Here is a 57,671-nt window from a genome sequence, read left to right on the forward strand (position 1 = left end):
AGCGACGGTATATGCCAACGATACCGTTACTATCCCGAACACATACCGTCACTATTGTGATTCGTTTATAATCTGCTGTTTATAGTTTGTCGTTTGTAATTCGACGTCATTTTCTCTCCTTTTGTCGATGTTTAACGCCTTTTATGTATTAAAAAACACAGATTAATTGCTAAATTCCCAGCGAATAAGTAACTTTGCGCATTATTTTTAAATAGGATGAAGAAAAATATCATTATAACTTTGCTTGCAGCGGCTACTCTTACATCATGTGGGGAGTATAATAAATTGCTGAAAAGCACCGATTACGAATACAAGTACGAAGCCGCCAAAAACTATTTTGCGAAGGGACAGTATAATCGTTCAGCTACGTTGCTGAATGAGTTGATAACCATTCTGAAAGGAACCGATAAAGCGGAAGAATCTTTGTATATGTTGGGAATGAGCTACTATAATCAGAAAGATTATCAGACAGCTGCCCAGACATTTATCACCTATTTCAATACATATCCTCGTGGTACTTTTACTGAACTGGCACGTTTCCATGCAGGTAAGGCTTTATTCCTGGATACTCCGGAACCACGTTTGGATCAGTCAAGCACTTATCAGGCTATCCAGCAATTGCAGATGTTCATGGAGTATTTCCCGAACAGCACAAAGAAGCAGGAAGCACAGGATATGATTTTTGCTTTACAGGATAAACTGGTATTGAAAGAGCTTTATTCAGCAAGGTTATATTATAATCTGGGTAATTATTTGGGCAATAACTATGAGTCTTGTGTAATCACAGCTCAAAATGCATTGAAGGATTATCCTTATACTGATTATCGTGAAGAACTTTCCATTTTGGTTCTGCGTGCAAGACACGAAATGGCTATCTATAGCGTTGAAGACAAGAAGATGGATCGTTACCGCGAAACGATTGATGAATATTACGCTTTTAAGAATGAATTTCCTGAAAGTAAATATTTGAAAGAAGCCGAGAAGATATTCAATGAATCACAGAAAGTAATTAAAGACTAAATTTAAATAGATTTATGGACTACAAAAAAACGAATGCTCCTGCTACAACAGTAACCCGTGATATGATGGAACTCTGTGCTGATACAGGTAATGTTTATGAAACAGTTGCCATTATTGGTAAGCGTGCTAATCAGATCAGTGTAGAAATCAAAAACGATCTTTCTAAGAAACTGGCAGAGTTTGCTTCTTACAATGACAATTTGGAAGAAGTGTTTGAAAATAGAGAGCAAATCGAAATTTCTCGTTATTATGAGAAATTGCCGAAACCGGACTTGATTGCTACGCAAGAATACATCGAAGGGAAAATATATTATAGAAATCCGGCTAAGGAGAAAGAAAAACTTCAGTAATTTATTTTCTGACGAAGAATTTGATAGTCAAGTAGTAAGTGGGATGATGATCCCTGCTCCTTATTGCTTGGCTATTATTGTTTAACTCAACTACTATTTAGAATACTTATGATTCAACGAATTCAAACTGTTTATTTATTGATTGTTGTAGGATTGCTGATTACAGCCATGTGTTTGCCGATGGGCTACTTCATTGATGCGATGGGAGAACATCCTTTTAAGGCATTAGGATTGGAAGTAAACGGTGCTATTCAGTCTACATGGGGCTTATTCGGAATTCTGATGGTTAGCACTATCGTGGCTGTGGCTACTATCTTTTTGTATAAGAACCGTATGTTGCAGATTCGCATGACAATTTTCAATAGCTTATTATTAGTAGGTTATTACATTGCTGCCCTTGCTTTTTATTTTGCATTGAAGAATGATGAAAATATGTTCCGTATAGGCTGGGCATTGTGTTTGCCGCTTGTTTCCATCATCCTGAATATACTGGCTATCCGTGCTATCGGACGGGATGAGGTGATGGTAAAAGCTGCGGATAGATTGCGATAAAAAGGACTAAAGTCCCCAGAAATAGAAATCCCCGCTAATTCGTTTAGAGTTAGTGGGGATTTTTTAGTTCGTTATGAATGGGATTTTGTTTATAAATAAGAGGTTTTAATCTCTTCCTCCTTGAAAGAGGGGTTATTTCTTCAAATCAAATAAATATGTGAGCTTTATGGTAATGGTTCCATGCGCTGCACGGGCGAAATAATCTTTCTTAGTAGTGCTGTAGAAATCAGACAGGGCAAAGTAATAACGGCCTTCAACGATGAAGCTACCAGCTTTCTTTGTTCTAAGTTCTACACCACCGCCACCAGCAATACCATAGTCAAACTTATTTTGAATCTTAACTCCGTACAGGGCTTTCTGTGTATCAGATAAGCTATTCATATCAATACCTTTTATTGTTTCCGATTCACTGATTAGAAAGCTGATTTGAGGACCTGCATGGACAAAGAATTGCAATCCTCTGTCTCGTCCGAAAGCAAGGTGAGCGAGGAAAGGAATATCTATATAAGTCATTTTGCGAGTGTAAGTTTTAGTAGGGTCCTTCGAAGTGACTTCATATCCGTTGGCGTCCAGTGATATTGTTTCAAATAATTGGTCCCAGCCTCGTTGCGAGACATTCAACTCGACCTGTGCGCCACAAATCATGGCAAAATACTTCTCGGATATATAACGTGCTGTCAAACCTCCGGTAATTCCCATCAGGCTATTTTGCTTGATGGTGGGAGTAAAAGAAGCACTGTTTAAATTGACACCTCCATTGATACCTACCGATAAATTGTTTCGTGCTTCTCCGATTTGAGCGACAGCAGGAAGGGCAAATCCTGTAAGTAGGAGTGTTGCGATCAAAAATGGTTTTATCTTTATCATTTTCGTATTATTCGAAGTCAAGTTTTACTAATTCAAAATTCTTAGTGAAACGTATGAAGAACACCTTTTTATTAATAAATCCTCCCCAGTTGTTTACACGCTCGAATTTGAATCCGGTCTGGATGGGAGTCAGGTTCATTTTAGGCAGATTGTTTTCCAGTTCCGAGCCATAAAGCGATAATCCTTTCAGGAAGAAGAAGCCGGTGTCAAAACCCAGCATTGCGTAATTAGGGTATTTGCTTGCCAAATCTTTGCTATACCATTTATGGTAAGCATTGGTAAACTGCACAGCTGCCGGGAACAACGTATTCGTATAGAATGAAGAATAGAAATATACATCCAATTCAAAGAAGTTTTCCAGATGATCTCTGGTATAGGTCTGCCATTCCGGATAGCCGAACAGATGAATATTCTCTGCAGGATTCTCTCTGACTAACAGCGTCAGTTGAGGAAGTATCTTAATTAGTAAGACGTTGTTGCCTGATGTCGGAATAAAGATGTTTTCTTTATCACTGCGGAGCGCTGCTTTCAACGTTTCTTTCGTTGCGCTTTCACTGACGGTTCTCATTGGAATTCCTTTACTTTTCAACTCTTGTTTCAAGCCGCTGATAAATTCCGCTTTCTCCTTATCAACGCTCGCCGGTTCTATGAAGATAACGTTTGCATTGGGAAATTGACGGGTGAAGTGCTCGTAAACTTCTGAATATAAGTAAGATTGAGGCGTATTGATCTGATAAACAGCCGGGTTGTTGAATACCTCTTCTCCTTTTTGAGAGAAAGGAATCACCAGGCGTATGTCGTTCTTCTCTGCGAAGTCGGACAATGGCTTTATTTGATTCTGATGCATCGGACCGAAGATGATATTCATACTTTTCATCTCGTTCTTGGCAAGAATTGTATTTAATGTAGAAACATCTTTTCCACAATCATATACATATAGATCAAGAGAAATACCTGTACGTTTCAGACTGTCTACTGCCATCAGGAAACCTTCGTAGTATTCCACCATGCGTTTGTCTTCCTGGAAAGGCAACAATAAGGCTGCTTTAATGGTAGACAGCTTTTGGGGAGTCTCTTTACTTTTGCGGAAAAGCTCGCTATTGCTGGGAGGAATAGCGTAAGGATCTTCCTTCTGTGTAGGTTGCACGGTCGTTGCTGCCGGGTAAGGGATGCAAAGGAATTGTCCCTTTTTCATGCCTTTTTTCAGTTCCGGGTTAGCTGCAATTAACTCCTGCTCGCTGATTCCATATTCACGGCTCACGCTAAAAATAGTCTCTTTGCGTTTTACCTTATGCATATCCTTGCATTTCGGAACAACAGGACCTTGAATGGTGGTCTGTTCGGTAGGCGTTTGAGTTGCAGTAGCAGTTTGCTCTTCTTTTTTCTGTGGAATCAGGATAACCTGTCCGATACGGAAATTTTCGGCACTCAAACCGGGGTTTGCTTCACAAATATCTTTGGCGGATACATTATACATGGTTGTCAGTTTGTATAGTGTTTCTCCGGCTTGAATTGTATGGAATGTTTCTCCCTTCTGACTCTCTTTTCCCGTAGGAATTTTGATTGTCTGTCCGGCATAGATCTTTTCGTCACAGCCCGGATTCAGACGTATGATGTCTGATGTAGTGACATTATACATCTTGGAGATGGAGTATAAACTTTGTCCTTTTTCGATGGTATGCAAGAAATATGATTGGTTTTCCTGTGCATAACTGATAGCATATGAAACGCTTATAAAAAGCAGAAATAAGAATATACGGTTTATCGGTTTCATCAAATTATAACTATTGGTTCTTGAAATCAAGGAACAAAGGTACAAATAATGCCCTATATCTTCATAAGATTTGAGTTAAGAAAATAATATTGTGCTTTTTTAGGAGCATATTTCGGGCGGAAACATTAATTTTGCAACATTTATGGAAGGATATGAATATGCAGGAAACAGAATATATTAATGTGTACGGTGCGCGCGTGCACAATTTAAAGGATATTGATGCCGAAATTCCCCGTAACAGTTTGACTGTTATCACGGGATTGAGCGGTAGTGGAAAATCTTCTTTAGCCTTCGATACGATTTTTGCCGAAGGACAGCGTCGTTATATCGAAACTTTTTCAGCGTATGCCCGTAACTTCTTGGGCAATCTGGAACGTCCGGATGTCGATAAGATAACTGGTTTGAGTCCGGTTATCTCCATAGAACAGAAAACAACGAATAAAAATCCCCGTTCTACCGTAGGAACGACTACGGAGATATATGATTATCTCCGTTTGCTGTATGCCCGTGCTGGAGTGGCTTATTCGTATCTGTCGGGTGAGGAGATGGTGAAATATACCGAAGAGCAGATTCTGGACTTGATTCTGAAAGATTATAAAGGAAAGAAAATATGTCTGCTGGCTCCGCTAGTTCGTTCACGTAAGGGACATTACAGGGAACTTTTCGAACAAATACGTAAAAAAGGATACCTGTATGTACGGGTGGACGGTGAAGTGCGTGAAATAACGCATGGCATGAAACTCGACCGCTATAAAAATCACGATGTAGAAGTGGTTATTGATAAATTAGTGGTAGCGGAGAAAGATGACCGGCGCTTGAAACAGAGTGTGGCAACCGCTATGCGCCAGGGAGATGGGTTGATGATGATTCTGGATGCCCAGTCTGAAAGCATCCGTCATTATAGTAAGCGGCTCATGTGTCCTGTCACCGGATTGTCTTATCGTGAACCGGCTCCGCATAACTTCTCATTCAATTCACCGCAAGGGGCATGTCCGAAGTGTAAGGGATTGGGAGTAGTCAATCAGATTGATGTGGACAAAGTGATTCCCGATCGTGAACTTTCCATTTATGAAGGAGCGATAGCACCTTTGGGAAAATATAAGAATACGATGATTTTCTGGCAAATCGGTGCTTTGCTCGAGAAGTACGACGCAACACTGAAAACTCCGATAAAGGAGTTGCCGGACGATGCGATTGATGAAGTCTTGTACGGTTCTGATGAACGGATTAAAATCAAGAGTTCGCTGATCGGTACTTCCTCCGATTACTTTGTTACTTACGAAGGAGTGGTGAAGTATATTCAGATGTTGCAGGAAAAGGATGCTTCTGCAACAGCACAGAAATGGGCGGAACAATTTGCCAAAACAACGGTTTGTCCCGAATGTAAAGGGGCTCGTTTGAATAAAGAAGCTTTGCATTTTCGTATCCATGATAAGAATATCAATGAGTTGGCGAATATGGACATCAACGAGTTGTACGACTGGTTGATGAAGGTGGATGAGTTCCTGTCCGATAAGCAGAAGAAAATATCGGTGGAGATTCTGAAAGAGATTCGCACACGTTTGAAGTTCTTGCTGGACGTGGGTCTGGATTATCTGGCATTGAATCGTAGCTCTGTTAGTCTTTCCGGTGGTGAGAGTCAGCGTATCCGCTTGGCTACACAGATTGGTTCGCAATTAGTGAATGTACTTTATATTCTCGACGAGCCGAGTATCGGTCTGCATCAGCGTGATAATCTGCGTCTTATCAACTCGTTGAAAGAACTCCGCGACATGGGGAACTCCGTGATTGTAGTGGAACATGATAAGGATATGATGCTGGCTGCCGATTATGTCATCGATATGGGTCCGAAAGCCGGACGTCTCGGAGGCGAAGTCGTTTTCGCCGGAACCCCGCAGGAGATGCTGAATACAGATACAATGACTTCGCAATATCTGAATGGCAAGATGAAGATAGAAATCCCTGCCAAGCGTAGAAAAGGAAATGGGAAATCTATCTGGCTGAAAGGAGCGAAGGGGAATAACCTGAAGAATGTAGATGTTGAATTTCCGTTGGGTAAACTGATTTGCGTAACTGGTGTATCAGGAAGTGGAAAATCCACCTTGATTAATGAAACTTTGCAGCCGATTCTTTCACAGAAATTCTATCGTTCTTTACAAGATCCTTTGGAATACGATTCGATTGAAGGGTTGGAAAATATAGATAAGGTAGTAGATGTGGATCAATCACCTTTGGGACGTACGCCACGCTCCAATCCTGCGACTTATACCGGTGTGTTTTCTGATATCCGTAACCTGTTTGTGGGTCTGCCGGAAGCTAAGATTCGCGGTTATAAACCGGGACGTTTCTCCTTTAATGTTGCAGGTGGGCGTTGTGAAGCATGTACGGGAAATGGTTATAAGACGATTGAAATGAATTTCCTTCCTGATGTATATGTGCCTTGTGAGGTTTGTCACGGTAAACGTTATAACCGGGAAACACTGGAAGTACGTTTCAAGGGAAAATCAATTGCCGATGTACTTGACATGACGATCAACCGTGCTGTGGAATTCTTTGAAAATGTGCCGCAAATCTTGAATAAGATTAAAGTCTTGCAGGATGTCGGACTCGGATATATAAAACTGGGACAATCTTCTACCACTCTTTCCGGCGGAGAAAGCCAGCGTGTGAAACTGGCAACGGAGCTATCAAAAAGAGATACGGGCAAAACTCTTTATATCCTTGACGAACCGACTACCGGACTTCATTTTGAAGATATCCGTGTATTGATGGGAGTATTGAATAAGCTTGTAGATAAAGGTAATACTGTTATCGTCATCGAGCACAATCTGGATGTGATTAAAATGGCGGATTATATTATCGATATGGGCCCTGAAGGTGGTAAGGGCGGGGGAGAACTCCTTAGTTACGGAACACCGGAAGAAGTTGCGAAGAGCCCTAAAGGATATACACCTAAGTTTCTTCGCGAAGAGCTGGGTCTCTAATTTAAATCATAGAGTGCCAACTTATCGGACAATCTTCGATGAGTTGGCACTTATCATATCATATTCTTTATTTATCAGATACAGAACTTATAAATACAACGAAAATGAAAATCAATAAAACAAATGCCGCACGGCTGTTAGATAAGGCTAAGATAGCCTATGAATTAATTCCCTACGAAGTAGATGAAAACGACTTGAGTGCTGTTCATGTGGCAGCAAGTTTAGGAGAGAACATCGAGCAGGTCTTTAAAACGCTTGTTCTGCACGGCGATAAAAGCGGATATTTTGTCTGTGTCATTCCGGGAGAACATGAAGTTGATTTGAAACTGGCAGCTAAAGCTTCGGGTAACAAGAAGTGCGAGTTGATTCCCGTAAAAGAACTTCTGCCACTTACCGGATATATCCGGGGAGGTTGTTCGCCGATCGGTATGAAAAAGCATTTTCCTACTTATATTCATGAAACCAGCCAGCAATTTCCGTATATTTATGTAAGTGCCGGTGTACGGGGACTTCAGATAAAAATAGCTCCGGAAGATTTGATTCGTGAATCCAGGGCGGAAATTTGTCGTTTATTTGAGGAGTAGTTTAACAAATCATTGTGCAAAAACTCGAGAAAAAGTATATATTTGCAAAATATATGTGGTATCGACCATTAAATCATTAATTTAATAATTTATATTCTATGTTTAACAAACACCCTAAAGGACTGATAGCAGCCGCTTTAGCCAATCTAGGTGAGCGTTTTGGCTTTTATACTATGATGGCTATCCTTGTGCTTTTCTTGCAAGCCAAGTTTGGAATGAATGGAAAAGAAGCAGGATTTATTTACTCAACTTTTTATTTTTCTATTTACATTTTGGCGTTGGTCGGAGGTATTATTGCCGATAAGACGAGGAACTACAAAGGAACTATTTTCACAGGAATTGTGTTAATGGCAGTTGGTTATTTATTATTGGCTATTCCATCTAAGACTCCGGTAGATAACAAGATGCTCTATCTGGTTATTACTTGTGCTAGTTTGTTTGTTATTGCATTTGGAAACGGATTATTTAAAGGAAATTTGCAGGCATTGGTAGGACAGATGTACGATAATCCTCAATATGCCAACATGCGTGACTCCGGTTTCTCTTTATTTTATATGTTTATTAATATCGGTGCTATTTTTGCTCCGTTTGCAGCTGTAGGCGTGCGTAACTGGTGGTTATCTACTTTCGGTTATAATTATGATGCTGATCTTCCTGCTTTGTGCCATGGTCAATTAGCAGGTACTTTGTCGCCTGAAGCTACTGAAACTTATCATACCTTAGTTACCAAAGCTTCTACTGCTCCTGTACAAGACTATACGGCTTTCGCTTCAGATTATTTGAATGTCTTTACTACTGGATTCCATTACGCATTCGGGGTAGCTATTATTGCTATGGCTATTTCTTTAACCATTTATTGGTTGAATAAGAAAAACTTCCCGGATCCCAGTAAAAAGACCGTTGCTTCTTCAGCATCTTCTACAGTTGTAGAAATGAGTGCACAGGAAGTAAAACAACGTATGTATGCTCTGTTTGCTGTATTTGGTGTTGTTATTTTCTTTTGGTTTTCATTCCATCAAAATGGTCTGACTTTGACTTATTTTGCGAAAGAATATACTGACTTGAATCTGTTTGGTATGCCTATTTCAGCAGAGCTCTTCCAATCGTTAAATCCATTTTTTGTAGTGTTCCTGACTCCGGTGATTATGGCTATTTTTGCAAGTCAGCGTAGACGTGGTAAAGAGCCTTCGACTCCTAAAAAGATTGCCATCGGTATGGGAATTGCTGCATTGGCATTTATTGTAATGGCAGTCGGATCTTATTTTGCTAATTTGCCGTTGCATGAGGATATTGTAGCTGTTGGAACTTCACCAGTGAAAGTTACTCCATTTTTATTGATGCTGACCTATCTGATCTTAACAGTAGCTGAACTGTATATCTCTCCATTGGGAATTTCATTTGTATCTAAGGTTGCTCCTCCTAAATATCAAGGTATTATGCAAGGAGGATGGCTGGGAGCAACAGCACTGGGTAATCAGTTGCTAGTGATTGGTGCTATCCTGTACGAATCAATTCCTATTTGGATGACATGGACTGTGTTTGTTGTAGCTTGTACGATTTCAATGTTTACAATGATTTTCATGTTAAAATGGCTGGAACGTGTAGCGAAATAAAATCTTGCCATTAACTAAATAAACAAAATGCCCCGGAACAAGTATCATAAATGTTCCGGGGCATTTTGTTTGTATATCAAATATCCAGTCCCATAATATAATCATTCATATAATACCCGTTACCAATCGGGAAATCACCTTCCCGCAACTTTCTCATTCCCATGTGCTCGTAAAACTGCAAAGCCTTATTATTACGATTTACGTTGAGCTCCATCAAACAAGATCCCGGGTGTATCTCCTTGATACACTTGATTGCTTCCTTGAATAAAAAACTGCCGCAATGCGTACCCTGAAAACGGGGGAGGACATATATCTTCTGAAGATGGAATACATCCTTTTCCTGTTGTTGAATGGAAACGTATCCGCATGGTTCATTCTCCTTATAAGCAATGGAGTACACATGTCCCTCTTCCTCCATTTGTTTGCGCACATTGGAAGGAGCATACATCCAGTCCATCATATAATCCAGTTGTTCGGGAGATAAAATTTCCTTGTAGGTGGCGGGGAATACCTCCTTTGCCATCTTATGAATAAGCTCGCAATCGGCTACCGTTGCTTTTCGAATTGTAAACATACGTATTTTCTATTTCTTGGTTTAACGGGCACAAATATAGCCATTATTTCTTTTTATAATAAGGTGGAGAGTCTCTAATGTTTTAATTATTGTTAATTTATAGTACTTTGCAATGCAAGGTACTAAAGTAATGCATATATTTGTGCATCTAAAAGAAGTGAATAATGAAAGTAGACAATGTAAAATCACAGATGAGGAAAGGCATGCTTGAATATTGTATCATGCTTTTGTTGCACAAGGAGCCCGCTTATGCTTCTGATATTATTCAGAAATTGAAAGAAGCCCAACTGATTGTAGTGGAAGGCACCTTGTATCCATTGCTTACCCGTCTGAAAAATGATGACCTGTTAAGTTATGAGTGGGTGGAATCTACCCAGGGACCTCCCCGCAAATACTATAAACTCACTGAACAAGGAGAAGTCTTTTTGGGAGAGCTGGAAATTTCCTGGAAAGAACTTAACGATACAGTGAATCATATAGCCAATAGATAATCCGAAAAAGAAGAAATAAAAATGAAAAAGACATTGACCATAAATTTAGGAGGAATTGTCTATCATATAGATGACGATGCCTACCGATTGTTAGATAATTATCTGTCTAATTTGAAGCATTACTTTCGTAAACAGGAGGGTGCGGAAGAGATCGTAAACGATATTGAGATGCGTATTGCCGAACTGTTTGCAGAGAAAGTAACTGAAGGAAAACAGGTCATCACAGTTTCGGATGTAGAAGAAATTATCGCTCGTGTCGGCAAACCGGAAGACTTTGGAATTGCTGATGAGGATATGGACTCACAGAAAAGAACGGAACAAACATCGTCCGCTAATCAAGGCAGTACGCAAACCGCTGCTCAACGCCGCTGGTTTCGTGATCCGGATAATAAATTGTTGGGAGGCGTAGCGGCAGGGTTGGCAGCTTACTTCGGTTGGGATATCACATTAGTGCGTATATTGATGATTATCCTGGTATTTGTACCTTATTGCCCGATGATTATACTTTATATTATCGGATGGATCGTTATTCCGGAAGCCCGTACTGCCGCGGAAAAATTGAGTATGCGTGGAGAAGCAGTGACCATTGAGAATATTGGCAAAACAGTGACAGACGGTTTCGAACGTGTAGCGGACGGAGTTAACAACTATATGAACTCCGGCAAACCTCGTACCTTTCTTCAAAAGATAGGCGATGTATTTGTTTCCATTGCTGCTGTTCTCTTTAAAATATTTCTGGTAGCTCTTGTCATTCTCTGCTGCCCTGTCTTGTTCGTACTGGCCGTTGTACTGGTAGCACTGGTGTTTGCAGCAATTGCCGTGGCAGTTAGCGGAGGAGCACTGCTTTACGAGATGCTGCCTGCCATCGACTGGATGCCGGTTGCTTCCGTATCTCCAATGATGACACTGCTAGGTACGATTGCCGGAGTTGCCCTCATCGGCATTCCGTTAGGAGCTTTCTTGTATACTATCTTGCGGCAATTATTCCATTGGTCACCGATGGGAACGGGTTTGAAATGGTCGCTATTGATTCTATGGATATTGGGTGCAGTCATAATGATTATTAATCTTTCAGCTCTTGGCTGGCAACTGCCTTTGTATGGCTTGCACTGCTCTTAACGAAGTCTCATTCTATTAAAAAAGGATAATATTTATTCCTTTATAAGTAAATGTACCCCGATAGTGTGTCCGGGGTACATTTTTTGTTTACTCTAATTCATCGTAAATCGAGAAATTTTTAGTAAGTTTGTAAATACGTATTCAGGAAATAAAAATGGGTGAACATATATGTTTTAGGAGAAACGAACGTTTAGCGACAGTCAACCCTTATTGGAGAGGAAATCCGATGGTGCGCGGGCGTTTTTTTAATCGGCAGCATCGCTTCCGTCCGGGGATGGGGAGTGTACTGAAATGGCGTCTTTCGCCCAATCCCCAACGCAAAGAGAAGAAAACGGTGAAATGGGATCCGAAAGTTTGTTATCTCCGTTCATTGGATGCGGTGGTGGGAGATTCCCTGATATGGCTCGGACATAATTCTTTCTTTCTCCAGTTAGCAGGTAAACGAATCATGTTCGATCCTGTGTTCGGCAGTATTCCTTTTGTGAAGAGACAGAGCGAGTTTCCCGCTAATCCTGACATATTTACAGGGATTGATTATCTACTTGTCAGCCATGACCATTTCGATCATTTGGATAAACAGAGTATAGCCCGTTTACTGAAGAATAACCCGCAAATGAAACTCTTTTGCGGCTTGGGAACCGGTGAGCTGATTCAGGGATGGTTTCCCGAAATGAAAGTGATTGAAGCCGGATGGTATCAACAAATGGAAGATGAGGGATTGAAGATTACTTTTCTACCGGCACAACACTGGAGCAAACGTTCCGTACGTGATGGTGGCCAGCGACTGTGGGGAGCTTTCATGCTGCAAGGAAATGGAATTTCTCTTTATTATAGCGGTGATACAGGTTATTCCAGTCACTTCCGTGAGATTCCCGATCTGTTCGGAGCACCGGATTATGCTTTGTTAGGCATCGGGGCATACAAACCTCGCTGGTTTATGCGTCCCAATCATATATCGCCTTACGAATCATTGACTGCCGCCGAGGAAATGCATGCTGGGCTTACCATTCCCATGCATTATGGCACATTTGATTTGTCTGACGAGCCTTTGCATGATCCCCCGAAAGTCTTCGCAACAGAGGCTAAGAAACGGAAGATTCCGGTGAAGATTCCCTATTTGGGAGAGATTGTGAAATTGAATAAACAGAAATAATTAGATAAGTACCTGCCATGAATTAATCGTTATTTTTCTAGGTACGGATTTCACGGTTTTTAGTGTTGTTATTGTTGCAAAGTAACCGTGTTAATCTGTGTAATCCGTGCCTAAATTATTATATAAACTAATTATGAATACATATTTACGAATAAAGAGATGAAGAAATTAGAAGTAAAAGATTTGAAAGAAAATTTTTTCGAAGCGATTGGAAAAGAGTGGATGCTGGTTACAGCCGGAACAAAAGAGAAGTTTAACACGATGACAGCAAGTTGGGGTGGCATCGGCTGGTTGTGGAATAAACCGGTTGCTTTCGTTTTTATCCGTCCCGAACGGTATACATACGAGTTTGTAGAGAAGAACGATTACCTGACACTTTCTTTCTTAGGAGAAGAAAATAAGAAAATTCACGCTGTTTGTGGTTCCAAGTCGGGACGTAATATGGATAAAGTAAAAGAAACCGGATTGAAACCTGTATTTACAGAAAAAGGAAATGTCCTGTTCGAGCAGGCACGTTTGAGTCTGGAATGTAAGAAACTTTATGCTGACACTATCAAACCGGAATGTTTTCTGGATAAAGAATCAATAGAAAAGTGGTACGGTGGTGCTCATGGAGGTTTCCATAAGATGTATATTGTAGGAATTGAAAATATTTATTCGGAGTAAATTTAGCGAACTTTTTTATAATTTTAGCCGATTTTGATGAATGCAATGGAGAAGCCCCTGAACTCAAAAGATTGAGAACAGGGGCTTCTTTTAGTTTACTATGTTTATTCTACTATGTAATTAACGTAAAATTTTATTTAGACGGAGCTTTCTTCACCCATTTGTCCAACCATTCAAAGAATGTGCGCTGCCATAACACTCCATTCTGTGGCTTCAATACCCAGTGGTTTTCATCCGGATAAATCAGCAGCTCTGCAGGAACACCACGCATCACGGCAGCATCAAAAGCAGCCATAGCCTGATTAGCCAGGATACGGTAGTCTTTTTCTCCATGGATACAGAGAATAGGAGTATCCCATTTCTCTACGAATAGGTGAGGAGAGTTGGCAAACGTACGCTGTGCCACCGGATTCTGTTTTTCCCAGTATGCGCCTCCCATATCCCAGTTGGCAAACCATTTTTCTTCAGTTTCCAGATATTGCATTTCCATGTTGAAGATACCATCATGAGCAATGAACGCTTTGAACCGTTTGTCGTGATGTCCGGCCAACCAATATACGGAGAATCCTCCGAAGCTGGCACCTACGCATCCCAGACGATCTTTGTCCACATACGGCTCTTTTGCCATTTCATCGATAGCAGTGAAGTAATCCTTCATACACTGGCCACCGTAATCGCCGCTAATCTGTTCGTTCCATTCCACACCGAATCCCGGCAAACCGCGACGGTTCGGAGCAACGATGATATAATCATTAGCTGCCATAATCTGGAAGTTCCAGCGATAAGACCAGAACTGGCTTACCGGACTCTGCGGACCTCCTTCGCAGAACAGTAAAGTCGGATATTTCTTGTTCGGATCAAACTGTGGAGGATAAATCACCCATGTCAACATCTGTTTACCATCTGTTGTTTTCATCCAGCGACCTTCCACTTTACCCATTTCCAACTGGTCATAGATTTGTTTGTTCTCCTGTGTCAGTTGAGTGGTAGAACCATCCAGTGCCACAGAGTAAATCTCATCACCCATACTCATTGAATGACGTTTCGCAATCAGCTTATCTCCGAAAAGAGCTACCCCTTCGTAATCATACATTCCTGAAGTAATAGCCTTTACCGAATCATTTGCCAGGTCAAGCGCATAAATTTGTGATTCTCCATGCCACACACCTGTGAAATAGATCACTTTTGCATCTGCTCCCCAAACAAAGGCATCCACATTCGATTCGAATGCCTTACTCACAAAACGCTTCTCGCCAGTTTCCAGGTTCATGATGAACAGACGGTTCAGATCAGCTTCGTATCCGTCACGTTCCATGCTTTGCCAGGCAATATACTTGCCGTCCGGTGAGTATTGCGGATTGGTATCATATCCTTTGTTCTCTTCAGTAATATTTTCCGTTTTCTTGGTGTTCAGGTCATATACATAAATATCCGAATTGGTAGAAATCGCATATTCCAGTCCCGTCTTTTTGCGGCAAGTATAAGCCACTTTGTCCGAGGTTGTATTCCAGGCAAGTTGTTCGATGCCACCCCAAGGCTTCATCGGACTTTCATACGGTTCGTCGTTCAGAATATCCACGATATTGGAAATGCCGTTACCATCAAAGTCGGCAACAAAAGGATGCGGAGCGGTCGTCACCCATTCATCCCAATGTTTGTACATCAGGTCGGTAACGATGATACCGGTAGCTTTCGGCAGGTCCGGATACTTATCAGCAGTGCTTTCTTTCGTCTTTACTTGTGAAATAAACAGCAGTTTTTTGCCATCCGGTGAGATGGAATATCCTTCAATATCTCCGTCGTAGTTGGTCAGCTGCTTGCGCCCGCTACCATCCGGATTCATTTCATAAAGCTGGCTGCTTCCGTTGTCATTGCTTAAGAATGCCAGTTTGGTGCCTCCTTTAATCCAAGTCACCTCATTTTCCTGATACGGGGTACGAGTGATTTGTTGGTTTTCGCTTCCGTCTGCGTTCATCACGAAAACTTCGCGGTTACTTTTGTTTTCCGGTACGCTGTAATACGCTACCGTATACGCAATTTTCTTTCCGTCGGGCGATACGGCGAATCCGCCGATACGTCCCATAGCCCAAAGTGCTTCGGGAGTCATGCGCTTCCCTTCGATCTTAATATCCGATTTCTCGATAAGCACCTGATCTGTCTTGCCTGCGTCTTTGGTTCCTCCGCAGGCAGCTAACAACATTGCCGCCGACATCATAATTAAATTAGCTTGTCTCATATATTTTATAAAATGTTTATTTTCTTGCGAAGATAGTGAAAAAAGGATTTAAATCTTCTTTTTCTGCCAGTTTCCTTTCTTCATATACCAGTAGCAGAACATCAGCGTGAAAATACCATATACGCATTCCGTTGTCCAGGCAAATGCGACGTCCATCCGCAGGTACATGATGAAATATGCAGAGTATGTGACGTAGATAGCCAATACACAAAGTTCCATAGCCAGTGCAGTCCGCGTATTCCCTGTACCTGATACCGATTGGAAATAAACATTGGCAGGCACCAGCACCAGATAGGCAGAACACAATACCCATAGTGAAGGCACGGATGCTGCTCTCAAATCCGGCATATCTGTATAAATACGTAGGATCAGATCCGGAAATAGACAGAAGAATATCAGAATTGGCAATACAAATATATATCCAATGCGAATGTGCTGCCTGATAGTACCCCGTACACAATCCTGTTCACCTGCACCGATCAGATTGCTGACCAATGAACCACAGGTGGATGCAAATGCCATTGCAATCATAAACGGGATTCCCGACACGTTTCGGATAATGTTCGCGATTGCCAAAGAGCGCTCTCCCAAATGTTCCACAAATAGAAAGAACATAAACCAGGTAGACAAAGAAACAAAGTTCTGAATCATTGTCCACACAGAAACATTCAGTATTCGTTTCAGTGTTTTCCCTTGGAACTTAGGCAGTATATTCAATGCATACTTCCTGCAGTCAATCCGCTTCCAGGTATAGATGATAAAGAAAATCACCGATACCATTTCAGCCAGCGAAGAGCCGATAGCAGCACCGGCAATTCCCAATTGCGGGAAACCGAATTTACCGAAAATCAGGATATAATTGAATACCACATTCGAAAGTACCATCACAATAGAGTTCAAAGTCAGCGTCTTGGTTTGTGTCGTACCTACAAAGAAGGCGCGGAACATCACCATGATGAAAGAGAAGAAGAACCCGTACACACGCCAATGAATATAACTTTCGGCTGCATCATAAATATGAGGAGACGAAATGATATTCTTGAGGATATATGGTGAGAATACGATGGAGAACGTGAATAAAATCACTGCCATGGCAAGCAGGAAATATATGCCCTGATAAAAAATGGGTCCGATTTCCTTGTAGTTTCCTTCTCCATTGCGACGCGCAATTAATATCTGGGCACCGATGCTGAAACCGAATGCCATCATGAAAATGGCAAGGTAATATACACCTGCAATGGCGGAAGCACCTAATTCGATTTCTCCGACACGTCCCAGAAAAGCAGTGTCCGTCATACCAATCATCTGTTCCATAATCAGACTGATTAGGATAGGGTAGGAGATTGTCCAGATTTGTTTATAAGAATATTTAGTTTTCATCTTATTTTATTTTTTAGAGAAAGAAAGCCGGGCAACCAAAATAGGATGTCCGGCTTTCTTAGAATATGATTCAGGAATTACTCCTTATTTTTTATTCTGTCTTTGCTGCTGCAATTGCTCTTGTTGCTTTTGCATCGCCTCCAGGCGAGCAGCAAATCCGGTCTTTTTCATTTGTTTCGGGTCTTTCTTTTTCGCTTCAAGAATAGCCAACAATTTAGTTTCGTCAGTCGTTCTACGAAGCAGAATCATAGTACCCACACTAATCAGCGTTGACACGAAGTAGTAATAGTTCAAACCTGACGGATAATCGTTCAAGACGAACAAGAACATAATCGGCATCAGATACATCATCCATTTCATAGCCGCCATTTGTGGCTGCGCTCCGGTATCCTGCATAGACATTGTGTACTTTGTGTTCAAGATGTTTGTCAACGTCATCAGCAAGCAGAACAAGCTAAGGTGATTGCCAAGGAACGGGATATGGAACGGGAATGTGATGATAGCGTCATAAGTAGAAAGGTCGTCCGCCCACAAGAAACTCTGTTGACGCAGTTCGATAGCACTCGGCACGAACATAAACAAAGCCATCAGGATAGGGAACTGCAATAACATCGGCAGACAGCCACCCATCGGGCTTACCCCGTATTGGCTGTAAAGGCTCATCACCTCCTGCTGTTTCTTCATTGCATCTTCCTGCTTGGGATATTTCTTGTTGATTTCATCAATTTTCGGTTTCAATACACGCATCTTGGCAGAAGACATGTACGTTTTCCAGGTAGCCGGATAAACCAGCACTTTCACCATAATAGTCAGAATCAACAGAACGATACCCATGCTCAATCCCCAGCCGGACAACCAGTCGAATACGTTGATCGTGATAAACTGGTTAATCCAGCGAATCAGCGGCCAACCCAGGTAAACCAGTCGGTGAAGCTCCCATTTCTCGTCACGTCCTTTATCCAGCGCTTTCAGCGTCTTGAAGTGGTTCGGACCGAAGTAGAAGTACATCTCTGTCGGTTCTTTGCCTGACGGATCAAAGAAAGTATTCATTTCAGCAGAATAATCTTTGATATATCCGCTTCCCTGTTGTTCCATTTTTGACTTAACGGAAACCTTGTCGAAATCCTGTTCAGCGATAAATACAGACGAGAAGAACTGATTCTTGAAAGCTACCCAATCAATGCGTCCCGGCAAATCCTGACTGTCATCTTTGGCAGCAGACAAGTTGTCTACATTGTCACCTGTTACTTTATAAGTCAGTTCCGACAGACGATTCTCATAAGTGAATCCTTTTTCCAGTTGGCGGGCACGTTGTGACCAGTCGATGTCCACATACTTAGTACTAGCCAACTTGTCTTCCATGCCTGTCGCTTTGATTTCAAAGTTCATCAGGTAGCTATCCGGTTTCAGCGTATAGATGAAATCGATATAGCTTGCGCTATCCGCAGCCAGACGCATTGTAACACTACTGTCCGTCTTGTTCACAGCTTCAAAGAAATAATCTTTGGTCTGGATGGCTCCTGCCTTGTTGTAAAAGTTGAAGTTCATCGAAGCATCGTCACCGTCGAACAACATGACCGGCGTCTTTTTGTCTTGTGCCATATAATCTTTCAGCATGGCTGAATAGACACGTCCGCCTTTGGTTGTGAAAGTGATTTCCGCTACATTATTCTGGATGCTGATTTTAGAGTCGGTTCCATGCAAGGCATTGAAAAACAAAGCAGAAGAATCGGCAGCCGATGCCACCTCTTTTTGACTGTTAGCCAGTGCAGCTTCCGTTTTAGCCTTCAACGCTTCCTCCTGCTGCTGTACCACGGCAATAGAATCGTAGTATTTTTTTTGCGCAGCTATCTGTTCCTCGCTTGGACGGCTCAAAAAACTGAATCCTACCAATAATATACCTATCAGAACGAGACCTGTGATGGTGTTTTTATCCATTCTTATTTTAATTACAAATTATATAAATTACAAACTACCGGTTGTTTACCACGTATCGCGTTAGCCGTTCACCGTTGCTTTTTCGTTTTCGATGGCAGCTTTCACAAATGCAACGAACAACGGATGAGGGTTCAGTACCGTACTGCCATATTCCGGATGGAACTGTGTGCCGACAAACCATTTCAAAGTCGGGATTTCAACGATTTCTACCAGATCCGATTCCGGGTTGATACCTACACATTTCATGCCGGCAGCTTCATATCGGTCTTTATAATCATTGTTGAACTCATAGCGATGGCGGTGACGTTCCTGAATATGTTCCTGTCCGTAAGCCTGATATGCTTTCGAACCTTTCTGCAATACACATTCGTAAGCACCCAGACGCATCGTACCACCCATATTGGTGATTGCTTTCTGCTCTTCCATGATATCAATCACGTTGTGCGGAGTCTTTTCATCCATTTCACGTGAGTTGGCATCTGCGTATCCTAGTACGTTGCGTGCAAACTCAATAGCAATACATTGCATACCCAGACAAATACCGAAAGTCGGAATGTCATGTGTACGTGTATATTTGATAGCGACAAACTTGCCGTCGATACCCCGTTGACCGAATCCCGGACCAATCATTACGCCCGCCATACCTTTCAAAGCTTCAGCTACATTCTCATCTGTCAGTTTCTCGCTGTTTACGAAATGAACTTCCACTTTGCGGTCATTGTAAGTACCCGCTTGCGATAAAGCTTCACGGATAGATTTGTAAGCATCCTGCAAATCGTATTTTCCAACCAGTGCAATATTGATCGGTTCTTTAGTCTCTGCAGCGTGACGACGTTCCAGGAATTTACGCCATGGACCGAGTCCCGGAGTTTCTCCTACCGGCAGTCCCATCTTTTCGAGGATAGTGCTGTCCAGCCCTTGCGCTTGCATCAGGATAGGTACTTCGTAAATTGTTTCCGCATCAATAGATTGCACAACGGCTTTATCGTCTACATTACAGAATTGTGCCACTTTCTTACGCAGTCCGTCACTTAGCGGATGCTCGGCACGCAGTACCAGTACATCCGGCTGAATACCCACACTTTGGAGTTCCTTTACAGAATGTTGCGTCGGTTTTGTTTTCAATTCTCCGGCAGCAGCAAGATAAGGCACATAGGTCAAGTGTACGCAAAGAGCGTTCTTACCGAGTTCCCATTTCAACTGACGGATACTTTCGAGGTAGGGGAGTGATTCAATGTCACCTACCGTACCACCGATTTCAGTAATCACAAAATCAAACTTGTATTTATTACCAAGCAGTTTTACATTCCGTTTGATCTCGTCTGTGATGTGAGGAATCACCTGGATCGTTTTACCCAGATAATCTCCACGACGTTCCTTGTCAATGACGCTCTTGTAGATACGTCCCGTAGTAATGTTGTTCGCCTTTGTCGTTTGTATACCCAGGAATCGCTCATAGTGTCCCAAGTCGAGGTCGGCTTCGTGTCCGTCTACGGTTACATAGCACTCTCCGTGCTCATAAGGGTTCAATGTTCCCGGGTCGATGTTGATATACGGGTCAAACTTCTGGATGGTTACATTATAACCTCTTGCTTGCAGCAACTTACCGATGGATGATGAGATGATCCCTTTTCCTAAAGAAGAGGCAACACCACCGGTGACGAAAATATACTTTGTTTCTCCCACAGCTATAACTGTTTTAATAATTGTTTACTTAGTAGTATTCTTACGAACTTAAAAACCGCAAAATTATAAAAAAAAGAGGAAGATTACAGTCTTTCGTCTCCACAATTTTATTAAAAAATGCAATTTTAAAAGAATCCTATGATTTCTGAACAAAATAATGTAGCTTTGCACTCTAAACCATAGACAAATATGATGAGAATTACTACTTTATGTTCAGCGTTTATTCTGTCAATCTTATCGTTATCGCTTTTTGCACAGGAATCTGTCGATCCCTCTCCACTTCCGACTGACTCTCTGCAGCCTGCTCCTGAAGCGATTAAACCTGCCAAAACGGTTAAATCTTCAACAGTTGTGGCAAAAGCCAGAGTTGTGAAAGCAGATACGCTTTCGGCGGAGCTTCAGAAATATTTGATGCTTAAACTGAATATGTCGGGGCCGACTCCGAAACTGGATACCGTTTCTTATTTATATAATAAGTATGTCGCGCAATTAGATTATTTGAACGACCTGTCTGTGCCGCCACGTTATATTCCGTCTGATCCCGATTATTTTCGTCTGTTCACACCATTGGCATATTATTATGCTCCGATGGCACAATATTCGAAATTGGAATGGAAGCCTATGCAATGGGACACCACTCCTCAACTGACAGCGGAACTTCTGCCTTATGATACCCTGGCATTTACCAAAACCCAGCGTGCCGAGAAAATAGTGAACAGTGCATTGATGGATCTTTATTTGGAACGTCCGAACTTGGTTGTCACTACAGAAGACCGCATCATGAGTCGTGATGTATTCCGTCACGATGTGAAGCCGAAAATATCTCCCAAAGCAAACGTTATTCATCTGTTTCAACCGGAAAATATGGATGATAATGTAGGGAAAGCCAATATGAAGATTAGTCGGCCGAACTGGTGGGTGACCGGAGGTAACGGATCGTTGCAGATCAGTCAGAACCACCTTTCGGATAACTGGTATAAGGGAGGTGAAAGTAACTTCTCCGGATTAGCCACTTTTCAGATTTTTGCCAACTATAATGACAATGAAAAGGTGCTGTTTGAGAACCAGCTGGAAGCTAAAGTAGGTATGACTTCCACTCCGTCAGATGAATACCATAAATATCTGTTCAATACAGACCAATTTCGTTTGTATAATAAATTAGGTTTGAGAGCTTTCAAGAATTGGTATTATACCATTTCGTCCGAGTTTAAGACACAGTTTTTCAACGGATATAAAGCTAACAGCGAAGAATTGGTTTCATCTTTCATGTCTCCGGCAGATTTGGCGGTCAGTGTCGGTATGGATTATAAATTGAGTAAGAAGAAATTTAATCTTTCTGTGTTTATGGCGCCGTTGACTTATAACTTGCGTTATATCGGTAATTCTGAAGTAGACGAAACAAAGTTTGGCTTAGACAAAGGAAAATGCTCTAAAAACGACTTTGGTTCCCAGTTGCAATCCACATTGAGCTGGACCATCATCTCTGCAGTAACTTTAGAGTCTCGTCTCAATTATCTGACCAACTATCATTGGGCACGTGTAGAATGGGAAAATACATTCAACTTCGTTTTGAACCGTTATCTTTCTACCAAGCTCTATATACATACCCGTTTTGACGATAGCTCGAAACCGACTGAAGGAGATAGCTTTTTTCAGTTGAAAGAATTGCTTAGCTTCGGTATCAATTATAAGTGGTAAGTAAGAAATAGAGATCAGGCGCGGAAATTCTGCGCCTGATTTGTTTAGGGATGTTGTATAAAATATGGGTGGTAAAATAGAACCAATGTGATAGCGGATTTTTCACGTCCAAGATAGTCTTAACTGTATATTTCTATTTGTGTGTAAAAAAAGAAAGCGTTTTTTCTTGTTTACTATTTATAATTTTATCTATCTTTGTCACCGAATTCAATCCATTGCCTAAGGGGTATGGAAAAATGAGGGGTAAAAATACATGATCATTAAGAAAAATGACGATCGAAATCTTCTGCCAACAGATGTGATTGGCAGCAGCGTAGCGCGCTCAAAACGTTGGTTGGTGGCAATCGTACGTATTTGTCACGAGAAAAAAACGGGTGAGCGGCTTACGAAAATGGGGATCGAAAATTTCCTTCCAATTCAACAAGAAGTTCATCAATGGAGCGACCGCCGTAAAATTGTCGACCGGGTACTGCTTCCGATGATGATTTTCGTTCACGTTGATCTGCAAGAACAAAAAGAAGTCCTGACTTTATCTTCTATCAGCCGTTACATGGTATTACGTGGGGAGAGTACTCCGGCTGTTATTCCTGATCAACAAATGTTGCGATTTAAGTTTATGCTCGACTACTCGGATGAGACGATTAGCATGAGTACATCGCCATTGGCTCCGGGAGAGAAAATACGGGTAATCAAGGGACCATTGGCAGGATTGGAAGGGGAATTAGTACATGTGAATGGGAAATCGAAAGTTGCTGTTCGATTGACAATGTTAGGGTGTGCATGTGTAGATATACCGGCTGGGTGTGTAGAGCCGGTATCTGAAAATGGGGATTTACGTGATTGAGTAATCAATCTATTTTATAGGGGTATGGGGATTTTACTGCAAAAATGTAATGAAAGTCTGTAAAATAGCAGGCAGTCTATCTGACATCGGTAACCAAACAGTGGATATATTTATCGATGACCTCTCTCAAAAATAAAAATCCATAAAGTATTATGAATTATATCTTTACAAAAGATATAGTGTAGAAATGTATGTACGTATCGAAAGATGAAGGGATTCTCTGTTGGGCTACACCAACATGGAAATCGTAGTCATAGTCCTTGTACTGATCATAATCAATCAGATAAATCAAATTTCGAAATATTATTTTATTCATTTATACTATAATGGAAAAAACATTGAAGGACATAGTGCAATATGTCCGCAAAAATTATTTCAGTTATTGGGTTATTTTAGGTATTGACACGGCAATTTCTGTATCATGTTCGTTGGTCGCTTATGCGGTAATTCATTATATGGCGCATGTTCCAATGACCGACTGGATGCTCTGTAAATTTGCTTGCGTTTCTTTGGTGGCAAGTGTTGCGGGCTCTTTATTATTCCATACTTATCGTAATACAATTCGTTTCTCACAGGCACGTGAACTTTGGCGTATCATGTGTGCCGTTTTATTTAAAATTGCCTGTTTGGTCATTATTTCTTTTGGAGTTATATATGAGACCCAATTGCCATATAATTATAAAATATCCTATCTTCTATTTGATGGTTTATTGACTTTAGTGATCTTGACGACCTTCCGTGTATCATTGATAATCGTCTATGATTTTTTATTGGATTGGGTGAATAAAAAGAACACACGTATTCTTATTTATGGTACTAATGAAGAGAGTGTAGCCTTGAAGTTACGTCTTAGGGATAGTGCACATTATAAAGTAGCCGGTTTTTATGTATATGGTAAAAATAACAGCCGACGCCGATTGGCAGATCTTCCCGTTTATTACTTTGAAAATGAATCGGATGTTGATTATATCATGCGGAAGCGCGGAATTAAGGGGATTCTGTTTGCCCGTTATGAAGATACCCGCCTGGAAGAAAAACGACTTCTGGAATATTGTAAAAACAATGAACTTAAAACATTGATAGCTCCTACTATCAGTGAAGCGGATTCTGATGGAAACTTTCATCAGTGGGTACGTCCTATTAAGATTGAGGATTTGTTGGGCCGTGCCGAAATTAATATCAACCTTCGTCAGGTTGCAGAAGAATTCAGGGGAAAAGTGGTGTTGGTGACTGGTGCGGCAGGCAGTATTGGTAGTGAACTTTGCCGTCAATTAGTGCAGATGGGAATTCAGAAACTTATCATGTTCGACTCTGCAGAAACACCTTTGCATAATGTCCGTCTTGAGTTTGAGAAAAAATATCCAAATATAGATTTTGTTCCGGTGATTGGTGATGTGCGTGTGAAGGAACGCGTTCGTATGGTATTCGAATTGTATCATCCTCAAATCGTCTTTCATGCCGCCGCTTATAAACATGTACCATTGATGGAAGAAAATCCTTGTGAGGCTGTACTTGTCAATGTGACCGGTTCTCGTCAGGTGGCTGATATGGCTGTGGAATATGGTGCTGAAAAGATGATTATGGTGTCTACGGATAAAGCTGTAAATCCTACTAATGTAATGGGCTGTTCCAAACGTTTGGCAGAAATCTATGTTCAAAGTCTGGGATGCGCTATCCGTGAAGGAAAAGTGAAAGGTCATACAAAATTTATCACCACCCGCTTTGGTAATGTATTGGGTAGTAACGGTTCTGTCATTCCTCGTTTTAAAGAACAGATAGAGAATGGTGGGCCGGTGACTGTTACTCACCCTGATATTATTCGTTTCTTCATGACCATTCCCGAAGCTTGCCGTTTGGTAATGGAGGCCGCCACAATGGGTGAGGGCAATGAGATCTTTGTTTTTGAGATGGGAAAAGCAGTCAAGATCGTTGATCTAGCGACTCGTATGATCGAATTGGCTGGCTATCGTCCGGGTGAAGACATCAAAATAGAATTCACGGGATTACGTCCGGGTGAGAAGCTTTATGAAGAGGTATTGAGCGATAAAGAAAATACGATCCCAACAGAGAATAAGAAAATCATGATCGCCAAAGTTCGTCGGTATGAATATGCTGATATTCTTGATACTTATGCAGAGTTTGAAAGGTTGTCGCGTGCGGTAAAGATCATGGATACCGTGCGGTTGATGAAGAAAATAGTTCCGGAGTTCAAATCAAAAAATTCTCCGCGATTTGAAGTACTGGATAAAGAATAAATAGGGAATAATCAACAAAAGATTCTATAAATAAATTATCATTTAATATGAATAAATCATTGCGCACGCATTTGAATGTACGAAGCTTGTATGGAAGTTTGTTTTCCTGTCTGATAGCGGTATTTCTGTTTGCTTCCTGCCAGTCCTATAAGAAAGTACCTTATTTGCAGGATGCGGGAGTTGTAAAGGACACCAATCAACAGGAAAATTTATATGATGCCAAGATAATGCCTAAAGACTTACTTACTATCGTAGTCTCATGTACTAGTCCGGAACTTGCAGTTCCGTTCAACTTGACGGTGGCAACTCCTGCTAATGCGGCTACTGCCAGCACCCAATTGACTACCCAGCCTGTCTTACAACCTTATCTGGTAGATAATGAAGGCAAGATCAATTTTCCTGTTCTGGGTGAATTGAAAGTGGGTGGATTGACGAAAAGAGAAGCTGAACAACTGATAATAGACAAACTGAAACCTTACATAAAGGAGACTCCGATAGTTACTGTCCGTATGGTAAACTATAAAATTTCTGTATTAGGTGAGGTTGCCCGTCCGGGTACATTTACTATCAACAATGAGAAAGTCAACTTGTTGGAAGCTCTTGCCATGGCCGGTGACATGACGGTCTGGGGAGTTCGTGACAATGTGAAACTGATTCGTGAGGGTGCTGATGGCAAACAGGAAATTGTAACATTGGATTTAAACAAGGCGGAGACAATTCTTTCTCCTTATTATTGGTTACAGCAGAATGATATAGTCTATGTGACTCCTAATAAAGCAAAAGCTCGTAACTCTGATATAGGTAACAGTACCAGCTTGTGGTTCTCCGCTACTTCTATTCTGGTATCATTGGCAAGTTTATTAGTAACAATCTTCAAATAGTAATATAGATATGATTGAGGAAAAAAGAGAGAACCGGGGTGAGCAACCGGAAGAGCAGGTGAATATTCAGGAAATCCTTTTCCGTTACCTGATCTATTGGCCTTGGTTTGTGGTTTCTGTAATAATCTGTATCGTCTGCGCATGGGGCTACCTGCGTCTGGCTACTCCTGTCTATAATATATCCGCTACAGTCTTGATCAAGGATGACAAGAAAGGCGGTGGTGCAAGCATGTCCTCCGAACTGGAAAAGATGGGACTGGACGGTTTCGTTTCCTCGTCGAACAATGTAGACAATGAAATCGAGGTGCTGAAATCAAAGTCTCTTGCCCGTGAAGTGGTCAACAATCTGGGACTGTTTGTGACTTATAAGGATGAAGATGAGTTTCCTAATAGGGAACTTTACCGTACCTCGCCCGTAGTGGTGAGCTTGACTCCACAGGAGGCGGAAAAACTGTCTGCACCAATGGAAGTGGAGATGACTTTATTTCCCAATGGTGGGATGGATGCGTTGATAACAGTGAAAGACAAAGAGTATCGGAAACAATTCGATAAATTACCTGCTGTTTTTCCGACCGATGAGGGGACGGTCGCCTTTTTTGAAAGCAAGGATACATTGACGACCAATCAGGCTAAGGAGGAAAGTAAAGAGCGTCATATAAAAGCTTTTATAAACCGGCCGATGTCTGTGGCCAAAGGATATATCCAGTCCTTGTCGATAGCCCCTACATCAAAAACTACTTCTGTAGCTGTTCTTTCGTTAAAGAACTCAAATACCCGGCGTGGCAAGGACTTCATCAACAAACTCCTTGAGATGTACAATATCAATGCCAATAATGACAAGAATGAGGTAGCCCAAAAAACCGCAGAATTCATCGACGAACGTATCGGCATTATTTCCAAGGAACTTGGAAGTACCGAACAAGACTTGGAGAACTTCAAGCGTAGTGCCGGAATTACAGATTTGAGCAGTGAGGCGCAAATAGCCTTAACCGGTAATGCTGAATATGAAAAGAAGCGTGTGGAAAACCAGACTCAAATCAATTTGGTGATGGATTTGCAACGCTATATGCAAGGTAATGAATATGAGGTCTTGCCAAGTAATATTGGATTACAGGATGCGGCATCAGCTGGTGCAATAGACAGATATAATGAAATGTTGGTTGAAAGAAAGCGCTTGCTCCGTACATCAACCGAGAATAATCCGACGATCATAAATTTGGATACTAGTATCCGTGCGATGCGGAGCAATGTACAGGCTACGCTGGATGCTACATTGAAAGGATTGCAGATAACCAAAGAAGACCTTGTCCGTGAGGCGAACCGCTATTCCCGTCGCATTAATGACGCTCCGACCCAGGAACGCCAGTTCGTAAGTATCGCTCGGCAGCAGGAAATTAAGGCCGGTCTTTATTTGATGTTACTTCAAAAACGTGAAGAGAATGCCATCACTTTGGCAGCTACAGCAAATAATGCCAAGATTATTGATGAAGCGTTAGCTGACGACAATCCGGTTTCTCCTAAGAGGATGATGGTCTATCTTGCCGCCTTGGTATTAGGAGTAGGATTTCCGGTAGGTATTATTTATCTGATTGGATTGACCAAATTCAAGATTGAGGGCCGTGCTGATGTTGAAAAATTAACTTCTCTTCCTGTTATTGGCGATATCCCGTTGGCGGATGAAAAGTCCGGTTCTATAGCTGTATTTGAGAATTATAATAACCTGATGAGCGAGACATTCCGTAATGTACGTACCAATCTTCAGTTTATGCTTGAAAATGGCAAAAATGTGATTCTGGTGACTTCTACCATCAGTGGTGAAGGTAAGTCTTTCGTATCATCCAATTTGGCCATCAGTCTTTCTTTATTAGGTAAAAAAGTTGTGATAGTTGGTCTTGACATTCGTAAGCCTGGCTTGAATAAGGTTTTTAATATTTCCCAAAAGGAACATGGTATTACCCAGTTTCTGACCAATCCGACAAAGAATCTGATGGATTTGGTACAGCCTTCCGATATAAACGAGAATCTGTTTATTCTTCCGGGCGGATCAGTTCCTCCCAATCCAACGGAATTATTGGCCCGTGACGGCTTGGAAAAAGCCATCGAAACGTTGAAGGCTAATTTTGACTATGTGATTCTGGATACGGCCCCCGTGGGTATGGTAACTGATACCTTGCTGATAGGGCGTACTGCTGATTTGTCGGTATACGTATGCCGTGCCGATTATACCCGTAAGGCAGAGTTTACTTTGATCAATGAGCTTATGGAAAACAACAAACTGCCTAACCTCTGTATCGCCATTAACGGCTTGGATCTTCAGAAAAAGAAGTACGGCTATTATTATGGTTATGGTAAATACGGCAAGTATTATGGCTATGGCAAGCGTTACGGTTATGGCTATGGTTATGGAGAGAAGCATACAAGTCGGGAGGGTAAATAAACTGCTATTGATAAAACCAAATCAAACATAATATGCGTGATTTCAAAGAGATTCGGGTCGCAGTAGCCGGAACTGGCTATGTGGGACTGAGCATAGCGACACTGCTATCACAACATCATCATGTAACTGCCGTGGATGTAATCCCGGAAAAGGTGGAGAAACTGAACAACAAGGTTTCCCCTATCCAGGATGATTATATCGAGAAGTATCTGGCTGAAAAGCCGCTTGATCTTGTTGCCACTTTGGACGGGAGGTCAGCCTATGCTGATGCCGACTTTGTGGTAATAGCCGCTCCTACAAACTACGATCCTGTGAAGAATTACTTCGATACGAGTCGTGTGGAGGAAGTTATCGATCTTGTGCTTGAAGTGAATCCCGATGCTGTAATGGTCATCAAATCGACAATTCCGGTGGGCTATACCCGTAACCTTTATGTAAAATATGCCCAGAAAGGAGTCAAGAAGTTCAACCTGCTGTTTTCACCGGAGTTCCTTCGTGAAAGCAAGGCCCTCTATGACAACCTTTATCCGAGCCGTATCATTGTAGGTTATCCGAAGATCATTGACGGCCCGGAGTTTGATGAAGAAAACAAGGCGATCCGGTCTGTCACGAATGTCACTATGTTACAGGAAGCAGCTAGGACATTTGCTGCCCTTTTGCAGGAAGGGGCTGTCAAAGAAAACATCGACACGCTCTTTATGGGCATAAAAGAGGCGGAAGCAGTCAAGCTCTTCGCCAACACCTACCTGGCTCTCCGTGTCAGCTATTTCAATGAACTTGACACATACGCTGAAATGAAAGGATTGGATAGTAAAGCCATCATTGAGGGCGTAGGTCTTGATCCACGTATCGGGACACATTATAACAATCCCTCATTCGGTTATGGTGGTTACTGTCTGCCGAAAGATACCAAGCAACTCCTTGCCAATTATCAGGATGTTCCCCAGAATATGATGTCCGCAATCGTGGAATCAAACAAAACCCGTAAGGATTATATAGCTGATGCAGTGCTCCGCAAGGCAGGCTATTATACAGGAAATGGACAATGGGACGCATCCAAGGAACATACTTGCGTCATCGGTGTATACCGTTTGACCATGAAATCGAACTCTGACAATTTCCGCCAGTCTGCCATCCAAGGTATAATGAAACGTATCAAGGCGAAGGGTGCGGAAGTGATCATCTATGAACCCACGCTTGAGGACGGGACTACATTCTTCGGCAGCAGAGTCGTTAATGATCTTGCTGGATTCAAGGCGCAGAGCAAGGCTATCATAGCCAACCGTTTTGACAACAGTCTGGAAGATGTGGAAGCCAAGGTTTATACACGTGACATTTTTAGAAGGGACTGACCATGTTGCCATATAATGTAGAGCTGGACGGAAAGACTGTGCTTGTAACGGGTGCTGCCGGTTTTATTGGGAGTAACCTTGTCATGCGCCTTTTCCATGATTTCCGAAATATCAGGGTAATCGGTATTGATTCCATCACCGATTATTACGATGTCAATATCAAATATGAGCGTCTCAAGGAAATAGAGTCGTTAGACCGTGACTGGATTTTTGTCCGTGCCTCGATTGCCGATAAGGATGCGGTAGAAAGAATTTTCTCTGAAAACAAAATTTCCGTTGTCGTAAATCTTGCGGCCCAGGCAGGCGTCCGTTACAGTATCACCAATCCTGATGCCTATGTCCAAAGTAATCTTATCGGTTTCTATAATATCCTTGAAGCCTGCCGTCATTATGAGGTGGAGCACTTGGTTTATGCTTCTTCATCATCAGTCTATGGCAGTAACAAGAAAGTTCCGTATTCAACTGACGACAAGGTTGATAACCCGGTCAGCCTTTATGCAGCAACAAAGAAGAGTAACGAGTTGATGGCTCACGCATATTCAAAACTCTATAATATCCCATCAACAGGCTTGCGTTTCTTTACGGTTTATGGTCCTGCAGGTCGTCCGGATATGGCGTATTTCGGGTTTACCGACAAGCTTGTAAAAGGCGAAACTATCAAGATTTTCAATTATGGTAATTGTAAACGTGATTTTACTTATGTGGATGATATTGTGGAGGGAGTAGTTCGCATCATACAGCACGCTCCTGAGAAGCGGAACGGTGAAGATGGACTTCCAATTCCTCCATACAAGGTTTATAACATTGGTAATAATTCACCTGAAAACCTTCTTGACTTTGTGACTATCCTGCAGGAGGAACTCATTTGTGCAAATATACTCCCACAGGATTATGATTTCGAAGCGCACAAGGAACTCGTACCTATGCAGCCTGGGGATGTACCAATTACCTATGCAGATACCACCCCATTGGAGCAAGATTTTGGCTTTAAACCATCTACTAGCCTTCGTGACGGCTTGAGGGCGTTTGCTCAGTGGTATGCGAAATACTACGGAACATCTGAAAAATAAATGCCTCTAAGCAATTGGCGTGATGCTGCGGATCGAATCCGTTGCCTGCTACAAAACAATATAAACATGAAAGAATTATTGCGTAAGATCAGCAACTGGTACTTCTCGCGCAAGGCACTGCCCTACTGGTGCATCCTTGTCATGGATTGTATGGCAGTCTATGTATCAGGACTCTTTGTGTATTACCTCCAGCATGGAGGTTTGGAGTTGGCACAATACTTCTGGCAAGTCACCTTTGGTCTCGGCTTGTGTCTCATAGTGTATATCATCTCCTTCTTTGCTTTCCACACTTACAACGGTGTGATGCGCTACTCTAGCTTCGTTGACCTCCATCGCGTAGCCTACAGTACTGCTCTTGCAAGCGTTGGCACCTGTCTGCTTCATCAGGTACAGGTGTATGCAAAACTCGCACCTTATCTGCTTATCCCACGCTTCGATAGTGTCATCATGCTTTTCATTGTGGCCACTATGCTCATGTGGTGTTTGCGAGTGCTTGTCAAAAGTCTGCACGATACCTACCGTGGTGATGCCAACATCCAGAAGGTGTTCATCTACGGATGTATGCAAGGAGGAATAGCTCTCGCCAAGAGTCTCAAGAACGAGAACCTTCAGCGCTACCGCCTTTGTGGATTTATCTCCACTGACCGCTCTCTCAATGGTACATGGCTCTTGGGCGAACAGGTGCACTTTGATGAAGATAAGGTCGTTGCCACCATGAAGCGCTATCAGGTGGCAGTCCTCCTTGTATCTCCACTCCAGACCAACCATTTCATTACACGTACCACCCTCATCGATGCCCTCGTTGCTGCCAACATTAAGATCATGATGATGCCACGAGGAGTAGAAGAGTGGGACGGCAAGAGTGAATTGACTCATCAACAGCTTCACGAGGTTGAAATTGAAGACCTTCTTCCTCGCGAGAAGATTGAGGTGGATATGGATGCCATAGGCGAGATGCTTCATGACAAACGTATTCTCATCACGGGTGCAGCTGGCTCCATCGGAAGCGAGATGGCGCGTCAGGTGGCTAAGTTCCAACCTGCCGACCTTATCCTTGTCGATCAGGCTGAGACTCCAATGCACGACGTTCGCCTCTATATGGCTCGCAATCATAGCGACCTTCACGTAGCGACCATCGTCACCAGCATTTGCAAACCTGACCGTATGGAGAAGATTTTCTCTGAGTACCGTCCTGAATATGTCTTCCATGCCGCAGCCTATAAGCACGTGCCTATGATGGAGGACAATCCTACTGAGGCAGTACAGAACAATATCCACGGTACACGTGTCATTGCTGACCTTGCATTAAAGTATGGCACCAAGAAGTTCGTGATGATCTCCACCGATAAGGCCGTTAACCCGACCAACGTGATGGGTTGTTCAAAGCGTATCTGTGAAATCTACTGCCAGAGTCTCAATAAGGCTATTGCTGAAGGTTCCTTGAAATTTGAAACAGCCAACGGCAAGAAACCAGAGACTCAATTTGTGACTACTCGTTTCGGTAATGTCCTTGGCTCCAACGGTTCTGTTATCCCTATATTCAAGGAACAGATTCGCAAAGGTGGTCCTGTTACCGTCACTCACAAAGACATCATCCGTTTCTTCATGCTCATCCCTGAGGCATGTCGTCTGGTGCTCGAAGCTGGTACTATGGGTAAAGGGGGAGAGATTTTCGTCTTCGACATGGGTGAGCCTGTACGTATTGCCGACCTTGCTCAACGAATGATCGACCTCTCGGGTGCTAAGGATGTGAAGATTGAGTTTACTGGTCTTCGTGATGGTGAGAAACTCTACGAGGAAGTGCTCTCTGATAAGGAAGGTACAAAGCCAACGGTTCATCCTAAGATTATGGTGGCTTCTGTTCGTGAATATCCTTATGAACTCGCACTCCAGAACGAGAAAGAACTTTATGAACTCTCTTTTACTGCCGATGATATGACCATCGTGAAGAAAATGAAGGAAATTGTGTTGGAGTTTAAGAGCAAACATAGTAAATACGAAATACTTGATAAGTAGTAAATGGAGCTACAAGAGTTTATAGCAAGATACGAAGTTGCAGCCTCTTTGATTAGCAAGCCTACTGCAATTGAGGATCTGTCCAGCATATTTGGTAAGAAGTGCTCTTATCCGAGACAGACTGCTGACCTCGTGTAAAGTTGTATCAAAGGATTGTTAGAGACAAATACGGAAACCGATAATAAGAAGAATCGTATTTCGTCATAGTCTCCAATCTTTGGGTGTTGCAATTATGTAGGGAGTAGCCAACTAAGTACATTATTGATGCTTTCGAAACTCTTCAAAGTTTCCTTGATACTGGATTTTATAACGAATGGCATAATTGTAGAGAAATAAGATAACAATAAAACCCAAATACGATGTTTATTGGTAAGATTAATCCGCTCCCATTTTGGGAACGCTTCAAAGCATTCATCAAGTCGTACCCTGGCATGGCAGGAATTCTAGGGATTGCTTGCTTCGTATGGACATTGCTATATAAGATGCTATTTGTGAACATAGAGGCTTCATACCAGTGGTTGGTTCCACTGGGAGATGTTTTCTATGCAGTAGCTCTCTCTGTGATAGCCTCTGTTATTTTTTACTATTTCACAAGCTTTATCCCAAACTACAGAAGCAAGAAAACGATAGATAAGCTCTTGTTGAAATGGCTACAGCAACTTGATTGGTATGGTAAGCAAATGGTGGGAGACATTTCACAACTAAATTATGCCGAAGCCAGCAAGTTGAGCCAAGAAGAGCTTAGGAGCTATTGTAATAAGAAGCTTTCAGCTAAACCTCAGTTGGGTTCGCTATACTTTCTTGGGCCTTACTTTGGCAATTGGTTTGAATACTTTGATTACTGCTTCCAGATGGAGGATACATATATCGAGAAATGCCTTCAATATCAGGACAAATTGCCAGTCCAGATATTGGAAATTTTGAGGATATGGAGATACATGATAATCTACGATAAGCATTGAGTGATTGCAAGTTTCAGCTTGCTACAAATCAGGTAAACAATCTGATGGGAAGTCTGCAGGTAAATTATGATACGATGGAGAATCTATCTCATCTTATTTGGAACCATTGTAACAGTATGAGGTAGCTCGTTACATTATATCAGAAGAGTTCGGTTTATTGATTGACAGATAATTTGGTACTTTTAAATTAAATGATGAGTATTTCTCCTTGCGACAAATGAACAAACATTTATATTGGATTGATTTTGCAAAAGTCATAGGTTTATATCTTATGGTATTAGGGCATGGTAATATGGTTAGTGATGATTTGCGTTGTTATATTTATTCTTTCCATATGCCGTTGTTTTTTGTCATATCAGGACTCTTTGCAAAAGATTATATAGAGAGGATACCTGTCATAAAAGGTAGTTTTAAGACTTTGATGATACCATACATTTGTCTGAATGCGGTATGCTTGATTTTTTTTTCATTACTTGAATTGTACAAAGGGACTTTCAGTATCGGACTGTTGAAGTCTCAGATGTTTGCAATAGCTCTTGGTGTAGGTTATGCGACAGAATCTCTTACACCTGTATGTACGCCAATGTGGTTTTTCTATGCTCTATTCATTATTAAGATAGTATATGCAGTAGTGCCTAAGACAAAAATATCTAAAACACTTCAATTCGTGTTGTGTTTCGTAGCAGTAAGGTTGCTGACTTATTATAATATTGATACTTATATACCGTTAGACTCAGCAATAATGGCATATCCGTTCTTTTTAATAGGGACGGAAAGCAAACAACTTTTGAATAGCTCATGTTGCAGAAATTACAAGAAAGTCTCGCTTACTGTCATTGTTCTTGTATTATCCTATTTCATTTCTCAGTTTAATGGTAGGTGCGATATTGATACGATGCGTTATGGTTCTTATTATAGCTTATTTATATTTACCGGTATCGCTACCACGATTTCTATATTGACTATATGCAAGATGATAATTGAATATGTTTCATATATTAAGTCTCAACTAACAGTACTCTGCATCGGAGCCCCTTTGATTGTTGGATTGAATCTGCTTATTATAAATGTCGTAAAACCAATTTTCTCCTTTCTGGTGGGAGAATGGAATAGTATATATGGTATGATACTGGGGATAATTATTATGTGCCTCTTTTATCCTCTCATAATTTTCACAAAGAGATACATGCCAATAGTATTAGGAAATCGAAAAGAAAGGGAAAGAAATGAAGACTGAATCAATAGGTAAAAGATTGGCAAAGAACACTGCATATATGTATGTTCGAATGGTAATCTTAACTGTCATTACTTTATACACTTCAAGGATTGTATTGCAGCAACTGGGAGTTGATGACTTTGGAATATATGGTGTAATAGGTAGCGTTGTTGCTATGTTTTCCTCTTTACGAGGTTTGTTTGCAACATCCACTCAGCGCTTTGTTAACTACTCAATGGGAGAGGGTAAATTTGACAAGGTATGCACTATTTTCAACATGTCAATTTTGATTCATGTAATAATTAGTATCGCACTTTTTGTATTAGGAGAAGGTCTTGGAATCTGGTTCATTGAGTGCAAGATGTCTATTGATCCATCACGAGTATTTGCAACTCATTGGGTTTTACAGTTTTCTTTACTATCTGTTGTAATTAGTATGATTACAACCCCCTTTGATGCATTAGTATTGGCGCATGAAAAGATGAATTTTTATGCATACATTGCAGTATTAGAAGCTGTTCTTAGACTTGCAATAGTTTTCGCATTAGCATATTCTCCTATTGATAAACTTATTCTGTATGCCATACTGCAATTTATAATCACAATAATAGTATTCTTGGTGAATCTTTGGTATTGCAGATCTCGCTTTTCGGAATGTAGATTCAAACGAGTATGGGATAAGAAAATATTTATTGACATGAGTGCTTTTGCTGGATGGAATTTTTTGGGAAATACAGCATTTGCGATTACTCAGAACGGTCTAAATATGTTGATAAACACATTCTCTGGAGTTGTTGCAAATGCTGCAAGAACAATTGCTTATCAGGCAAATGCAGCTTTGGGTAAGGCTTTGGATTCAGTTACAACAGTTATAAATCCATACTGCACAAAAACATACGCATCAGGACAGATTGAGAGGACTTTAGATGTGATATATTTTGCATCCAAAATATATATTATTCTTCAGATCTTTATAGCATTGCCTTTATGTGTATTTAGTAAAGAGATATTGTTATTGTGGTTAGGTCAAGTTCCTGATTATACGATAGGATTTATGAAAATAATAATGCTGCATTCTGTTATTCGTTCAATACACTATCCACTAAATAACTTATTTAAGACGGTTGGCAATTTGAAACGATATCAACTTGCAGAAATATCAATTCTCTCACTCCCTTTATTGGCGTCTTATATCTTACTTAGACAGGGTTGTGAACCTTATGTTGTGTTCTGGACATTGATAATATTTGAAGTGATAAATTATGTGGCAATTATTGCAATAGCAAAAGAGGATGCTCATTTACCAATTAGAACATATCTAAAGAGAACAATTATTCCTTGCGCCATTTCAGTTATTATTACGCTTGGTGGTTATTCCTTATGTATGGCATACAGCGGATTATATTATCGTCTCTTTTTCTTAATAATTTCTATGGCAGTAGTTTTGGCAATAATGTTTTGTATAGGGTTAAATGCTTATGAAAGAAAACTAATAATCAATTTGTTAAAAACTGATAATCGAAATATTAGATAAATTGTCAAAGTTGACTAGATATTAGAAGGTATTCCCTGATATCTATTTTCCAAAATGTTGGCTTCTGTGATAATAGGTAACAACGTATGGGTAGGAGCTAATGCCACAATTCTTCTAGGAGTAAAGGTTGAAATTTTAAGTATTATCGCAGCAGGTTCTGTTGCTACCAAAAAGATGCCTTCTGGTGTATTGGTAGCAGGTAATCCGGTAGTTATAAAAAAGAAGCTCAGGTAGTATTTACTATCTGGTTTCGATAAGTAAGATAGAAAATGAAGAAAGTAATTGTCTTTGGCAATGACCATACCAATAGCGTTGGAGTAATCCAGTCGTTAGGTAAAGCCGGCTATAGATCTATAGGTCTTGTATATGGCTTCAAGAATGATTTTGTAAAGAGTAGTAAATATGTAGAGCGTGTTATATCTGCAAAGGATGCACAGGCATGTATTGATAAGCTTGTAGAAGCTAATTTCAATACTCAAGAGAGAATGCCAATTATTGCTACTTGCGATATGGCTGCTCTCACTCTCGAAAGAAACAAGGAAAGACTTAAGGATCGTTTCTTATTTGAACATGCAATAAATTATACCCTTGATTATCTTGCGAAGAAAGAGAATCAAGTACGTATGGCTATCGATGCAGGTTTCAATGTACCTAAGTCTTGGAATCTGAACGATACAAAGCAAATTCCAGATGATGTAACTTATCCTTGTCTTATTAAGCCATTGGTAAGTTGCGAAGGCGCTAAGAGTGATATTCGAGTGTGCTGCTCGCGAGAGGAACTTGAAAAGAATCTTAACTCTCTTGACTATACAAAGAAGGTGCTACTTCAGCAATATATTAAGCGTGATTACGAAATCAGCATCTTAGGCTGTGGGCTGTCATCAGGAATTTGTTTAATTCCTGCTATAGAAAACAAACTTACTCTCTATCCAAAACATGTGGGCTTGGAGTGTTTGGCCAACATGCAGTCATTGGAAGATGGACCGATTAAAAAAAGTATTGAGAATTTAGTATCTGCAGCTGGTTATGTTGGCTTATTCTCTGTAGAGATGATGCATTGTAAAGATGATGACAAATTTTATTTTACAGAGATAAACCTGCGAAATGATGGTGCAGAGGCTTTCGTTACAAAATATGGAGCTAATCTTCCATTGAATCACGTAGAAGATCTTCTCGGCTTGCCATTGACAAAGCAGACAGAATATCACCCTGGTTATTATATTTGGGAGATGCACCATTTTGCTTCTGTTGCGTGTGGCGATATTTCTGTTTGGACATGGTTGAAGGAAATTCGGAAGTCAAATGGTTTCTTAATGAGTCATTCAGGAGATATGAAGCCATTCTTTGTTCAGTTCATAAATCCGATATTGAGAAAACTGAAAATTAAGAGAAGCGAAAACTATAAATGAGAAGGATCATAATTATTGGCGCTTCACATCATAACACATTGAGCGTAGTGCGTTGTATTGGTGAAGCCTTCGGACAGATAGAACTCGTCATCGTAGGGTGTGTAAAAAGTTTTGTCTCCAAGTCAAAATATGTAAAAAATGCTACATTCCTAAAAGATGCTGATGCTTTGTATCAGTGGGCAATGAACAACAAAGGGCAAGACAAGCCGATTATTATTAGTTGTGCAGATGGCGTGTCACAAGTATTTGATATGCATTATGAGGAGGTGCACTCGTATTATGATTTCTTTAATGCAGGTGCAGACGGGGTTCTGACTGCTTTCATGGATAAGCAAAGGCAGGTTGAACTAGCTAAGGAAGTAGGCTTTGCAACACCTATTTCTGCTTGTTATACCAATAAGGATAGTGTTGGCGATTTCTCAACTTTCCCATGTATAGTTAAGCCATTGCAAAGCTATGTAGGTGGAAAGCATATATGGCATTGTAATAATACAAAAGAACTTCAGGATGTTGTAATTTCAGTTCCCGATGGAGTTATGCTTCAAGTCCAGGAGTTGATAAAAAATGAGCATGAGATTGTGCTACCAGGACTTATTACCAAAGACGAAATCTTTGTTCCGGGTTATATTTTGAAGCATCGCGAATTTTTGGGAGGAACAACATATTCGAGCGTCAAGAAGCATAATACTACAACGGAACAACTTGTAGCTTATTCGGCAACTATGTTGTGGAAGATAGGCTACGTGGGTTTATTTGGAGTTGAGGCGATGTTTAACGGAAAAGATTATGTGTTCATTGAACTTAATCTGCGAAATGATGCTACCTGCTATTCTATGGCAGTAGCGGGAGTCAATCTTCCTGCTATGTATGTTGATTCAGTTTTGGGTAATAAGTTAGAGCCAAAACAAATTTCTGAAATCACATCAATGGTCGAGAATAAAGACTTCTCACATGTTATCAGGAGAAATGTTGGCTTTACTCAGTGGCTAAAAGAGTTGAGAGGGGCACAATGTAAGTTTCTCTATAACAAGATTGACAGGGGGCCATTGTTTGCTTGTCTTTTAGATCAAATTACAAACAAGATAATAAATGAAACTTCGCGAATTACGACATAATTTTTGGAACTTGGGATTCATAGAGGAGGGACTTGCAGATACTCTCAAGAACAAGAATCCTAAGATTCATTGGGTGAAGAAGCGCATCAACGACCGTTGGTTCGCAGATCCGTTCATTCTCGATGTTACGGAGAGTGAGATAATTATCCTTGCTGAGGAATACTGCTACGATATTCGTCGTGGACGTATAGCACGTGTAGTGATAGACTGCAAGACTTTTGAAGAGAAAGGTTTTGAGATTATTCTTGATCTGCCTACACATTTGTCTTTTCCATTCATTATTCGTCAAAACGGCAAAGTGTATCTGATACCCGAGAACTCTGCATCTGGTTGCTCTACTGTTTATGAATATGATGATGCGACTCGCAAACTGACACCTCTTCATCATCTGGCAGAAGAACCATTTGCTGATGCTACCATCTTCGAGATGGAGGGTAAGTCTTATCTTTGCACTACAATGGTGCCGGATACCAACTCAAAATCAGTAAAGATTTACACTTTTGATAGAGAGAACCTGAAAGTCGCAGAGCGAGTTGCTACAGTGGAGTTTCCTATATTATGCGGTCGTAATGCAGGAGAGGTGTTTGCGGTAGATGGTCACTTGTACCGTCCTGCACAGGATTGCACTTTGCGTTATGGTCATGGCGTGATTCTCCAGAAGATAACAATGAAAGATGGCAAATGGAGTTTCGAGGATGTGAACAGCTTTTATCCGAACACCTTCAAGTACAACCATGGAGTACATACTTTCAATAACTATAAAGGATTAATAGTAATCGATGTTAGAGGATATCGTAATCCTGTAATGGGGCGAGTGCTGACATTCCTTTTCAAACTGATTGGTAAGAAATAAATGAAACGAGTACTACAGATAATGGGCGGTCTCAAACGAGGAGGACTCGAGACCTTTGTAATGAATATGTATCGCTCCATCGATAGAAATGAGATTCAGTTTGATTTTTTGCTTGCTCAGGTAGCTGGTGGAGACTATGAGGAAGAGGCAAAGTCATTTGGAGCAAACATTTATCATCTGCCTGCCCGTAACAAGGGGTATAAGGCATATCATAAAGCGTTGGACGATTTCTTCCGAGAGCATCATGACTATATAGCTATTCATGAGCATATATCGTCTTTGACATCCATTGATCCAGCTTACTATGCCAAGAAATACGGCATTCCTGTGCGTATCTTCCACTCGCATAGTTCGTCTATCCAAAAGTCACTCCGTCTGCATTGGGTGCATACCATTCTGCACTACATAAACAAGGCGAAAGTACATACCTATGCTACCCACTATCTGGGATGCTCAGATAAGGCTCTTGACTGGCTCTACAAATATACAGGCGTTCGTTCAAAGGCAATGATGGTGAACAATGGAATAGATTGCGAGCAGTATACTTTCAACGAAACCATAAGAGCAGAGGTTCGTCAAGAGTTTGGTATTGGTGCAGACGACTTCGTAATAGGTCATGTAGGTCGCTTCATTCCTCTGAAGAACCAAGACTTCCTTGTGGATATACTTGCAGAACTTCACAAGACAATGCCTTCGATTAAACTTCTCCTTGTGGGTGAAGGCGATACTATGCAGGAGGTGAAAACAAAGGCAGAGTTAGCAGGTCTTAAGGATGCTGTCATTTTCACCGGAATACGTTCGGATGTAGTACGACTGATGCAGGCAATGGATACCTTCGTGATGCCATCTTGGTTTGAGGGGCTTCCTGTATCACTTGTAGAGGCTCAGGCAGCAGGGCTGCCAGTAGTAGCATCCGATACTATCTCGCACGATTCTGATATTACGGGAACAATCCTTTTCAAATCCATCAACGAGCCTGCTGCTAATTGGGCAAAGTGCATAGAGGAGTGGAAAGAGAAATGGGGGCGTCCAGACAATATTGAACAGATTAAGAAAGCGGGTTTTGACTCGAAGTCAACAGTAAAACAACTCGTAGAAATTTATAACGGTAATGTTTAGACAAGAAAAAGTACTACTCATATTTATGAGTTGTGTGTATGCAATTGTTGGCTATACTACCGATTACCCTACTATGCAATCGTTGAGTATGATGGGCTGGTTCGGATTGGTGCAGCTGATTTATTGCATCATGAGCTGGATGAAGAGGGGAAATCAGTTTATCTCTCCTTATATAATATTTCTCCTAACACTTTATATCTTTTCTTATGGTCAGTCTTTCTTGTGGGCTTTGGGGCTTGAGTCTGAACGGACCCTTGTAGGATTTAGAGGTTGTACCATTCCTGAAATTTTTGAAGCACAAGTTCTCACTTTAATAATGCTTGCATTTTTCCAAGTTGGAGCATCTTATTATTCTACGAATAGGCAGACTTTTTATAATGATGAAATATCCGTTGATGATACATACAGTTTAAGAAGGATTGGGTGGTTTCTTTTTATTGTTTCAGTTATACCATATTCGATGGAAACTGTTCAAAAAATGATTATTTCTATGACAAGTGGTTATGCTGCAATTTATCAAGGAGAAGACAAGGTGGGGCTATCAAACTGGTCAGGTATTATTGCGGATTATTGTATTCCGTCGCTTATCTGCCTATATATATCATATAGAAAACACAAGACAATGAGAAGAAGCATAACTCTCTTCTTCGTAGTAAATATCGTGGTAATCTTGGTTACTGGTGGTCGAACATTTGCAGTAATCCTTATCGCTCTTATAGTTATTCTATATAACTATTTGGTGAAAAGGCTTACAAAAAAATGGTTGCTAGTGGGCTGTATAGGTGCATTTGTATTGTTGCAAGTATTATCGTATGTGGCAAATGTTCGTGTTGAAAGTGGCAGAAGTGCAAGTTTGGAATCCATGAGATTAGAAAATAATGGCTCAATTGATGCAGTCGCAGAAATGGGGGGGACGATGTTTTGTTTAATAAAAACACGAAATCTCGTTCCGGAAAAGCAAGATTATCGTTATGGAAAATCATATCTTTATGCTTTCACATCCATAATTCCTAATCTTGGTTTTTGGGATATTCACCCTGCAAAGAAAGAAGCAAACCTTAGCGACTGGCTAACAGATTCTCTTGGATTAGATTATGGCACCGGTTTCTCGATGTGTGCCGAAGCATTTGCAAACTTTGGATATTTAGGATTTATAGCTTTCTTCTTTTGGGGTTGGTTTATGGCCAGCATATTGGGAAAAATTGAGTGGAGTGTCCAGACACGGAATTATGCTCAGATGGCTTTCTTATTAATTCTATTTTGGTTCTTCCTGACACTTCCTCGGAACAACTTTATCAATCTCGTCCGTCCAATCTTCTTTGTGGCAGGACCGATCTATCTATATTGTACGAAATTTAGTAGAAGATAACATGATATTAAATAGAGAAGACCTGAAACTATATCTAGCTGAAGATAAGAGAGTTAATGTGAAATGCTATGGGGAATCGCCTTTTTTGAAGCATTGGATAGGCAATACTGATGGATAGAGAGTATATCGTTATCTGAAGGTATTGCGATTACTATGAGTATTGGCTCAATACATCTTCACAATGTTACAATCCAATTGCAAAAATCCTGCACGCTATAATGACCAACTAGTATAAGCTCAAACTGTGTAGAAAGGCGGGGAAGTACAACATCAATGTATGTCGCCCAAATTCTGTAGGTTATGGGTTTAGAGCAACCATCAACTGCGAAAGCATGGGGAACTATTGTGTGGTCAATTCAGGTGTGGTTATTGGTGTGAAGACTGGAGTAGAACGGGGGCCTATAATTGGTAATCATGTAGAATTGACTACAGGATGCAAGGTTATCGGTGATGTTGTGATAGGAGACAACGCTATAGTGGCGCCCAATTCCGTTGTAGTTAAAGATGTAGAACAAGGTACTGTCGTTTCGGGCGTGCCAGCAAAGTTCTTAAAAACAACAAGAAAAGTATGAATTTATATTTCTTTACAGAATCGAGATTTGATAGTGTGAATGGAGAAATCTGGACATCACAAGGCTTCTCTATGGCTCTATGGCAGAGATACCTTGGTAAGTTCAATCATGTATATGTGGCTGCAAGACTCCAAAACGTATCTGAACATTCGAGCGATAATCTCTTTAAGTTAGAGGACAAGAGAGTGTCGGTCATTGGTCTGCCATATTACATAGGACTTGTACCTTATCTGAAAGCAAAGGGTAGCATCAAGAAGATTATCAACTCTTTCATTCACCCTGGTGATGCATACATTTGTCGAGTTCCGGGAAATATCGGTACCATTGCTGCAGAGTGCCTCAAGAAAAAGGGAATACCGTATGGGTTGGAGGTGGTGGGCGACCCTTGGGAGTCACTCTCACCTCAGGCTTTCGAATCTCCTTTTGCCAGAATACTTCAGGTGGTGGCTAAGCGTCAGTTGCAGAAGATTACGCACAACGCTTCGGCTGCTCTGTATGTGACGAATCATATTCTTCAAGGTAAATATCCTGTGAAGGAAGGCGTGTTCACAACGGGAGCATCGAATGTGATTCTTCGTGATGACTGCTATTCTGCCGAACCTCACAAGGTTGTAGACCGTGAGAAAAACGTACAAGTACGTATGTTGGCAGTGGGGACATTGGCTCAGTTATACAAGGCTCCAGATGTGATTCTGAAAGCATTGGCAATCGTAAAGAGCAAAGGATATAATCCGTTCCTGACTTGGTTTGGCGACGGACGATATCGTCAGCCGATGATCAAGATGGCAGAGGAGCTTGGGCTGAAGGACAATGTGAATTTTGTAGGTGCTGTAAAGCAAGATGTTATACGAAAGGAGTTTGAACAGACCGATCTGTTCGTACATGCGTCTCGTGCCGAAGGGTTGCCAAGAGCTGTGATTGAGGCTATGGCTTACGGACTTCCTTGTATCGGTTCTTCTGTAGCAGGAATACCTGAATTGCTTAGTCCAGAGGCTATCGTAAAGCCGAACGATGTGGATCGTTTGGCTGAAAAAATGTTGCGTTTTGTGGAAAACAAGCAGTTTGCACAAAGCGAAGCCAACAAGAATTGGGATGAATCGAAGAAATACCACAATGATATTCTTACTGAACGACGACTCTCATTCTATGATGAACTTATAAAACAGTCCTGATAATGAAATCATTACATTTAGTTAAAACATCAACAGGTGCTACTTGGGCTTTTCGTGTGATGCGCGATCTGGTGCAGATGGGTGAAGAGGTGCATGTGGCAATGCCTGTGGATGGTATATTGGTTCAGCAGTATAAAGATGCAGGTATCCATATCCACGAACTGAATTACTCGGTGAAGAATGCCTGGGGCACTATCAAGCAGATTTGTAAGGTGGTGAATGAGGTGAAACCGGACATCGTACATAGTCACTTTGTAGTGACAACCTTGTTGATGCGTCTAGCTCTCAGAAACTACAGAACTGCTAGAGTATTTGAAGTTCCGGGACCTCTGCATCTAGAGCACACCATTTATCGTAAGGCAGACCTGTGGACAGCCCAAAAGAAGAAAGACTTCTGGATTCCTACCTGCCGGTGGTCGATGGATAAATACAAGGAGTGCGGCATTGATGATAGCCGTCTGTTTCTTACTTATTATGGTGGCGACCTTGTGGATAGAGAGTACCAGAAGGGCTTGCTCCGTGAGGAACTTAGTCTGACTGACAAAGACATCATAGTAGGTATGGTGGCCTATATGTATGCGCCAAAGAAGTTCCTTGGTGAAAAGAGAGGTCTGAAAGGTCATGAGGATCTAATAGATGCCGTGGCTATGATTCAGGACAAGTACCCCAATATACATCTCGTGTTCATAGGTGGTCCGTGGGTAGGAGCCGAGAAATACGAGCAGGAGGTTATAGTATACGGTAAGGAGAAAGTGCGCAATGTGCATTTCCTTGGCACTCGTAGGAATGTGCCTGACCTGTATCAGGACTTTGATATGGTGGTTCATCCGTCACATTCCGAGAATTTGGGTGGTGCAAGCGAATCACTTATGCTGGCAGTACCTACCATAGCATCGAACGTAGGTGGATTTCCGGATATTGTGATTCCTGGAAAGACAGGTTTCCTCTCCGAACCGTTCAATCCGCAATCTATTGCTGATGCGATAGAAAAGGTTATAGCCAATCCTGCGGAGGCAAAGCAAATGGCAGAATACGGAAAGACCTACCTGCATGACCTGCTGAACGCCAAGAAGACATCAAGGGATGTTTATGACTTCTATAGGCTGATCATAGAGCGTTTCGACAAAAATAACCCTCAATAGAAATTTGCTTAAGGATAAGAATTGAATCACTGCGGAGTTTGTTAGGTGTAGACTGCATTTTTCCCCATAGAGAGCAATCAGCCGGGTATCAATTTCATTCGTTTTAATGGCAGTAAGCATGATATGGGCGAAGTTTTTTATCTTCAGCGGATTTTCAAGGCTGACGGTTATCCCGGCTTCAGAAAGTAGGAAACAAGCAATGTGCTGTAATTGCCCGTGGCTTCCAGAATGCAATGATGCTTTGTGGCAGAAATGTTTTGGATAAACTCATGGACACCTCTTACGGTGTTCTTGAATGTTCTCGTCCTGCTTGTCTTGGCTGACGAATAGGCGGCAACAAAAGTCGCCTTGCTGACATCGATTCCAACGTAGGTCATAGTCTGAATGATTTATTAAAACAACATCTGTACATCGTGTGCTATCATTGCAAATGTGTGGTCTTAAAAGCCCATTGAACTATTCGGTTTCTGATGTAATAAAGTGTGTGGCCCAAACATACTACACGGTCTTTATGACTAATGAAAGATCTGCCTTATTCCACACTTTGATGTTGAAATTTTATGCAAAAAAATAATGATTAAATGGAAATATACAATGGAAGAAAGAAAAACTATTTATCTCTGCCTTGCTCACATGAGTGACGAGGGGTGGGAACAGAAGTATGTGAAGGAAGCGTTTGATACCAACTGGGTGGTGCCGATGGGTCCGAATGTGAATGTGTTTGAGCAAAATCTGGCCGATTTCGCTAATGCTTGCTCGGATGGCTCAAAGCTGGATCGTAAAGTGGTTTGCCTTTCGGCCGGTACAGCTGCCGTTCATCTAGCACTTATTGCTTGTGGTGTACAGTCTGGAGATGAGGTGTGTGTGCAGTCGTTTACCTTTTGCGCATCTTCGCATCCAATTACTTACCTTGGCGCAAAGCCGGTGTTCATTGACTCTGAGCGAGAGACATGGAATATGGATCCTGAAATTCTTGAAAAGGCAATTCTTGACCGAAAGGAGAAAACTGGCAAATATCCTAAAGCAATCATTCCTGTAGCTCTCTATGGTATGCCATACGACTGTGAAAAGATTATGGCTGTAGCCAACAAATACAATATTCCTGTTATTGAGGATACAGCAGAAGGTATGGGAAGCCGATTTGATGGACAGGTGTTAGGTACCTTTGGCCGTTTCGGTGTGCTCTCTTTCAATGGAAATAAGATGATTACTACCTCTGGTGGAGGTGCACTTATTTGCCGTAATGACGAGGATGCCAACAACATTATGTGGCACGCTACACAGGCACGTGATGCTTATCCTTACTACCAGCATACCGAGATTGGCTACAACTATCGTATGTCGAATGTTTGTGCGGGTATCGGCCGTGGTCAGGTGACTGTTCTCAAGGATCATATTGCTCATCATAAACACGTTCAGGATTTATATAAGGAACTTTTGAAGGAGGTGAAGGGCGTGCATCTCCATGAGCAGCCTGCTGATCCTCGCTATGATTCTAACTTCTGGCTTTGTGCTGCTACCATCGATCCCGATGTGAAGGTTCTAGGACAGGAGAACGCCTACAAGGAAGTCATTAAGACGGCAGTTGGTGGTGCTGCAGGAGTGATTAAGGCGGTAGATTCAGCCGTTACTGACTGTCAGCCTAATGCTAATGTGGAGGCATTACGCGTGTTCATGCTGGGCAAGAGAGTGGAGTGTCGTCCTGTCTGGAAGCCGATGCACAAGCAACCGGTATATGCCGATGCGGTAGCATACGTCAATGGCGTATCGGAAGGCATCTTCAAAGTCGGCTTCTGCTTGCCGGCGGGTCCTTATGTATCAGATGATGATGTACATTATATTGTAAATTGTATCAAGGAGGCTATTGTAAAGTAATATGCTCACAACATCACAAAAAATCTATATTGTATGCATTAAGAGACCCATTGGGTTTCTTGGCGCATTAGTGGGATTGACATTGTTGTCTCCAATATTTCTCGTTACCATCATTCTGCTCTTTTTTGCTAATAAGAATGGTTGGAAGGGCGTGTTCTTTACTCAAGAACGTCCGGGTAAGAATGAGAAAATTTTCAAGGCACTGAAGTTCAAGACGATGACGGACGAGCGAGATGCATCAGGTAACTTGTTGCCTGATGCCGACCGTTTGACCAGGGTGGGGAAATTCATCCGTTCGACTTCTATCGATGAACTGCCGCAGCTTATCAATATATTGAAGGGAGACATGGCCTTCATCGGACCGCGTCCGCTGCTAGTAAAGTATCTTCCTTTGTATAGCGAGGAGCAGCACCATCGTCATGACGTGACTCCTGGCATGAGCGGTTGGGCGCAGGTGAACGGGCGCAACAACATCTCGTGGACGAAGAAGTTCGAGCTGGATGTGTATTACGTCAATCATATTGGTCTCGTCATGGACGTGAAGGTATTCTTCACTACCATCAAGAAGGTGCTCTTTCGCGAGGGCATTAATACGACAACGGGCCAGTCGGCTACAATGGATTATTTTGATGGAACGAATTGATTATGTATTTATTTGGAGCAAGTGGTCACGGTAAGGTGATCAAAGAAATTATTGAGGCTAATGGCGGACAGGTGGAGGCATTCGTGGACGATAACAAGGAGGTCAATGAGTGTGCCGGTCTGCCTGTGTTGCATGATGCCATGGGGCTGTCGCCTATGATTGTGAGTATCGGGATAAACCGTATCCGCAAGGTGATTGTGGAGAGGCTTTCTTCCCTTAGTCTTCAACCCTCAACTCTCAGCTTCCCAACCGCAATACACCCTTCGGCTGTGGTTTCGTCTTCAGCTATGATTGGCGAGGGAACAGTGGTGATGGCTGGTGCTGTGATCAATGCAGATACGGTGGTCGGCAGGCATTGTATCGTGAACACGGGTGCGACAGTGGATCACGATTGTGTGATAGAGGACTATTGCCACATCGCCCCAGGTGTGCACATTAGCGGCGGTACGCATGTGGGCGAGGGTACTTGGATAGGTGTAGGCTCGTGCGTGATTCAGTACCTCAACATTGGTAAGAACTGCATGATAGGTGCAGGCAGTGTAGTAGTAAAAGACATTCCCGATAATGTGACAGCTTTTGGCTGTCCTGCAAAAGTTTATGACTTCTAAAGCACTGCTCTATGACTATGGCTGAATTTGTTTTTTACGATGTGTAGCGTGATGAACCTATTGGGCGCGACGGATACGGCAGGTACACTTTTTCGGGGCTTTTTCACATACACACGCAAGCGTGTGTGAATCATGGTATAGTAAGAAATCAAAGTTTATGTTCGTTAAACGATGAAAAACAGATGAAATGAATAGGAAGTACTGAAAGTGCTTTTTAATACGTTATGTTATAATTGAACATTTATAATGAGATGGAAAAATGTAGGTCCCTAGATTCATGTGACAAACATGAATCCCTACATTTAGTAGATTAGGAGCAATATAGTGATATTGTCCTAATCTCGCTCTTCATATTAGTGTTAGCACTAATATGATTTCCAAAAATACCAACTGTCTGTGAAGATCGTTGATATTTTTTATACAATAAGCCAGTGGTGGAAACCTAAAAGGATGTTATTTCTGCATACTCTTTCACCGCATCAAAGCACGGACATCCTTTCATCGGATTTAAGTCCCGGTGTCCCACGACTAGTGCTTTCGGAAACTGCCTTTTCAACTCCCTCAACAAAGCAAGCAAAGCTCCTTTTTGTTCCAGTGTACGCGTATCTTTCGGTTTTCCGTTCGCATCCAGTCCTCCCTCATAACAAACACCAACCGAATGGGCATTATGATTACGGCAGTGTGCTCCAATCTTTTCTAAAGCGCGTCCCCGGTGAATCTCCCCATCACGAGTGATGTAGAAATGATAGCCAATATCACGGAAACCACGGTGCAAGATATGATCCTGTCGGCAAGCCTCCGCCGAAAGGGACTTTCCTTCCGGCGTGGCACTGCAATGAATGATAATTAATGTAATAGTCCGCATGGGGTTACATGCAACTTTGTATTCCGAACACACCTCTGATGGCGGTGGCTACAGTGATAACGATTTTGAGAACTAAGCTCCATACAGAGCGGGGAGATGATGATTTACTCATACAATAACAGGTTTTAAATAAATTAATAATAGTTTTCTTTTACCACAGATTTACCACAGATTTACTGTAGGTTTACCATAGGTTTACCACTGACTACACAGACTCACACAGATAAATAATCGACTACTTTAGCAACTACCAATTCAATATAATCTGTGGAAATCTGTGTAGTCAGTGGTGAATCTTTTAGGCAGCCGGGTCAGGCGCTTCACCACCTCCATCCGGTTTCGGATCAGGGTTGTCACCCGAATCAGAACCTCCTCCGGCAGTTGTCGGTTTCTGATATTCCGCCTGCTGCTTCAACTGGCTGTCGAGTTTCAGATTATTGGTCGACAGATTACCGGTGGCACGGGCTTTCAAACGCATGCCGCTAATATTCTTCTCCAACGAGAACTCTTCCAGCGCATCGGCTGCCTTACTGCGAATACCCACACCAAAAATGGCAAGATCATCAATTTTCACACACTTGCCGTCTAGCAACAATTCCTTGATGCAATCTACCATATCCGAAAGCACACCTTTGATGACACCACCGGAATACGGTGAATTGTGCTTCGACATATGTTCGGCAAGCTTTGCCAAATCAAACGTCTCGTCGCTTACTGCACGGGCGAACCACTTACCCGCATTCAAGCCTTTCTTCTGCTGGTTCTGATAAATTTTGTAACGAATCATAAAACAATAAATTAAAGGGTTAAACATATTGTCCGGGGATTCTTTTCCCTTTCGACGATACAAAAATACTACTCCGGATCTCCCGGAAATCAGCTGTGCACGGTTGTGTATGGTAGCGGTCGGTTATTTGTCATTATAGTCGGTTATTCAAAGGAAAAACGTTGGTTATATAGTCGTTTTTTGTTATTTTTGTAACAGTAAATCAGAAATATATCCATCATGAGTGAATTTAAAATACGTGCTTACGGGCGCATGGAACTGGCGCAACTTTATTCTCCGCAACTAACTGACATCGCTGCCTATCGAAAGATGAAGAAATGGATCTCTTTGTGTCCCGGACTTCTGCAACGCCTGTACGACTTAGGCTACGAATCAAAGCGACGCTCATTCACACCGTTGGAGGTGAGAGTTATTGTGGATGCTTTAGGAGAGCCTTAAATAAAGCGTCGCTTTATGGTGTATAAAGCACCGCTTTACGATGTCTAAAGCTTAGCTTTACACCTCCTAAAGCGATGCTTTATGCAGGACAAACGATTGTTTCAGTCAAAACGGATGTGGTAATTGAAATGACTACTGCATCCGTAAATAAAACGGGTACAGTAGGTACACTTTTTCCGGTTCACTCATACACACACGCACGCGCATACAACCCTTTACCGTCCATACTGATTAATTTTCCGTGTTTGGTGAGACGCTTCAGCCAAGTGAGGGCTGTGTTTTCCTTAATTCCCATGGCAACTGCTTCTTCCAGTAACTGTGTACGAGTAAATTCATCACCCAGTTTCTGGAAGAGATAATCACGATCGGCATTAGGACGGTGGCTGATTTCTGTATTGGGGAGGAACGATAGAATATGCGTGGCATGACAGTAGAGAGGTTCCGCAAGACTAAGCACAGCATGAAAGTCTTCCTGTGAAATGGATACATCCCAACGAGTGATGATGTCATCTTTGCGGTTGTCCGCAGGAATCTCCTTGTCCGGTGTGAAAGGAGAGGTGGGAGAGGTCTTGAAGTCGTAGGGCTGCGGGCTTTCGAGGGCACGCAATACGGCTACTTCCGACATGATTCTGCATAGATTGACGGCCAGACGTGCCACAAAACTATACATTTCCCTTCCATTAGCTACACTGGAGCGTTCAAACAAGTCGGAAAAGACGGTGTCGATTTCTTCTTTTTGTTCATCCGTGAGTTGCAGGGTATGAATGCCGTGAGTTTTTATCACGCTCAACTTTTCTTTCCATTCCAGTCCCATAGCGGTGAATATCTCCTCCCAATCTATCTCGTTGTCCATAAATTGGCTGATCCATTTACTGATTCCGCACATGTAATAATATAATTGGCGGGAGTATGATCCGTCTTCTGCCGTCGGAATGAAAGTTTGCACCTGCGACGGCGTACCCGAAATCAGAACGGAAAGATAGCTTTTCTTCACTTCCCGGTATTCCTGGTCGGTGCGGCGGTTGTAGGACAAGCGGTCGTGGTCGAACGCTTTGCGCAGGGTATCGCTCCAATGACCGTGGTCCGATCCGATGGCGGTGGAAAGGGTGTCCGCTTCCGCTTCGCAGATAAGTCCGGTTCCGTCGGAGTCCATGATGTTTTGTAGGATACCCGTACCGGTGTTGTTGCCCGAAATGAGGAACATCCTGTTAGGGGGCATTTGTGGAGCCTCCTTTTTGGTTCGTTCTTTTCCCATTGCATCGTACTCGGTTTTCTCTTTTTTGTATGCTTTCATCTGTATGGCCACTTCTTTGCGGATCTCGTCGTGGATAGGTTCCACGAGTAAGCGGATGTAGGAAAGGATACCTTTGCCGGAGGCCGAAGGAGCCACTACGAAACATTGGAGGCTGGGGTGATGGTATTTGCCGCCATATAGGCATCGCACGTGGCGCGACATACAAGCACCCAGGGCAGTGAGCGCTCCCAATAACATGATGTCGTGTTGTATTGGGCTGCTCCCGGCTTTTATGATACGTTGCAAAAATTCCGGCCAGTCGTTTTCCGGAAAAGTGGGCAATTGATGTTGCGGTTCACTGCCCGGCAATAGTTCTTCTTCCCCTTCTCTTTCTTCGGAGATATTGTCATTCCCTACCTTATTATACGCGCCCGTGTGTGGGGGAAATTTGCGTGCTGTACCTGCTGTACCTTTTGTACCTGTGGGATGTTTGGGCATTTCTTCTATGCAGATGCTTACTCCCGTCGCTTCGGCAAGGTGGAAAGCGGTGCCCAGGTGCACTTCTCCACGTTGGGTGTGGAGTGCGTTGGAGAATACCCGTTCGGCATGTTCGCGCTGATACTTGGGAGACACCCGGCACAGGCGATGAAAAAAGTCACGTCCTGCTTCACCGCAATCCGTTGCGATGGCGAATGACAATTGTACGTATTCAAGATAGGTGGGAGCAATGTCCGCTCCTGCCGCTTCGACTGCTTCGGTGAGACGGCATAAAGATTCAATATCGGTCATGTTTTGATTTTTATAAAATAATGTTTAATTATTCTCGTTTACTTGGTTCTGAACAATGCTTCCGGGTCGTAACTAAGGAAACAGGATCTCACGAGGTCTTTGCCGGAGAAATCTACTTTGGATTTCGTTTCGGAAGAAACCGCTGTTACCGTATTGTATGCCGTCTCTACGTACCACATCGCCCAACTCATGTTTTCTGTGATATTTTTTGTATCATTTGTCGTGGAGGAATAATGGCAAGGAACAAATGCCTTTACACCCAGTCCGCTGGGGCTGATAAAGGTGAGTACAGGTTGTAGGAGAGGATCGTCATAGAGCATACGTCGCATTTCTACTGCTTCCTGATAAGAGTGGAGACCGTCCACATCTACTATCACCAGATGAGACGGGGAGACGAAATCCTTACAGCTACGGCGGGTGAATGTGCCGCAAGGGGTCACATACGGAAGCAATGATGCTTTGGCGGCTCGTATATCTGTGGCATTCCGTACTTGTGCGGTCAGGGTTTTGAGATTCTCATTGCAAGTAATCATTTGGAAAACTTGTTCGATGGAGACTTCGCAGAAGGGGATAAGCGTGGGAGGAGTCATCAGTCGGCCTTGTTTGTCTTTGATGGGAGCGATAGGTGGCATAAAATAGGACATTCTGTAGTTGTTTGACATCATTTTCTTTTTGTTATAAGTTAAAATGTTTATTTTTGCAAAAAATATGAGTGTGTTTCAAAAACACGGCATGAAGGTAGTAATAACAAAATAGACTCTACCCTGATATGTGAGGATAAAAGTTAAAATATTTAATTATTAAAGTGTGTATTTAACAACAAAAAACAAAGATGAAAAAGAAAACGGTTTGTTGCAGTGATTTGGGAGCTTATATTAATGAGTTGCTTAAACGTGCGAAATTGAAAAATGAGTATGTATGCGAGACCCTGGGTATGGGACATGATGTTTTGAATGGCATAAAAAAGGGCTAAATCTCCCATTGAACGATTATATAAAAGTAATGAATCTCTGTTTGAATGCCTACAACGAAGAGGAGATTGAACTGATTTTGAATACGTTGGTGAGAATGTATCTGCGCTACTACAAGAAGAGGATAGTGGAGTAATCCGTGAAATAATTGATAGAAAATCCCGGCTGAATAAATAAAAACGGCCGGGATTTTTTTGTTTAGGATGTCTATTTGTCATTCTTGGGAAATATCAAATGGTAGCCATACCTTTTCCGTGTGCGATAACGAAAACACAAAAAATAACATTTTATTAGGTAGAAAAAGTTTGAGGAATGCTTCGTAGTTCACAAATAATGATTAAATTTGCCGCGATTTGTAATGCGGAGTTTGCAAAATGACGAATAATACTATAAAGCATCTAGGTATTGTGGAAAACATACAGGGTTCTCATCTGTCGGTGAGGATTGTCCAGACATCGGCTTGTGCGGCATGTAGCGCAAAGGGGCATTGTTCCTCGGCGGATAGTAAGGACAAAATCATAGATATCATAGATACCGCAGCTTCTTCCTATCAGGTGGGAGAGAAGGTGATGGTGGTCGGCGAAACGTCGATGGGCATGATGGCGGTATTGTTGGCTTTCGTACTTCCTTTCGTACTTCTTATATTTTCGTTGTTTCTTTTGATGGCATTGATAGAGAATGAACTGTATGCAGCTCTTCTTTCTCTGGCTGTCCTTATACCTTATTATTTCGTTTTATGGCTTAACAAAACGCGACTCAAACAACAATTTTCATTTACTATAAAACCAATAAATAACTAAAAACATTATGAATTTGATTCTGATTGCAGTGATTTCATTGGGAGCTATAGCGCTCGTGCTGGCCGCTATTCTTTATGTGGCTTCCAAGAAATTTGCCGTGTATGAAGACCCGCGGATTGCCCAGGTGGGAGAAGTGCTTCCCCAGGCTAATTGTGGTGGATGTGGCTATCCCGGTTGTAGCGGCTTTGCCGACGCTTGCGTCAAAGCCGGTTCGCTGGATGGTAAATTCTGCCCCGTAGGCGGACAGCCTGTCATGGCACAAATTGCTGATATCCTAGGGCTTGCAGCCGGAGAAGCTGAACCGATGGTAGCAGTGGTAAGATGTAACGGAACGTGTATGAATCGTCCGCGTATTAATCAGTACGACGGTGCGAAGAGTTGCGCTATTGCCGCTTCGCTCTATGGTGGGGAAACGGGTTGTAGTTACGGATGTCTGGGGTGTGGTGACTGTGTGGCTGCCTGCCAGTTCGATGCCATCCACATGAATCCTGAAACAGGACTTCCGGAAGTGGATGAAGTGAAATGTACCGCTTGCGGTGCCTGTGTGAAGGCTTGTCCGAAGGCGATCATCGAAATCCGTCCGCAAGGAAAGAAATCACGCCGTGTGTATATCTCTTGTGTGAATAAAGACAAGGGAGCTGTGGCACGCAAGGCTTGTACGGTGAGTTGTATCGGCTGTGGCAAATGCGTGAAGACTTGTCCGTTCGAAGCTATCACGTTGGAGAATAACTTGGCTTACATCGATCCGCACAAGTGTAAATCTTGCCGGAAATGTGTGGAAGTCTGTCCGCAGAATACCATTATCGAATTGAATTTTCCGCCGAGGAAACCGAAAGAAGAAGCTCCGGCTGCTCCAAAACCGGCTGCTGTTTCTAAAGAAGCGGTGGAAACTCCTGCACCGGCGGCAAAAGTGGAAACTCCTGCTGAAAAGGCTACAGAAGCTCCGAAAGTAACAGAATAATAACAGAATAAAATACAGAACTGTATGTTAAAGACATTTTCAATTGGTGGAGTTCATCCACACGAAAATAAATTGTCGGCACATCAACCTATTATCACAGCGGAAGTTCCTGCAAAGGCTGTTATTTTGCTGGGGCAGCACATTGGTGCGCCTGCAAAACCGGTTGTAGCGAAAGGGGATGTGGTAAAGGTAGGCACTAAGATTGCTGAACCTGCCGGCTTTGTTTCGGCGGCAATTCACTCTTCGGTCAGTGGTAAAGTGGCGAAGATTGATACTATTGTCGATGCCAGCGGTTATGCGAAACCTGCTATCTTTATCGATGTGGAAGGCGACGAATGGGAAGAAACAATCGACCGTAGCGCCACACTGGTGAAGGAATGTGAGCTTTCCGCAGAAGAGATCGTGAAGAAAATTGCCGATGCCGGAATCGTTGGTCTGGGCGGTGCTTGTTTCCCTACACAGGTGAAACTTTGTCCTCCTCCTTCTTTTAAAGCTGAATGTGTGATTATCAATGCCGTAGAGTGTGAACCTTATTTGACTGCCGACCATCAGCTGATGCTGGAACACGCGGAAGAAATCATGGTAGGTGTTTCCATCCTGATGAAAGCGGTGAAAGTGAACAAGGCATTTATCGGAATCGAAAATAATAAGCCCGATGCTATCGAACTGATGACTAAAGTAGCTTCCAGCTATGCAGGCATCGAAGTCGTTCCCTTGAAGGTGAAATATCCGCAAGGAGGTGAAAAGCAGCTGATCGATGCGATCACCAAACGTCAGGTGGCGAGCGGTGCGTTGCCTATCTCTACGGGAGCAGTCGTGCAGAACGTGGGAACGGCGTTTGCCGTTTATGAAGCTGTGCAGAAGAATAAACCGTTGTTTGAACGGGTGATTACCGTGACGGGAAAGTCGGTTGCGAAGCCGTCCAACTTCCTGGCTCGTATCGGTACACCGATGAAACAGTTGATTGACGCTTGCGGTGGTTTGCCCGAAGATACGGGTAAGGTGATCGGCGGTGGTCCGATGATGGGTAAGGCGTTGGTAAATATCGAGGTTCCTACTGCGAAGGGCAGTTCCGGTATCCTGATTATGAATCAAAAGGAAGCCAAACGTGGTGAGGCGCAGACCTGTATCCGTTGCGCGAAGTGCGTGAGTGCCTGTCCGATGGGACTGGAACCGTACTTGCTCGGAGCCTTGTCTGAAAACGGAGATTTTGAAACAATGGAAAAAGAAAGAATCATGGATTGTATTGAGTGCGGCTCTTGCCAGTTCACTTGTCCTGCCAACCGTCCGCTGCTCGACTACTGTCGTCTGGGCAAAAGCAAAGTAGGCGCTATGATTCGTGCACGTCAAGCTAAAAAATAACGAATATGGAAAATAAATTAATCGTATCACTATCGCCTCACGTTCATGGCGGAGACAGCGTACAGAAAAATATGTATGGCGTGCTGATTGCACTGATTCCGGCTTTTCTGGTGTCTCTCTATTTCTTCGGACTGGGTGCCCTGATTGTCACGGCTACTTCCGTTGCGGCTTGTTTGTTCTTCGAATGGGCGATCGGAAAATATTTAATGAAGAAACCGACCACCACCATCTGCGACGGCTCTGCCATCATCACAGGTGTGTTGCTGGCATTTAATTTACCGTCTAACCTGCCTATCTGGATTATCATCCTCGGTGCACTGTTTGCTATCGGTGTA

General features: G+C 42.1%; 52 protein-coding genes and 1 pseudogene (1 of these 53 only partly in view). 39 read left to right on the forward strand and 14 right to left on the reverse strand.

What is annotated here, in order from left to right:
* Window positions 1-216: 216 nt before the first annotated feature.
* The 3 genes from N5O98_RS04275 to N5O98_RS04285 all read left to right on the forward strand — a co-directional run bounded on the left by N5O98_RS04275 (window position 217) and on the right by N5O98_RS04285 (window position 1,922).
* On the forward strand, window positions 217-1,020 hold the full coding sequence (locus N5O98_RS04275) for an outer membrane protein assembly factor BamD (protein WP_004299990.1): 804 nt from the start codon (window positions 217-219) through the stop codon (window positions 1,018-1,020).
* Window positions 1,021-1,034: 14 nt separating this feature from the next.
* Entirely contained in the window at window positions 1,035-1,370 is a 336-nt protein-coding gene (locus tag N5O98_RS04280) for a DNA-directed RNA polymerase subunit omega (protein WP_004299989.1), read from the forward strand.
* Between the two features lie 108 nt (window positions 1,371-1,478).
* On the forward strand, window positions 1,479-1,922 hold the full coding sequence (locus N5O98_RS04285; RefSeq protein ID WP_004299988.1) for a DUF4293 domain-containing protein: 444 nt from the start codon (window positions 1,479-1,481) through the stop codon (window positions 1,920-1,922).
* 132 nt (window positions 1,923-2,054) lie between these two features.
* On the opposite strand, the gene N5O98_RS04290 is transcribed toward N5O98_RS04285, so the two are convergent.
* Both N5O98_RS04290 and N5O98_RS04295 read right to left on the reverse strand, forming a co-directional pair.
* Window positions 2,055-2,789 carry a porin family protein gene (locus N5O98_RS04290; RefSeq protein WP_004299987.1) on the reverse strand — a complete coding sequence of 245 codons (735 nt, stop codon included), beginning with the start codon at window positions 2,787-2,789 and terminating at the stop codon, window positions 2,055-2,057.
* A 7-nt stretch (window positions 2,790-2,796) separates the two neighbouring features.
* On the reverse strand, window positions 2,797-4,563 hold the full coding sequence (locus N5O98_RS04295; protein ID WP_004303628.1) for a LysM peptidoglycan-binding domain-containing protein: 1,767 nt from the start codon (window positions 4,561-4,563) through the stop codon (window positions 2,797-2,799).
* A gap of 158 nt (window positions 4,564-4,721) precedes the next feature.
* On the opposite strand from N5O98_RS04295, the gene uvrA reads away from it, so the two are divergent.
* The 3 genes from uvrA (at window position 4,722) to N5O98_RS04310 (ending at window position 9,744) form a co-directional block, all read left to right on the forward strand.
* The gene (gene uvrA / locus N5O98_RS04300; protein WP_022199795.1) at window positions 4,722-7,547 is read left to right on the forward strand and encodes an excinuclease ABC subunit UvrA; all 2,826 of its coding nucleotides are present in this window, start codon (window positions 4,722-4,724) and stop codon (window positions 7,545-7,547) included.
* Between the two features lie 104 nt (window positions 7,548-7,651).
* On the forward strand, window positions 7,652-8,131 hold the full coding sequence (gene ybaK / locus N5O98_RS04305; RefSeq protein ID WP_004309260.1) for a Cys-tRNA(Pro) deacylase: 480 nt from the start codon (window positions 7,652-7,654) through the stop codon (window positions 8,129-8,131).
* A gap of 98 nt (window positions 8,132-8,229) precedes the next feature.
* Window positions 8,230-9,744 (forward strand): peptide MFS transporter, encoded by a 1,515-nt coding sequence (locus tag N5O98_RS04310; RefSeq protein ID WP_004299982.1) that lies wholly within the window; start codon window positions 8,230-8,232, stop codon window positions 9,742-9,744.
* Between the two features lie 76 nt (window positions 9,745-9,820).
* Here N5O98_RS04310 and N5O98_RS04315 read toward each other — a convergent pair whose 3' ends face one another.
* Window positions 9,821-10,318, reverse strand: a complete 498-nt coding sequence (locus N5O98_RS04315; RefSeq protein WP_004309259.1) for a GNAT family N-acetyltransferase — start codon at window positions 10,316-10,318, stop codon at window positions 9,821-9,823.
* Window positions 10,319-10,482: 164 nt separating this feature from the next.
* Between N5O98_RS04315 and N5O98_RS04320 the strand changes: the two genes are divergently transcribed.
* The 4 genes from N5O98_RS04320 to N5O98_RS04335 all read left to right on the forward strand — a co-directional run bounded on the left by N5O98_RS04320 (window position 10,483) and on the right by N5O98_RS04335 (window position 13,747).
* Entirely contained in the window at window positions 10,483-10,809 is a 327-nt protein-coding gene (locus tag N5O98_RS04320; protein ID WP_004299980.1) for a PadR family transcriptional regulator, read from the forward strand.
* 21 nt (window positions 10,810-10,830) lie between these two features.
* On the forward strand, window positions 10,831-11,928 hold the full coding sequence (locus tag N5O98_RS04325; RefSeq protein ID WP_004299979.1) for a PspC domain-containing protein: 1,098 nt from the start codon (window positions 10,831-10,833) through the stop codon (window positions 11,926-11,928).
* 154 nt (window positions 11,929-12,082) lie between these two features.
* Entirely contained in the window at window positions 12,083-13,081 is a 999-nt protein-coding gene (locus N5O98_RS04330; RefSeq protein WP_004309258.1) for an MBL fold metallo-hydrolase, read from the forward strand.
* 159 nt (window positions 13,082-13,240) lie between these two features.
* Entirely contained in the window at window positions 13,241-13,747 is a 507-nt protein-coding gene (locus N5O98_RS04335) for a flavin reductase family protein (protein WP_004309257.1), read from the forward strand.
* A gap of 133 nt (window positions 13,748-13,880) precedes the next feature.
* On the opposite strand, the gene N5O98_RS04340 is transcribed toward N5O98_RS04335, so the two are convergent.
* From N5O98_RS04340 to N5O98_RS04355, 4 genes are all read right to left on the reverse strand, one after another.
* A complete protein-coding gene (locus N5O98_RS04340) occupies window positions 13,881-15,983 on the reverse strand; it encodes a S9 family peptidase (protein WP_008776616.1) in 2,103 nt (700 codons plus the stop codon).
* Between the two features lie 48 nt (window positions 15,984-16,031).
* A complete protein-coding gene (gene bexA, locus N5O98_RS04345) occupies window positions 16,032-17,363 on the reverse strand; it encodes a multidrug efflux MATE transporter BexA (RefSeq protein ID WP_004309255.1) in 1,332 nt (443 codons plus the stop codon).
* Window positions 17,364-17,447: 84 nt separating this feature from the next.
* Complete coding sequence (gene yidC / locus N5O98_RS04350; RefSeq protein WP_008643796.1) at window positions 17,448-19,301, reverse strand: membrane protein insertase YidC; 1,854 nt, start codon at window positions 19,299-19,301, stop codon at window positions 17,448-17,450.
* A 60-nt stretch (window positions 19,302-19,361) separates the two neighbouring features.
* A complete protein-coding gene (locus N5O98_RS04355; RefSeq protein ID WP_004299973.1) occupies window positions 19,362-20,987 on the reverse strand; it encodes a CTP synthase in 1,626 nt (541 codons plus the stop codon).
* 189 nt (window positions 20,988-21,176) lie between these two features.
* Here N5O98_RS04355 and N5O98_RS04360 point away from each other — a divergent pair, with 189 nt between their 5' ends.
* The 7 genes from N5O98_RS04360 to N5O98_RS04390 all read left to right on the forward strand — a co-directional run bounded on the left by N5O98_RS04360 (window position 21,177) and on the right by N5O98_RS04390 (window position 31,524).
* Entirely contained in the window at window positions 21,177-22,685 is a 1,509-nt protein-coding gene (locus N5O98_RS04360) for a DUF3078 domain-containing protein (protein ID WP_032849619.1), read from the forward strand.
* Between the two features lie 253 nt (window positions 22,686-22,938).
* The gene (locus N5O98_RS04365; protein ID WP_004299971.1) at window positions 22,939-23,529 is read left to right on the forward strand and encodes a UpxY family transcription antiterminator; all 591 of its coding nucleotides are present in this window, start codon (window positions 22,939-22,941) and stop codon (window positions 23,527-23,529) included.
* A 326-nt stretch (window positions 23,530-23,855) separates the two neighbouring features.
* On the forward strand, window positions 23,856-25,784 hold the full coding sequence (locus tag N5O98_RS04370; RefSeq protein WP_118161023.1) for a polysaccharide biosynthesis protein: 1,929 nt from the start codon (window positions 23,856-23,858) through the stop codon (window positions 25,782-25,784).
* A 47-nt stretch (window positions 25,785-25,831) separates the two neighbouring features.
* Window positions 25,832-26,665, forward strand: a complete 834-nt coding sequence (locus N5O98_RS04375; RefSeq protein ID WP_004303599.1) for a polysaccharide biosynthesis/export family protein — start codon at window positions 25,832-25,834, stop codon at window positions 26,663-26,665.
* 10 nt (window positions 26,666-26,675) lie between these two features.
* Window positions 26,676-29,102 carry a GumC family protein gene (locus N5O98_RS04380; protein WP_008776619.1) on the forward strand — a complete coding sequence of 809 codons (2,427 nt, stop codon included), beginning with the start codon at window positions 26,676-26,678 and terminating at the stop codon, window positions 29,100-29,102.
* Window positions 29,103-29,134: 32 nt separating this feature from the next.
* On the forward strand, window positions 29,135-30,454 hold the full coding sequence (locus N5O98_RS04385) for a UDP binding domain-containing protein (protein ID WP_004309249.1): 1,320 nt from the start codon (window positions 29,135-29,137) through the stop codon (window positions 30,452-30,454).
* A gap of 2 nt (window positions 30,455-30,456) precedes the next feature.
* The gene (locus N5O98_RS04390) at window positions 30,457-31,524 is read left to right on the forward strand and encodes an NAD-dependent epimerase/dehydratase family protein (protein ID WP_008776620.1); all 1,068 of its coding nucleotides are present in this window, start codon (window positions 30,457-30,459) and stop codon (window positions 31,522-31,524) included.
* A gap of 165 nt (window positions 31,525-31,689) precedes the next feature.
* On the opposite strand, the gene N5O98_RS04395 is transcribed toward N5O98_RS04390, so the two are convergent.
* A complete protein-coding gene (locus N5O98_RS04395; protein WP_231106126.1) occupies window positions 31,690-31,908 on the reverse strand; it encodes a hypothetical protein in 219 nt (72 codons plus the stop codon).
* A gap of 90 nt (window positions 31,909-31,998) precedes the next feature.
* On the opposite strand from N5O98_RS04395, the gene N5O98_RS04400 reads away from it, so the two are divergent.
* The 13 genes from N5O98_RS04400 (at window position 31,999) to N5O98_RS04450 (ending at window position 46,003) form a co-directional block, all read left to right on the forward strand.
* Window positions 31,999-33,540: a polysaccharide biosynthesis protein gene (locus tag N5O98_RS04400; protein ID WP_231106127.1), complete on the forward strand. Its 1,542-nt coding sequence runs from the start codon at window positions 31,999-32,001 to the stop codon at window positions 33,538-33,540.
* Between the two features lie 431 nt (window positions 33,541-33,971).
* Window positions 33,972-34,502 carry a hypothetical protein gene (locus N5O98_RS04405; RefSeq protein WP_134978743.1) on the forward strand — a complete coding sequence of 177 codons (531 nt, stop codon included), beginning with the start codon at window positions 33,972-33,974 and terminating at the stop codon, window positions 34,500-34,502.
* 217 nt (window positions 34,503-34,719) lie between these two features.
* Entirely contained in the window at window positions 34,720-35,739 is a 1,020-nt protein-coding gene (locus N5O98_RS04410) for an acyltransferase family protein (protein WP_134978744.1), read from the forward strand.
* The gene (locus tag N5O98_RS04415; protein WP_008776624.1) at window positions 35,729-37,252 is read left to right on the forward strand and encodes a lipopolysaccharide biosynthesis protein; all 1,524 of its coding nucleotides are present in this window, start codon (window positions 35,729-35,731) and stop codon (window positions 37,250-37,252) included. The genes N5O98_RS04410 and N5O98_RS04415 overlap by 11 nt, the downstream gene beginning before the upstream one ends.
* Window positions 37,253-37,306: 54 nt before the next feature.
* Window positions 37,307-37,486: a DapH/DapD/GlmU-related protein gene (locus tag N5O98_RS27560; RefSeq protein ID WP_008776625.1), complete on the forward strand. Its 180-nt coding sequence runs from the start codon at window positions 37,307-37,309 to the stop codon at window positions 37,484-37,486.
* Between the two features lie 35 nt (window positions 37,487-37,521).
* Entirely contained in the window at window positions 37,522-38,661 is a 1,140-nt protein-coding gene (locus N5O98_RS04420; protein WP_008776626.1) for an ATP-grasp domain-containing protein, read from the forward strand.
* Window positions 38,658-39,776 (forward strand): ATP-grasp domain-containing protein, encoded by a 1,119-nt coding sequence (locus N5O98_RS04425; protein WP_008776627.1) that lies wholly within the window; start codon window positions 38,658-38,660, stop codon window positions 39,774-39,776. Before N5O98_RS04420 ends, N5O98_RS04425 begins: the two co-directional genes overlap by 4 nt.
* Entirely contained in the window at window positions 39,751-40,629 is an 879-nt protein-coding gene (locus N5O98_RS04430) for a glucosamine inositolphosphorylceramide transferase family protein (protein WP_008776628.1), read from the forward strand. The genes N5O98_RS04425 and N5O98_RS04430 overlap by 26 nt, the downstream gene beginning before the upstream one ends.
* Entirely contained in the window at window positions 40,630-41,748 is a 1,119-nt protein-coding gene (locus N5O98_RS04435; RefSeq protein ID WP_032849621.1) for a glycosyltransferase family 1 protein, read from the forward strand.
* The gene (gene wzy, locus N5O98_RS04440) at window positions 41,741-43,117 is read left to right on the forward strand and encodes an O-antigen polysaccharide polymerase Wzy (protein ID WP_008776630.1); all 1,377 of its coding nucleotides are present in this window, start codon (window positions 41,741-41,743) and stop codon (window positions 43,115-43,117) included. The genes N5O98_RS04435 and wzy overlap by 8 nt, the downstream gene beginning before the upstream one ends.
* A 332-nt stretch (window positions 43,118-43,449) precedes the next feature.
* Window positions 43,450-43,689, forward strand: coding sequence for a hypothetical protein (locus tag N5O98_RS27565; protein WP_032849622.1), 240 nt, complete (start codon window positions 43,450-43,452; stop codon window positions 43,687-43,689).
* Window positions 43,686-44,861 carry a glycosyltransferase gene (locus N5O98_RS04445; protein ID WP_008776632.1) on the forward strand — a complete coding sequence of 392 codons (1,176 nt, stop codon included), beginning with the start codon at window positions 43,686-43,688 and terminating at the stop codon, window positions 44,859-44,861. The genes N5O98_RS27565 and N5O98_RS04445 overlap by 4 nt, the downstream gene beginning before the upstream one ends.
* 2 nt (window positions 44,862-44,863) lie before the next feature.
* On the forward strand, window positions 44,864-46,003 hold the full coding sequence (locus N5O98_RS04450) for a glycosyltransferase family 4 protein (protein ID WP_008776633.1): 1,140 nt from the start codon (window positions 44,864-44,866) through the stop codon (window positions 46,001-46,003).
* Window positions 46,004-46,007: 4 nt separating this feature from the next.
* Here N5O98_RS04450 and N5O98_RS27470 read toward each other — a convergent pair.
* Window positions 46,008-46,380: pseudogene (locus tag N5O98_RS27470) on the reverse strand (IS110 family transposase); the annotation flags it as partial.
* Between the two features lie 217 nt (window positions 46,381-46,597).
* On the opposite strand from N5O98_RS27470, the gene N5O98_RS04460 reads away from it, so the two are divergent.
* Genes N5O98_RS04460 through N5O98_RS04470 form a run of 3 tightly spaced genes read left to right on the forward strand, consistent with a single transcriptional unit; the run spans window position 46,598 to window position 49,129 of the window.
* Complete coding sequence (locus N5O98_RS04460) at window positions 46,598-47,878, forward strand: DegT/DnrJ/EryC1/StrS family aminotransferase (protein WP_008776637.1); 1,281 nt, start codon at window positions 46,598-46,600, stop codon at window positions 47,876-47,878.
* Window position 47,879: 1 nt separating this feature from the next.
* Window positions 47,880-48,521 (forward strand): sugar transferase, encoded by a 642-nt coding sequence (locus tag N5O98_RS04465; RefSeq protein ID WP_008776638.1) that lies wholly within the window; start codon window positions 47,880-47,882, stop codon window positions 48,519-48,521.
* A 2-nt stretch (window positions 48,522-48,523) separates the two neighbouring features.
* Entirely contained in the window at window positions 48,524-49,129 is a 606-nt protein-coding gene (locus N5O98_RS04470; protein WP_032849624.1) for an acetyltransferase, read from the forward strand.
* A gap of 442 nt (window positions 49,130-49,571) precedes the next feature.
* Here the strand turns inward: N5O98_RS04470 and N5O98_RS04475 are convergent, their stop codons facing one another.
* The 3 genes from N5O98_RS04475 to N5O98_RS04485 all read right to left on the reverse strand — a co-directional run bounded on the left by N5O98_RS04475 (window position 49,572) and on the right by N5O98_RS04485 (window position 50,781).
* Entirely contained in the window at window positions 49,572-49,994 is a 423-nt protein-coding gene (locus N5O98_RS04475) for an N-acetylmuramoyl-L-alanine amidase (RefSeq protein WP_004295564.1), read from the reverse strand.
* A gap of 4 nt (window positions 49,995-49,998) precedes the next feature.
* Complete coding sequence (locus tag N5O98_RS04480) at window positions 49,999-50,106, reverse strand: smalltalk protein (RefSeq protein ID WP_149948928.1); 108 nt, start codon at window positions 50,104-50,106, stop codon at window positions 49,999-50,001.
* A gap of 186 nt (window positions 50,107-50,292) precedes the next feature.
* On the reverse strand, window positions 50,293-50,781 hold the full coding sequence (locus N5O98_RS04485) for a hypothetical protein (protein ID WP_055234798.1): 489 nt from the start codon (window positions 50,779-50,781) through the stop codon (window positions 50,293-50,295).
* A 219-nt stretch (window positions 50,782-51,000) separates the two neighbouring features.
* On the opposite strand from N5O98_RS04485, the gene N5O98_RS04490 reads away from it, so the two are divergent.
* Window positions 51,001-51,219: a DUF4248 domain-containing protein gene (locus N5O98_RS04490; protein ID WP_004295574.1), complete on the forward strand. Its 219-nt coding sequence runs from the start codon at window positions 51,001-51,003 to the stop codon at window positions 51,217-51,219.
* 181 nt (window positions 51,220-51,400) lie between these two features.
* Here N5O98_RS04490 and N5O98_RS04495 read toward each other — a convergent pair whose 3' ends face one another.
* Together N5O98_RS04495 and N5O98_RS04500 are read right to left on the reverse strand one after the other, a co-directional pair.
* Complete coding sequence (locus tag N5O98_RS04495; RefSeq protein ID WP_008776639.1) at window positions 51,401-53,242, reverse strand: DUF3987 domain-containing protein; 1,842 nt, start codon at window positions 53,240-53,242, stop codon at window positions 51,401-51,403.
* A 38-nt stretch (window positions 53,243-53,280) separates the two neighbouring features.
* Window positions 53,281-53,904, reverse strand: a complete 624-nt coding sequence (locus tag N5O98_RS04500; RefSeq protein ID WP_022199644.1) for a BT4734/BF3469 family protein — start codon at window positions 53,902-53,904, stop codon at window positions 53,281-53,283.
* 170 nt (window positions 53,905-54,074) lie between these two features.
* Here N5O98_RS04500 and N5O98_RS04505 point away from each other — a divergent pair, with 170 nt between their 5' ends.
* From N5O98_RS04505 to N5O98_RS04525, 5 genes are all read left to right on the forward strand, one after another.
* Complete coding sequence (locus N5O98_RS04505) at window positions 54,075-54,215, forward strand: hypothetical protein (protein WP_004295577.1); 141 nt, start codon at window positions 54,075-54,077, stop codon at window positions 54,213-54,215.
* A gap of 372 nt (window positions 54,216-54,587) precedes the next feature.
* A complete protein-coding gene (locus N5O98_RS04510) occupies window positions 54,588-55,013 on the forward strand; it encodes a SoxR reducing system RseC family protein (protein ID WP_022199643.1) in 426 nt (141 codons plus the stop codon).
* 7 nt (window positions 55,014-55,020) lie between these two features.
* On the forward strand, window positions 55,021-55,974 hold the full coding sequence (locus tag N5O98_RS04515) for a Fe-S cluster domain-containing protein (RefSeq protein ID WP_118161020.1): 954 nt from the start codon (window positions 55,021-55,023) through the stop codon (window positions 55,972-55,974).
* Between the two features lie 24 nt (window positions 55,975-55,998).
* Window positions 55,999-57,336 carry an electron transport complex subunit RsxC gene (rsxC, locus tag N5O98_RS04520; RefSeq protein WP_118161019.1) on the forward strand — a complete coding sequence of 446 codons (1,338 nt, stop codon included), beginning with the start codon at window positions 55,999-56,001 and terminating at the stop codon, window positions 57,334-57,336.
* Window positions 57,337-57,341: 5 nt separating this feature from the next.
* Window positions 57,342-57,671 carry the start of an RnfABCDGE type electron transport complex subunit D gene (locus tag N5O98_RS04525; RefSeq protein ID WP_004303572.1) on the forward strand. Its footprint extends 663 nt past the window's final position, so only the first 330 of its 993 coding nucleotides appear in the window; its start codon is at window positions 57,342-57,344; its stop codon lies beyond the right edge, outside the window.

Source organism: Bacteroides sp. LFL-34, from assembly GCF_027257075.1.
In the GTDB taxonomy this organism is placed as follows: Bacteria; Bacteroidota; Bacteroidia; order Bacteroidales; family Bacteroidaceae; genus Bacteroides; species Bacteroides ovatus.

Coding starts and splice junctions, on each gene's coding strand:
- N5O98_RS04275 (WP_004299990.1), top strand. CDS start 217: ATGAAGAAAAATATCATTATAACTTTGCTTGCAGCGGCTACTCTTACA.
- N5O98_RS04280 (WP_004299989.1), top strand. CDS start 1,035: ATGGACTACAAAAAAACGAATGCTCCTGCTACAACAGTAACCCGTGAT.
- N5O98_RS04285 (WP_004299988.1), top strand. CDS start 1,479: ATGATTCAACGAATTCAAACTGTTTATTTATTGATTGTTGTAGGATTG.
- N5O98_RS04290 (WP_004299987.1), bottom strand. CDS start 2,789: ATGATAAAGATAAAACCATTTTTGATCGCAACACTCCTACTTACAGGA.
- N5O98_RS04295 (WP_004303628.1), bottom strand. CDS start 4,563: ATGAAACCGATAAACCGTATATTCTTATTTCTGCTTTTTATAAGCGTT.
- uvrA (WP_022199795.1), top strand. CDS start 4,722: ATGCAGGAAACAGAATATATTAATGTGTACGGTGCGCGCGTGCACAAT.
- ybaK (WP_004309260.1), top strand. CDS start 7,652: ATGAAAATCAATAAAACAAATGCCGCACGGCTGTTAGATAAGGCTAAG.
- N5O98_RS04310 (WP_004299982.1), top strand. CDS start 8,230: ATGTTTAACAAACACCCTAAAGGACTGATAGCAGCCGCTTTAGCCAAT.
- N5O98_RS04315 (WP_004309259.1), bottom strand. CDS start 10,318: ATGTTTACAATTCGAAAAGCAACGGTAGCCGATTGCGAGCTTATTCAT.
- N5O98_RS04320 (WP_004299980.1), top strand. CDS start 10,483: ATGAAAGTAGACAATGTAAAATCACAGATGAGGAAAGGCATGCTTGAA.
- N5O98_RS04325 (WP_004299979.1), top strand. CDS start 10,831: ATGAAAAAGACATTGACCATAAATTTAGGAGGAATTGTCTATCATATA.
- N5O98_RS04330 (WP_004309258.1), top strand. CDS start 12,083: ATGGGTGAACATATATGTTTTAGGAGAAACGAACGTTTAGCGACAGTC.
- N5O98_RS04335 (WP_004309257.1), top strand. CDS start 13,241: ATGAAGAAATTAGAAGTAAAAGATTTGAAAGAAAATTTTTTCGAAGCG.
- N5O98_RS04340 (WP_008776616.1), bottom strand. CDS start 15,983: ATGAGACAAGCTAATTTAATTATGATGTCGGCGGCAATGTTGTTAGCT.
- bexA (WP_004309255.1), bottom strand. CDS start 17,363: ATGAAAACTAAATATTCTTATAAACAAATCTGGACAATCTCCTACCCT.
- yidC (WP_008643796.1), bottom strand. CDS start 19,301: ATGGATAAAAACACCATCACAGGTCTCGTTCTGATAGGTATATTATTG.
- N5O98_RS04360 (WP_032849619.1), top strand. CDS start 21,177: ATGATGAGAATTACTACTTTATGTTCAGCGTTTATTCTGTCAATCTTA.
- N5O98_RS04365 (WP_004299971.1), top strand. CDS start 22,939: ATGATCATTAAGAAAAATGACGATCGAAATCTTCTGCCAACAGATGTG.
- N5O98_RS04370 (WP_118161023.1), top strand. CDS start 23,856: ATGGAAAAAACATTGAAGGACATAGTGCAATATGTCCGCAAAAATTAT.
- N5O98_RS04375 (WP_004303599.1), top strand. CDS start 25,832: ATGAATAAATCATTGCGCACGCATTTGAATGTACGAAGCTTGTATGGA.
- N5O98_RS04380 (WP_008776619.1), top strand. CDS start 26,676: ATGATTGAGGAAAAAAGAGAGAACCGGGGTGAGCAACCGGAAGAGCAG.
- N5O98_RS04385 (WP_004309249.1), top strand. CDS start 29,135: ATGCGTGATTTCAAAGAGATTCGGGTCGCAGTAGCCGGAACTGGCTAT.
- N5O98_RS04390 (WP_008776620.1), top strand. CDS start 30,457: ATGTTGCCATATAATGTAGAGCTGGACGGAAAGACTGTGCTTGTAACG.
- N5O98_RS04395 (WP_231106126.1), bottom strand. CDS start 31,908: ATGAAGCAGACAGGTGCCAACGCTTGCAAGAGCAGTACTGTAGGCTAC.
- N5O98_RS04400 (WP_231106127.1), top strand. CDS start 31,999: ATGTGGTGTTTGCGAGTGCTTGTCAAAAGTCTGCACGATACCTACCGT.
- N5O98_RS04405 (WP_134978743.1), top strand. CDS start 33,972: ATGGCAGGAATTCTAGGGATTGCTTGCTTCGTATGGACATTGCTATAT.
- N5O98_RS04410 (WP_134978744.1), top strand. CDS start 34,720: ATGAACAAACATTTATATTGGATTGATTTTGCAAAAGTCATAGGTTTA.
- N5O98_RS04415 (WP_008776624.1), top strand. CDS start 35,729: ATGAAGACTGAATCAATAGGTAAAAGATTGGCAAAGAACACTGCATAT.
- N5O98_RS27560 (WP_008776625.1), top strand. CDS start 37,307: ATGTTGGCTTCTGTGATAATAGGTAACAACGTATGGGTAGGAGCTAAT.
- N5O98_RS04420 (WP_008776626.1), top strand. CDS start 37,522: ATGAAGAAAGTAATTGTCTTTGGCAATGACCATACCAATAGCGTTGGA.
- N5O98_RS04425 (WP_008776627.1), top strand. CDS start 38,658: ATGAGAAGGATCATAATTATTGGCGCTTCACATCATAACACATTGAGC.
- N5O98_RS04430 (WP_008776628.1), top strand. CDS start 39,751: ATGAAACTTCGCGAATTACGACATAATTTTTGGAACTTGGGATTCATA.
- N5O98_RS04435 (WP_032849621.1), top strand. CDS start 40,630: ATGAAACGAGTACTACAGATAATGGGCGGTCTCAAACGAGGAGGACTC.
- wzy (WP_008776630.1), top strand. CDS start 41,741: ATGTTTAGACAAGAAAAAGTACTACTCATATTTATGAGTTGTGTGTAT.
- N5O98_RS27565 (WP_032849622.1), top strand. CDS start 43,450: ATGGGGAACTATTGTGTGGTCAATTCAGGTGTGGTTATTGGTGTGAAG.
- N5O98_RS04445 (WP_008776632.1), top strand. CDS start 43,686: ATGAATTTATATTTCTTTACAGAATCGAGATTTGATAGTGTGAATGGA.
- N5O98_RS04450 (WP_008776633.1), top strand. CDS start 44,864: ATGAAATCATTACATTTAGTTAAAACATCAACAGGTGCTACTTGGGCT.
- N5O98_RS04460 (WP_008776637.1), top strand. CDS start 46,598: ATGGAAGAAAGAAAAACTATTTATCTCTGCCTTGCTCACATGAGTGAC.
- N5O98_RS04465 (WP_008776638.1), top strand. CDS start 47,880: ATGCTCACAACATCACAAAAAATCTATATTGTATGCATTAAGAGACCC.
- N5O98_RS04470 (WP_032849624.1), top strand. CDS start 48,524: ATGTATTTATTTGGAGCAAGTGGTCACGGTAAGGTGATCAAAGAAATT.
- N5O98_RS04475 (WP_004295564.1), bottom strand. CDS start 49,994: ATGCGGACTATTACATTAATTATCATTCATTGCAGTGCCACGCCGGAA.
- N5O98_RS04480 (WP_149948928.1), bottom strand. CDS start 50,106: ATGAGTAAATCATCATCTCCCCGCTCTGTATGGAGCTTAGTTCTCAAA.
- N5O98_RS04485 (WP_055234798.1), bottom strand. CDS start 50,781: ATGATTCGTTACAAAATTTATCAGAACCAGCAGAAGAAAGGCTTGAAT.
- N5O98_RS04490 (WP_004295574.1), top strand. CDS start 51,001: ATGAGTGAATTTAAAATACGTGCTTACGGGCGCATGGAACTGGCGCAA.
- N5O98_RS04495 (WP_008776639.1), bottom strand. CDS start 53,242: ATGACCGATATTGAATCTTTATGCCGTCTCACCGAAGCAGTCGAAGCG.
- N5O98_RS04500 (WP_022199644.1), bottom strand. CDS start 53,904: ATGTCAAACAACTACAGAATGTCCTATTTTATGCCACCTATCGCTCCC.
- N5O98_RS04505 (WP_004295577.1), top strand. CDS start 54,075: ATGAAAAAGAAAACGGTTTGTTGCAGTGATTTGGGAGCTTATATTAAT.
- N5O98_RS04510 (WP_022199643.1), top strand. CDS start 54,588: ATGACGAATAATACTATAAAGCATCTAGGTATTGTGGAAAACATACAG.
- N5O98_RS04515 (WP_118161020.1), top strand. CDS start 55,021: ATGAATTTGATTCTGATTGCAGTGATTTCATTGGGAGCTATAGCGCTC.
- rsxC (WP_118161019.1), top strand. CDS start 55,999: ATGTTAAAGACATTTTCAATTGGTGGAGTTCATCCACACGAAAATAAA.